The organism is Corynebacterium sp. sy039 (assembly GCF_007904105.1).
GTDB lineage: Bacteria > Actinomycetota > Actinomycetes > Mycobacteriales > Mycobacteriaceae > Corynebacterium.
Map to the genome: position 1 here is coordinate 865,069 of NZ_CP042325.1, position 57,671 is coordinate 922,739.

49 protein-coding genes and 1 pseudogene (2 of these 50 only partly in view) are annotated in these 57,671 nt (G+C 46.6%); 38 read left to right on the plus strand and 12 right to left on the minus strand.

Annotation, left to right across the window (positions count from 1 at the left end):
* Together FQV43_RS03930 and FQV43_RS03935 are read left to right on the plus strand one after the other, a co-directional pair.
* Nucleotides 1-980 carry the 3' portion of an MFS transporter gene (locus tag FQV43_RS03930; RefSeq protein WP_146338988.1) on the plus strand. The gene continues 418 nt to the left of window position 1, outside the view, so 980 of the gene's 1,398 nt are visible here — the last part of the coding sequence; its start codon lies beyond the left edge, outside the window; the stop codon is at nucleotides 978-980.
* Nucleotides 981-1,023: 43 nt separating this feature from the next.
* A complete protein-coding gene (locus FQV43_RS03935; RefSeq protein WP_144274645.1) occupies nucleotides 1,024-2,067 on the plus strand; it encodes an NAD(P)-dependent alcohol dehydrogenase in 1,044 nt (347 codons plus the stop codon).
* 64 nt (nucleotides 2,068-2,131) lie between these two features.
* On the opposite strand, the gene FQV43_RS03940 is transcribed toward FQV43_RS03935, so the two are convergent.
* Nucleotides 2,132-2,998: a siderophore-interacting protein gene (locus FQV43_RS03940; RefSeq protein ID WP_246846963.1), complete on the minus strand. Its 867-nt coding sequence runs from the start codon at nucleotides 2,996-2,998 to the stop codon at nucleotides 2,132-2,134.
* A gap of 54 nt (nucleotides 2,999-3,052) precedes the next feature.
* Nucleotides 3,053-3,382, minus strand: a complete 330-nt coding sequence (locus tag FQV43_RS03945; protein ID WP_146338992.1) for a hypothetical protein — start codon at nucleotides 3,380-3,382, stop codon at nucleotides 3,053-3,055.
* Between the two features lie 125 nt (nucleotides 3,383-3,507).
* On the opposite strand from FQV43_RS03945, the gene FQV43_RS03950 reads away from it, so the two are divergent.
* From FQV43_RS03950 to FQV43_RS03965, 4 genes are all read left to right on the plus strand, one after another.
* A complete protein-coding gene (locus FQV43_RS03950) occupies nucleotides 3,508-4,536 on the plus strand; it encodes a 6-phosphofructokinase (RefSeq protein WP_144274651.1) in 1,029 nt (342 codons plus the stop codon).
* A gap of 97 nt (nucleotides 4,537-4,633) precedes the next feature.
* Complete coding sequence (locus FQV43_RS03955; protein WP_146338994.1) at nucleotides 4,634-5,629, plus strand: bile acid:sodium symporter family protein; 996 nt, start codon at nucleotides 4,634-4,636, stop codon at nucleotides 5,627-5,629.
* Between the two features lie 5 nt (nucleotides 5,630-5,634).
* Nucleotides 5,635-7,140 carry an Asp-tRNA(Asn)/Glu-tRNA(Gln) amidotransferase subunit GatB gene (gene gatB, locus FQV43_RS03960; RefSeq protein ID WP_146338996.1) on the plus strand — a complete coding sequence of 502 codons (1,506 nt, stop codon included), beginning with the start codon at nucleotides 5,635-5,637 and terminating at the stop codon, nucleotides 7,138-7,140.
* 229 nt (nucleotides 7,141-7,369) lie between these two features.
* Nucleotides 7,370-8,692 (plus strand): hypothetical protein, encoded by a 1,323-nt coding sequence (locus FQV43_RS03965; RefSeq protein WP_185967216.1) that lies wholly within the window; start codon nucleotides 7,370-7,372, stop codon nucleotides 8,690-8,692.
* Nucleotides 8,693-8,704: 12 nt separating this feature from the next.
* Here FQV43_RS03965 and FQV43_RS03970 read toward each other — a convergent pair whose 3' ends face one another.
* A complete protein-coding gene (locus tag FQV43_RS03970; RefSeq protein ID WP_144274657.1) occupies nucleotides 8,705-9,409 on the minus strand; it encodes a LysE/ArgO family amino acid transporter in 705 nt (234 codons plus the stop codon).
* A 70-nt stretch (nucleotides 9,410-9,479) separates the two neighbouring features.
* Here FQV43_RS03970 and FQV43_RS03975 point away from each other — a divergent pair, with 70 nt between their 5' ends.
* The 3 genes from FQV43_RS03975 to FQV43_RS03985 all read left to right on the plus strand — a co-directional run bounded on the left by FQV43_RS03975 (nucleotide 9,480) and on the right by FQV43_RS03985 (nucleotide 12,364).
* Nucleotides 9,480-10,358, plus strand: coding sequence for a LysR family transcriptional regulator ArgP (locus FQV43_RS03975; RefSeq protein ID WP_144274659.1), 879 nt, complete (start codon nucleotides 9,480-9,482; stop codon nucleotides 10,356-10,358).
* A 96-nt stretch (nucleotides 10,359-10,454) separates the two neighbouring features.
* A complete protein-coding gene (locus tag FQV43_RS03980; RefSeq protein ID WP_146338998.1) occupies nucleotides 10,455-11,141 on the plus strand; it encodes an HNH endonuclease family protein in 687 nt (228 codons plus the stop codon).
* Between the two features lie 119 nt (nucleotides 11,142-11,260).
* Nucleotides 11,261-12,364, plus strand: coding sequence for a DoxX family protein (locus FQV43_RS03985; RefSeq protein ID WP_146339000.1), 1,104 nt, complete (start codon nucleotides 11,261-11,263; stop codon nucleotides 12,362-12,364).
* A 70-nt stretch (nucleotides 12,365-12,434) separates the two neighbouring features.
* On the opposite strand, the pseudogene ilvD reads toward FQV43_RS03985, so the two are convergent.
* Nucleotides 12,435-14,277 (minus strand): annotated as a pseudogene (ilvD, locus tag FQV43_RS03990) (dihydroxy-acid dehydratase).
* Between the two features lie 125 nt (nucleotides 14,278-14,402).
* A complete protein-coding gene (locus FQV43_RS03995) occupies nucleotides 14,403-14,945 on the minus strand; it encodes a PH domain-containing protein (protein ID WP_146339002.1) in 543 nt (180 codons plus the stop codon).
* Nucleotides 14,946-15,292: 347 nt separating this feature from the next.
* Between FQV43_RS03995 and FQV43_RS04000 the strand changes: the two genes are divergently transcribed.
* The gene (locus tag FQV43_RS04000; RefSeq protein ID WP_146339004.1) at nucleotides 15,293-16,774 is read left to right on the plus strand and encodes a hypothetical protein; all 1,482 of its coding nucleotides are present in this window, start codon (nucleotides 15,293-15,295) and stop codon (nucleotides 16,772-16,774) included.
* A 357-nt stretch (nucleotides 16,775-17,131) separates the two neighbouring features.
* Entirely contained in the window at nucleotides 17,132-18,643 is a 1,512-nt protein-coding gene (locus tag FQV43_RS04005; RefSeq protein ID WP_146339006.1) for a hypothetical protein, read from the plus strand.
* Nucleotides 18,644-18,802: 159 nt separating this feature from the next.
* Here the strand turns inward: FQV43_RS04005 and FQV43_RS10110 are convergent, their stop codons facing one another.
* On the minus strand, nucleotides 18,803-18,940 hold the full coding sequence (locus FQV43_RS10110; protein ID WP_168195035.1) for a hypothetical protein: 138 nt from the start codon (nucleotides 18,938-18,940) through the stop codon (nucleotides 18,803-18,805).
* A gap of 106 nt (nucleotides 18,941-19,046) precedes the next feature.
* On the opposite strand from FQV43_RS10110, the gene FQV43_RS04015 reads away from it, so the two are divergent.
* From FQV43_RS04015 to ilvC, 3 genes are all read left to right on the plus strand, one after another.
* Entirely contained in the window at nucleotides 19,047-20,882 is a 1,836-nt protein-coding gene (locus FQV43_RS04015) for an acetolactate synthase large subunit (RefSeq protein WP_168195036.1), read from the plus strand.
* A complete protein-coding gene (gene ilvN, locus FQV43_RS04020; RefSeq protein WP_144274677.1) occupies nucleotides 20,879-21,403 on the plus strand; it encodes an acetolactate synthase small subunit in 525 nt (174 codons plus the stop codon). Before FQV43_RS04015 ends, ilvN begins: the two co-directional genes overlap by 4 nt.
* Before the next feature lie 122 nt (nucleotides 21,404-21,525).
* On the plus strand, nucleotides 21,526-22,539 hold the full coding sequence (gene ilvC, locus FQV43_RS04025) for a ketol-acid reductoisomerase (RefSeq protein WP_144274679.1): 1,014 nt from the start codon (nucleotides 21,526-21,528) through the stop codon (nucleotides 22,537-22,539).
* Nucleotides 22,540-22,637: 98 nt separating this feature from the next.
* Here ilvC and FQV43_RS04030 read toward each other — a convergent pair whose 3' ends face one another.
* Nucleotides 22,638-23,327 (minus strand): DedA family protein, encoded by a 690-nt coding sequence (locus tag FQV43_RS04030; RefSeq protein ID WP_168195037.1) that lies wholly within the window; start codon nucleotides 23,325-23,327, stop codon nucleotides 22,638-22,640.
* Between the two features lie 121 nt (nucleotides 23,328-23,448).
* Here FQV43_RS04030 and FQV43_RS04035 point away from each other — a divergent pair, with 121 nt between their 5' ends.
* From FQV43_RS04035 to serA, 4 genes are all read left to right on the plus strand, one after another.
* The gene (locus FQV43_RS04035; protein WP_146339010.1) at nucleotides 23,449-24,372 is read left to right on the plus strand and encodes a cation diffusion facilitator family transporter; all 924 of its coding nucleotides are present in this window, start codon (nucleotides 23,449-23,451) and stop codon (nucleotides 24,370-24,372) included.
* A gap of 66 nt (nucleotides 24,373-24,438) precedes the next feature.
* Nucleotides 24,439-26,262 (plus strand): DUF262 domain-containing protein, encoded by a 1,824-nt coding sequence (locus FQV43_RS04040; RefSeq protein WP_146339012.1) that lies wholly within the window; start codon nucleotides 24,439-24,441, stop codon nucleotides 26,260-26,262.
* On the plus strand, nucleotides 26,246-28,006 hold the full coding sequence (locus FQV43_RS04045; RefSeq protein ID WP_146339014.1) for a hypothetical protein: 1,761 nt from the start codon (nucleotides 26,246-26,248) through the stop codon (nucleotides 28,004-28,006). The genes FQV43_RS04040 and FQV43_RS04045 overlap by 17 nt, the downstream gene beginning before the upstream one ends.
* Nucleotides 28,007-28,191: 185 nt before the next feature.
* Nucleotides 28,192-29,784 carry a phosphoglycerate dehydrogenase gene (serA, locus tag FQV43_RS04050; RefSeq protein ID WP_146339015.1) on the plus strand — a complete coding sequence of 531 codons (1,593 nt, stop codon included), beginning with the start codon at nucleotides 28,192-28,194 and terminating at the stop codon, nucleotides 29,782-29,784.
* A gap of 119 nt (nucleotides 29,785-29,903) precedes the next feature.
* Here serA and FQV43_RS04055 read toward each other — a convergent pair whose 3' ends face one another.
* Both FQV43_RS04055 and FQV43_RS04060 read right to left on the minus strand, forming a co-directional pair.
* The gene (locus FQV43_RS04055) at nucleotides 29,904-31,130 is read right to left on the minus strand and encodes an aminotransferase class I/II-fold pyridoxal phosphate-dependent enzyme (RefSeq protein WP_246846964.1); all 1,227 of its coding nucleotides are present in this window, start codon (nucleotides 31,128-31,130) and stop codon (nucleotides 29,904-29,906) included.
* Nucleotides 31,131-31,132: 2 nt separating this feature from the next.
* Nucleotides 31,133-31,906, minus strand: coding sequence for a 6-carboxyhexanoate--CoA ligase (locus FQV43_RS04060; protein ID WP_146339017.1), 774 nt, complete (start codon nucleotides 31,904-31,906; stop codon nucleotides 31,133-31,135).
* A 118-nt stretch (nucleotides 31,907-32,024) separates the two neighbouring features.
* Between FQV43_RS04060 and FQV43_RS04065 the strand changes: the two genes are divergently transcribed.
* The 12 genes from FQV43_RS04065 to FQV43_RS04120 all read left to right on the plus strand — a co-directional run bounded on the left by FQV43_RS04065 (nucleotide 32,025) and on the right by FQV43_RS04120 (nucleotide 44,352).
* Nucleotides 32,025-33,041 (plus strand): 3-isopropylmalate dehydrogenase, encoded by a 1,017-nt coding sequence (locus tag FQV43_RS04065; protein ID WP_144274690.1) that lies wholly within the window; start codon nucleotides 32,025-32,027, stop codon nucleotides 33,039-33,041.
* A 9-nt stretch (nucleotides 33,042-33,050) separates the two neighbouring features.
* Nucleotides 33,051-34,949: a DUF294 nucleotidyltransferase-like domain-containing protein gene (locus FQV43_RS04070; RefSeq protein ID WP_146339019.1), complete on the plus strand. Its 1,899-nt coding sequence runs from the start codon at nucleotides 33,051-33,053 to the stop codon at nucleotides 34,947-34,949.
* Between the two features lie 135 nt (nucleotides 34,950-35,084).
* Nucleotides 35,085-35,666 (plus strand): exonuclease domain-containing protein, encoded by a 582-nt coding sequence (locus tag FQV43_RS04075; protein WP_168195099.1) that lies wholly within the window; start codon nucleotides 35,085-35,087, stop codon nucleotides 35,664-35,666.
* A gap of 102 nt (nucleotides 35,667-35,768) precedes the next feature.
* Nucleotides 35,769-36,566: a fumarylacetoacetate hydrolase family protein gene (locus tag FQV43_RS04080; RefSeq protein WP_144274696.1), complete on the plus strand. Its 798-nt coding sequence runs from the start codon at nucleotides 35,769-35,771 to the stop codon at nucleotides 36,564-36,566.
* 112 nt (nucleotides 36,567-36,678) lie between these two features.
* Nucleotides 36,679-37,431, plus strand: coding sequence for a sulfite exporter TauE/SafE family protein (locus FQV43_RS04085; RefSeq protein ID WP_185967218.1), 753 nt, complete (start codon nucleotides 36,679-36,681; stop codon nucleotides 37,429-37,431).
* A 297-nt stretch (nucleotides 37,432-37,728) separates the two neighbouring features.
* Nucleotides 37,729-38,619 (plus strand): ATP-binding cassette domain-containing protein, encoded by an 891-nt coding sequence (locus FQV43_RS04090; protein WP_146339021.1) that lies wholly within the window; start codon nucleotides 37,729-37,731, stop codon nucleotides 38,617-38,619.
* A 17-nt stretch (nucleotides 38,620-38,636) separates the two neighbouring features.
* Entirely contained in the window at nucleotides 38,637-39,356 is a 720-nt protein-coding gene (locus FQV43_RS04095) for a hypothetical protein (RefSeq protein WP_146339023.1), read from the plus strand.
* Nucleotides 39,356-40,093 (plus strand): hypothetical protein, encoded by a 738-nt coding sequence (locus FQV43_RS04100; protein WP_146339025.1) that lies wholly within the window; start codon nucleotides 39,356-39,358, stop codon nucleotides 40,091-40,093. Before FQV43_RS04095 ends, FQV43_RS04100 begins: the two co-directional genes overlap by 1 nt.
* 261 nt (nucleotides 40,094-40,354) lie before the next feature.
* Nucleotides 40,355-41,587 (plus strand): MFS transporter, encoded by a 1,233-nt coding sequence (locus tag FQV43_RS04105; RefSeq protein ID WP_168195039.1) that lies wholly within the window; start codon nucleotides 40,355-40,357, stop codon nucleotides 41,585-41,587.
* A 279-nt stretch (nucleotides 41,588-41,866) separates the two neighbouring features.
* The gene (locus FQV43_RS04110; protein ID WP_168195040.1) at nucleotides 41,867-42,868 is read left to right on the plus strand and encodes an ABC transporter ATP-binding protein; all 1,002 of its coding nucleotides are present in this window, start codon (nucleotides 41,867-41,869) and stop codon (nucleotides 42,866-42,868) included.
* Nucleotides 42,869-42,875: 7 nt separating this feature from the next.
* Nucleotides 42,876-43,616 (plus strand): hypothetical protein, encoded by a 741-nt coding sequence (locus FQV43_RS04115; protein ID WP_146339031.1) that lies wholly within the window; start codon nucleotides 42,876-42,878, stop codon nucleotides 43,614-43,616.
* Nucleotides 43,609-44,352, plus strand: a complete 744-nt coding sequence (locus FQV43_RS04120; RefSeq protein ID WP_146339033.1) for a hypothetical protein — start codon at nucleotides 43,609-43,611, stop codon at nucleotides 44,350-44,352. The genes FQV43_RS04115 and FQV43_RS04120 overlap by 8 nt, the downstream gene beginning before the upstream one ends.
* A gap of 1,397 nt (nucleotides 44,353-45,749) precedes the next feature.
* On the opposite strand, the gene FQV43_RS04135 is transcribed toward FQV43_RS04120, so the two are convergent.
* Nucleotides 45,750-47,165 carry a PLP-dependent aminotransferase family protein gene (locus FQV43_RS04135; RefSeq protein WP_146339037.1) on the minus strand — a complete coding sequence of 472 codons (1,416 nt, stop codon included), beginning with the start codon at nucleotides 47,163-47,165 and terminating at the stop codon, nucleotides 45,750-45,752.
* Here FQV43_RS04135 and FQV43_RS04140 point away from each other — a divergent pair.
* From FQV43_RS04140 to FQV43_RS04160, 5 genes are all read left to right on the plus strand, one after another.
* Nucleotides 47,164-48,039 carry a DMT family transporter gene (locus FQV43_RS04140; RefSeq protein ID WP_146339039.1) on the plus strand — a complete coding sequence of 292 codons (876 nt, stop codon included), beginning with the start codon at nucleotides 47,164-47,166 and terminating at the stop codon, nucleotides 48,037-48,039. The two genes, FQV43_RS04135 and FQV43_RS04140, sit on opposite strands and share 2 nt — an antisense overlap.
* Nucleotides 48,040-48,400: 361 nt before the next feature.
* Nucleotides 48,401-48,967 carry a transposase gene (locus tag FQV43_RS04145; RefSeq protein ID WP_146339040.1) on the plus strand — a complete coding sequence of 189 codons (567 nt, stop codon included), beginning with the start codon at nucleotides 48,401-48,403 and terminating at the stop codon, nucleotides 48,965-48,967.
* A 56-nt stretch (nucleotides 48,968-49,023) separates the two neighbouring features.
* Complete coding sequence (locus FQV43_RS04150; RefSeq protein WP_146339042.1) at nucleotides 49,024-50,133, plus strand: adenine-specific methyltransferase EcoRI family protein; 1,110 nt, start codon at nucleotides 49,024-49,026, stop codon at nucleotides 50,131-50,133.
* Nucleotides 50,134-50,136: 3 nt separating this feature from the next.
* Entirely contained in the window at nucleotides 50,137-51,321 is a 1,185-nt protein-coding gene (locus FQV43_RS04155; protein WP_146339044.1) for a DUF262 domain-containing protein, read from the plus strand.
* 256 nt (nucleotides 51,322-51,577) lie between these two features.
* Nucleotides 51,578-51,832, plus strand: coding sequence for a DMT family transporter (locus FQV43_RS04160; RefSeq protein WP_146339046.1), 255 nt, complete (start codon nucleotides 51,578-51,580; stop codon nucleotides 51,830-51,832).
* Here the strand turns inward: FQV43_RS04160 and FQV43_RS04165 are convergent.
* Nucleotides 51,829-52,521: a GPP34 family phosphoprotein gene (locus FQV43_RS04165; protein ID WP_146339048.1), complete on the minus strand. Its 693-nt coding sequence runs from the start codon at nucleotides 52,519-52,521 to the stop codon at nucleotides 51,829-51,831. The two genes, FQV43_RS04160 and FQV43_RS04165, sit on opposite strands and share 4 nt — an antisense overlap.
* A 263-nt stretch (nucleotides 52,522-52,784) precedes the next feature.
* Here FQV43_RS04165 and FQV43_RS04170 point away from each other — a divergent pair, with 263 nt between their 5' ends.
* On the plus strand, nucleotides 52,785-53,090 hold the full coding sequence (locus FQV43_RS04170; protein ID WP_146339050.1) for a hypothetical protein: 306 nt from the start codon (nucleotides 52,785-52,787) through the stop codon (nucleotides 53,088-53,090).
* A gap of 176 nt (nucleotides 53,091-53,266) precedes the next feature.
* A complete protein-coding gene (locus tag FQV43_RS04175; RefSeq protein ID WP_146339052.1) occupies nucleotides 53,267-54,466 on the plus strand; it encodes an MFS transporter in 1,200 nt (399 codons plus the stop codon).
* A 76-nt stretch (nucleotides 54,467-54,542) separates the two neighbouring features.
* On the opposite strand, the gene FQV43_RS04180 is transcribed toward FQV43_RS04175, so the two are convergent.
* A complete protein-coding gene (locus tag FQV43_RS04180; RefSeq protein ID WP_146339054.1) occupies nucleotides 54,543-56,279 on the minus strand; it encodes a DNA methyltransferase in 1,737 nt (578 codons plus the stop codon).
* 322 nt (nucleotides 56,280-56,601) lie between these two features.
* Here FQV43_RS04180 and FQV43_RS04185 point away from each other — a divergent pair, with 322 nt between their 5' ends.
* Nucleotides 56,602-57,671, plus strand: the 5' portion of a protein-coding gene (locus tag FQV43_RS04185) for an Eco57I restriction-modification methylase domain-containing protein (protein WP_146339056.1). It continues 1,225 nt past the right edge of the window; only the first 1,070 of its 2,295 coding nucleotides appear in the window; its start codon is at nucleotides 56,602-56,604; its stop codon lies off the right edge, out of view.

Sequence of the window (57,671 nt, forward strand, 5' to 3'; positions counted from 1 at the left end):
TTGCCAGAGATCGACGCGGCGCAGCCTTAGGCGCATGGGGAATGGTGGGCAGCTTAGCTAGTTTTAGTGGTCCATTAGCAGGTGGTTATATTACCCAGACAATGGGTTGGCAATGGATTTTCTTCATTAATATCCCCATTGGATTTCTGTCTGTTTTTATGGTGGCACGTTATGTACCGCGTTTTGCCACAATTGAGCGAAAAATTGACCTGCTTTCCATAGTGCTCTCAGTGTGCTCAGTATTTGCTGTAGTTTTCGCACTCCTCCAAGGTGAGCGTGCGCAATGGGCATGGTGGATTTGGGCATTAGTATGTGTTGGATTAGCCATTGGTGTGCTTTTTGTACTGCGTCAGCGCTCCATTTCGACGGATCGGGAACCACTCATGCCCTTGGATCTTTTCCATATTCCCTCTTTTGCGATGGGTAATGTCGGAATCTTTTGTATGGGATTTGTTATTGGTGGCACTCCGTTACCGATCATGCTTTATTTGCAACAAGTACATCAGTTATCACCGTTATCTGCAGGCTTTGTGATGGCACCTATGGCAGTAATCGCTGCAATCTTTGCACCTTTCGTCGGTAGGCTATCGGACAAACGCTCCCCGGAAAAACTTGCTGCCTGTGGTTTCTCCCTGAGTGCAGTGGTATTAGCAGGACTATGTATCCTTATGTCTAGTGGGGCACCGCTTTTTGCTTTCTATGCGGTTATGGTGGGTAACGGCATCGGTAATGTTTTCATCTGGGCACCGAACTCTGCATCTACTATGCGTGATGTGCCTATGTCACGGATGGGAATAGGTTCGGGTATTTATAACACCACACGGCAACTTGGGTCGGTTGTGGGTTCAGCAGCAATTGGTGCAGTGTTGCAGTGGCGCATTGGTCAAGACAGCCCTGGTAGTGCTTATGCACAGGCTGTGATACTTGGCGCGGTGGTATTGTGCTTTGCTGTAGTGAGTGCATTGTCTGTGCGTCGCTAAGCTTAAACCGCATGATTAATCTGATGGGCGTATACTGGTAGCTATGCCAATTTCTACTAAAGTTTTGCAAAAGACCGGTCCTGATGCACCTTTTGAGGTTGCAGAAATTCAACGACGTGATCCGCGTCCCGACGATATTGTCATCGACATTAAGGCAGCAGGAATTTGCCATTCTGATATCCACACTATTCGTAATGAATGGGGTCAAGCGCATTTTCCACTTACCGTTGGGCATGAAATCGCTGGTGTCGTCAGTGCGGTCGGTTCTGAAGTCACTCGCTATAAAGTAGGGGATCGCGTAGGAGTAGGATGTCTCGTTAATTCTTGTGGTGAATGTGAGCAATGCGCATTAGGCAATGAACAAGATTGCCAACAAGGCGTTGGTACCTATAATTCCACGGATGTAGACGGTAGCATTACTCAAGGCGGTTATGCACAAAAAGTAGTGGTAAATGAGCGTTTTGTGTGCCGTATTCCGGATGAACTCGACTTCGATATTGCAGCTCCACTTTTGTGTGCGGGTATCACTACATATTCGCCATTGGCGCGTTGGGATATTAAAGAAGGCGATAACGTAGCGGTTGTTGGTCTAGGCGGTTTGGGTCACATGGGTGTGCAGATTGCTGCTGCTAAAGGTGCTACAGTTACCGTGCTTTCTCGTAGTCTCAAGAAAGAGCAAGAAGCAAAAGAGCTTGGTGCTACTCGGGTGCTTGCTACTACTGAGGAGGATTTTTTCCGTAATCACCGTGGTGAGTTTGACTTTATCCTGTCCACCATTTCTGCTTCGTATGATCTTGATGCATATCTCAAACTTCTCAAGCCGCATGGCGTTATGTCCGTCGTTGGTTTACCGCCTGAGCAATTAGGTGTATCGATGGGATCACTCATTATGGGTGGGAAAGTGCTCACCGGTTCTAATATCGGTGGCATTAAGGAAACTCAAGAGATGCTAGATTTTTGTGCACAGCACTCACTTGGTGCCAAAATTGAAAAAATTTCTGTTGATGAGGTCGACGCAGCCTATGACCGTGTTGTTGCTGGAGATGTAAAGTTCCGTTTTGTCATTGATACCAGCACATTCGGATAATAATTACCCTCGTAGCTAGTGGAAACTGCTGCATGGTGTTACCTACGCTATGCAGCAGTTTTGTCTATTTCTTGAGTGCGTTTTCCTCAGCCTCAATACTGCGATTGAACTCGCCTTTCGACGCTTGCCATTGGTCTTCCGTCATGCCTAAGCGCCAATATCCTGAAATGGAAACATCAGCTGGGGAAACATTATGCTCTACGAAGAGAAAGCGGCGAATATCTTTAATCATCTCTGCCACTCCATGCACAAACCAGGAGGTAGATACTGACCAATCATAATCTGCATGGCGTACTGCTTGCATGAGCTGAGTGCCATGTACTGCGCCCTGTCGAGGCACCCAATGGTATGTTATGTTGTGGTTTTCAGGCACTGGGATATGCGCATTATCATGTGCGATCTCCAGAAATACCTCAGCAGTGCTTGATTGTGGCAGTGCTTGGAGGGATTCAATAATGGCAGGGGCGGCGGCTTCGTCGCCAGCGAAAATGAAATGAGGATATTTTTCCTCTGGTTTCCATTTTCCACCTGGACCAAGAAACATTATTTTCTCGCCAACTTGGGCACGCGCAGCCCATGGTCCGGCAAGACCGATATCGCCATGCGAAACAAAATCAATATCAAAATTTCCTGTTCCAGGGTCGATATTGCGTAACGTATAGGTGCGCTTAATGGGCTGTTGCTCCGGGGGATAGTTTTGCTGAATATCAGCAAGATTGAATGGAATACTATAGGGCGCTCCTTGTGGGATAAACAGTAACTTGACGTAGTGATCACTAAACGGAAACTCTTTTCCAATAAGTGCTTTAGCATGAAAGCTCAGCCGAATCATATGTTCGCTGATGGAGGTTTTTGCTGTGATCGTGGCTTCTTGCGCGACCCGTGGTTTTTTCTTAGAGTTTTTGGGCAACCCGATAGGGGACTTATCCATAGTATTCATGTGCGATAGGAAGTGTGAGAAATAGAGTTAAGAACAAGAGAGCTACTAGCGAGCATCAGAAAGGAAATGGGCAGCACCAGCACTGAGTGCTGTAACGCTCAGTACTGATGGCCACGGTCCGATCTTTTTAGCCAAAGGATGTGAAAGTCCAAAGCCAGCAGTATAAATGCCAAGTAACGCAGCAGTAGTAGCAGGGTTTGTTTTCTTTAACCAACTCCGTGCTGCCCAGCCACCTGCGCCGAGGAGAATTGCACCACCTAGTGGGCGGATTCCTGTTTCTTTAGCGCTTACCCAGCCCCCAATAAGCCCGAGACTGGTGACTAGTGCGGTATTGACATCTTGAGGTTTTTTCATCGCAAACAAAGTGGAACTCATAAGTAGTGATCGTAGTCTGTTGTGTAGGGCAATATCTAGTGTGAAAGCATAAAAAGTGCATACTACTTATGTCCTTTGTTGTGCTGTCAAGCATAAAATGATCTAAAAGATTACACTTGATGTCTATGCGACTGGCAACTTTAACCTCAGGTGGCGATTGTCCTGGCCTTAATGCTGTAATCCGTGGAATTGTACGTACGTGCTCTGAGTATGGTTCTACTGTGGTTGGTTATCAGGATGGTTGGGTTGGGCTTATGGAAGATAAGCGAGTGCAACTCTATGATGACGAACATATTGATCGTATTCTCTTGCGTGGTGGAACTATTCTTGGTACCGGTCGTGTGCATCCGGATACGTTCAAGGCTGGGTTGGAGCAAATTAAGGCTAATTTGGCAGATGCTGAGATAGATGCGTTGATTCCCATCGGTGGAGAGGGAACGCTCAAAGGTGCTCAATGGCTTTCGGACAATGGTATTCCGGTGGTTGGGGTGCCAAAGACTATCGATAACGATGTCAATGGTACTGACTATACTTTTGGTTTTGATACTGCTGTCAGCGTTGCTACTGATGCTATTGATCGTTTGCACACTACTGCAGAGTCACATAATCGTGTCATGATTGTTGAGGTCATGGGGCGTCATGTGGGTTGGATTGCGCTCCATGCTGGGATGGCAGGAGGTGCTCATTATATTGTTATTCCTGAGCAGCCTTTTGATATTGCTGAGATTTGTAAGAAGATGCAGCGTCGATTCCAAATGGGGGAGAAGTATGGCATTATCGTCGTAGCTGAGGGGGCATTGCCAAAAGAAGGCACTATGGATTTTTCTGCTGGCGATGTGGATCAATTTGGACATCAGACCTTTAACGGTATTGGGCAAGTTATTGGTGAGGAAATCAAACGTCGTCTCGGCCATGATGTTCGTACCTCTGTATTAGGCCATATTCAACGTGGTGGTACCCCAACAGCTTATGATCGGGTGCTTGCTACGCGTTATGGTGTGCATGCTGCTCGTGCGTGTCATAACGGTGATTTTGGGAAGATGGTTGCCCTTCATGGGGAGCATATTGAGCTTATTGATCTTGAAGATGCCGTTGGTACGCTCAAGGTGGTTCCTGAGGGGCGTTATCGCACAGCGCGTGCACTTTTTGGTTGATGGTTTGGTTGATGGTTTTTGCGTATTGGCTAGTCCTATGCCATCATTTCATACAATGAAATTATTTGTCTCACTATAAGAGATAGTTGGGTGAAATATGGCTGAAAAAATTGATACTCCAGATATATCGAAAGAAGACGTAGCTAAAGATAAAGCAGCCTTTGTGGCAGCACTCGGTTTTCCTATCTTGGTTATCATTGGCGGTTTTATCGGTTTAGCAGGCGCAGAGTCGATGGCGTCTTTTTCTAGCTGGGTTTCTCCGCTGCTGGGCATCGTCATGTTCGGAATGGGGCTGACACTGCGCCCGGTAGATTTTGTACTCGTCGCTCGTCGACCAATCCCAGTGCTCATTGGCGTGGTGGCGCAGTACCTCATCATGCCACTGACAGCTGTACTTATTGTGTGGCTGTTGCATTTGCCAAGCGCAATCGCCGTTGGCGTTGTGCTTGTGGGGTGTTCACCAGGTGGAACAAGCTCCAATGTAGTGAGTTATCTTTGCCGTGGTGATGTAGCTCTTTCAGTGACAATTACAAGCATTTCGACGCTACTCTCACCGATTTTGACACCTATGCTAACTTTGTGGCTCGCTGGTTCTTATTTGGCAGTCGCTGCCGACGCAATGGCAATTTCTATTGTCAAAGCAGTGCTATTACCTGTTCTTTTGGGTTTGGTAGTGCGGCTTATTCTGCCCAAGTTAGTAGAAAAAATTACAGTGGTTTTGCCGTGGATTTCAGTATTAGCTATTTCCATGATTGTGGCAATCGTCGTGGGCAATAGCAAAGAAAAAATTCTTTCCGCAGGGCTTATCGTGTTCATTGCTGTTGTTGCGCACAATCTGATTGGTTATCTTCTGGGCTATGTTGCTGGCAGAATTACCCGACAATCACCTGTTGTTGCTCGTACGTTGTCGGTAGAGGTGGGAATGCAGAACTCCGGCTTAGCAGCTAGTTTGGCAACGCAGTATTTTGAGCCATTATCTGCGCTACCTGCTGCAGTCTTTTCTGTATGGCATAACCTTTCTGGTGCGATGCTTGCTGCTTTGTGGCGTTGGCGTGATCGTCGTGTGCAGAACAAGGAAAGCATAGTAGTATAGGCAGAATGACAAGCGCACTATATGACGTAATGGATTTCGATGAGGTTTTAGAGCACTATGAACCCGTGATGGGCTTGGAAGTGCACGTTGAGTTGGCTACTGAGACAAAAATGTTTTCAGCGCCTTCGGCACATTTTGGTGCGGAGCCTAATAGTAACGTCGATCCAGTTTCTCTAGGACTTCCTGGTGCATTACCTGTCGTAAATGCGAAAGGTGTGGAGTGGGCAATCAAAATTGGTCTTGCGCTTAATTGCTCTATTGCACCATCTTCGCGTTTTGCGAGGAAAAACTATTTCTATCCTGATCAGCCCAAAAATTATCAGATCTCCCAGTATGATGAGCCTATTGCTTACGACGGCTACCTCGATGTGGTGTTAGATGATGGTACCCCGTGGCGGGTGGAAATCGAACGCGCGCATATGGAAGAAGACACAGGTAAGCTGACCCATTTGGGTGGGGCTGATGGTCGTATTCATGGCGCTACTGCATCATTAGTTGATTGCAATCGTGCTGGTATTCCACTTATTGAGATCGTTACAAAACCTATTGTCGGTGCAGGCGAACGCGCCCCAGAGGTGGCTCGCGCCTATGTTTCTGCTTTGCGTGATCTTGTAAAAGCATTGGGAGTTTCTGATGCTCGTATGGATCAGGGGTCGATGCGTGTGGATTCTAACGTGTCATTGCGTCCTATTGGTCAACAAGAATTTGGTACTCGTACTGAGACAAAGAATATCAACTCCTTAAAGTCTGTTGAGCAGGCTGTTCGTTATGAGATGCAGCGCCAAGCACAGGTGTTGCAAGACGGTGGTGTTATTGAGCAAGAAACACGCCATTATCAAGAATCAGATGGTTCTACTTCTAAAGGTCGTCCTAAAGAGACTGCTGAGGATTATCGTTATTTTAATGATCCAGATTTGCCACCAGTGCTTGCTCCTGAACAGTGGGTGGAGGAGATTCGTGCTTCTTTGCCAGAGCTACCGTGGGTGCGGCGGGCACGTATTCAAGCTGAGTGGGGTCTTAAAGATGAAGAAATGCGTGATCTTGTTAATGCAGGCGCATTAGAGCTCATCATCGAAACTGTGGAACACGGTGCTGCACCGGCAGAAGCACGTTCTTGGTGGGTGGCGTATTTGGCGCAAAAGGCTAATGAAAACGAGGTTGAGCTTGCGGAGCTAAAGATCACCCCAGCGCAAGTGGCAACTGTTGTTTCTTTGGTGAAAGAAGGAAAACTAACAAATAAATTAGCTCGTCAAGCTATTGATGGTGTTCTTGCTGGTGAAGGTGATGTTGCTGAGGTCGTGGCTGCTCGTGGTCTAGAAGTGGTGCGTGATGATTCTGCGATTGAGCAGGCAGTAGATGAGGCTTTAGCAGCTAATCCAGATATTGTGGAAAAGTACCGTGCTGGCAATAAGAAAGTTACTGGCGCTATTGTCGGCGCAGTGATGAAAGCTACACGTGGTAAAGCAGATCCAGCCCAGGTGAATAAGCTCATTGCACAAAAACTAGGCTAAGCCGGTACTAAAAAGCACTGCAATAGAGCGTATATAGTTCTACTGCAGTGCTTTTATTGCTTTTCGTGGCACTATCTCGGCCAGTATTACAATGTGGTTACATTAGGGCTTATCTTTAGGGATCGAGGATCGCAGTGGGGTAGAGTGTCACACTGTTAGTTTGGCATCAGTGTGACAGCGTGACAGTGCGTGTGGCATTGCTGCAGAAAATAAAAGATTAGGTTTGGTTTTGTCTATTTCTCGATCCTTTGCGATATCTCTGTCTTTTGTCGGTTTGCTTGTGGGGGCTGGTTTTGCATCCGGACAAGAGACAATTCAATACTTTGTTTCCTTTGGAGTAGGTGGCATATGGGGTGTGCTGCTGGCAAGTTTTATTATGACGTTAGCTGGTACTGTGTTTCTCCAGTTAGGAAGTTATTTTCAAGCTAATGAACACAATGCTGTGTTTTCTAGCGTTGCACATCCTGTGGTGGCAAAAATTCTGGATTACGCAGTAATCTTCACGCTCTTTTGTATTGGCTTTGTCATGCTTGCTGGCGCAGGCTCTAATCTTAACCAGCAATTTGGGCTTGCACCGTGGATTGGTTCTCTCATCATGCTCATCTTGGTCATGGTGGTTGGGATGTTCGATGTGGATAAAGTCAGTGCCGTCATTGGTATGCTCACACCATTGATAGTGGTAGCAGTGCTATTTGTGGGTGCATATTCCCTTATGCATTTACCAGATAGTTTTTCTGAGGTCACTCATGCGGCTGAGCAGGTGGCGTCTCCGTTGCCTAATTGGTGGATCTCGGCGCTGAATTATTCTGGATTGGCGCTTATTCTTGCAGTATCAATGAGCCTTGTTATTGGTGGAGACAACTTGAATCCGCGTGAAGCCGGTATAGGTGGTCTCATCGGTGGCGCCATGTATTCGGTGATGATGGCAATTGCCTTTTTCTCTTTGTTGGTCAATATCACTGCTATTTCCGATAGCGATATGCCAATGCTGGCCATTGTTGATTCTGTGCATCCTATCCTAGGCATCATCATGGCTATTATCGTGTACCTGATGATTTTTAATACTGCCATCGGTATGTTTTATGCATTAGGTAAGCGTCTATCTGCACGACGACCACAGAATTATCGCCTTATCTTTATCCTTGGCTGCTTGGTGGGCTATGCCATTAGTTTCGTTGGCTTTAAGACCCTGATGCAGTATGTGTATCCGATTTTGGGTTATATGGGAATTGCCACTGTGGTTGTTCTGGTCATTGCTTGGCTTAAAGCAATGAGCAGTATTAACGATGAGGCACAACGTCGAGAGCGTTTGCGTGCTTTATTGCATTTACGCTTGCACCCGGATAAGCGCTATACCAAAGAAAATAATGCGGAATTAGGTGAGATACTTGATGACTCAAATTTGGAGAATGCTGAGCTAGAACAGCTTTACGACGCTGCTCTAACCGAGGTGTCGCAGAACTTGGACGATAATGATGAGGTGGATTTTACTCTCGACGAATTCGATCCAGAGCAATTTCCACCACCAACTGAGTCGAAGCCTAAGGCATGATAGCGCGTGGCATTAGTGCAGAATAAGGCGTATGCACATGGACAACATGATGCAGCCGATTGCGAAGTTGATTATTTTCCATGCTGTAGGTTTGGCAAGAACAGAGGAGAATTTGATAGCGCCAAATCCGAGTAATGGGAACCACATGAGACTTGCCACTAATGCGCCAGTCGCAAAGATCCAGCGTCCTTCAGGACCATGTTGATTGGCGATACCACCGAGCATGACCAAGGTATCGACATACGCAACAGGATTGAGATAGGTAAAAGCCAGGGCTGCGAGCACAGGTTTGACCCATGTTTTTTGCTGTGTGCGCTGAGGACGGGTCTTAGTAGCAACATTGCCTGAGCCTGCGGGGATTGCAGCGTAATCCTCGGTTTTGGTATTTGTGTAATCTGCGTTGTCCTCAGCGGAACTAGAAATAGTGAGTGCTTGGTCATTTTTCCATGCATCGCGGAAGCAACTATAGCTAAACCAAGCAAGATAACACGCTCCGAGCCATTTAAGGACAGTCATCATCACAGGAGCTTTGTTAATCAGAACACCGACACCTGCGGTACCACTGAAAATAAGTAGCACGTCGCTCAGCATACAGACGATAAGGATGGCAACTACGCCTTCACGTTTAATACCTTGCTTAATGATCAGAGCGTTTTGTGGACCAATAGCAACGATGAGGGAAAGGCCGAGGAGGAAACCTGATAGTGCGATGCTCATGGTTCATAGTCTGCATTGAATAGGGCATGAAGTAAAATGAAATATATTTAACATGGTTTAGAATAGCTTCATGAACCCATTGCACTTGCGTACACTCCTGGCAATTATCGACGAAGGGTCTTTTGAGCTTGCTGCTTATAAGTTGGGAATTTCGCCCTCGGCAGTCAGCCAAAGAATCAAGGCGTTAGAAAAAGCTGCTGGAAGAATTATCCTGCGCAGAACCACGCCTGTTAGCGCTACCCAGGCAGGTGAAGTGCTCGTGCAATCTGCGCGGAGAATGGCTTTGCTGGAGGCGGAAACAAATGCTGAATTGCGAGGACATATCAGTAAAATTCCCCTTTCTGTCGTAGTGAACGCAGACTCGCTAAGTACGTGGTTTCGCAGCGTGCTGGCACAATTAGCCTCATGGGGGCAGGTTAATCTGCATTTGCGTATTGAGGATGAAGCACATTCCTTATCGTTGTTACGCAAAGGAGATGTACTTGGGGCAGTGACGAGAGAAAGTCAACCGGTAGCGGGATGCGAAGTAATGCCTTTGGGGGTTATGCGCTATTACTCTGTGGCAAACCCTTGGCTATTGGATCGTTATACTCACGACGGTGTTGTGGATTGGATGCACATGCCAACCTTACGCTTTGGCTCTAGGGATAGTTTGCAAGATGAAGACTTTAGGAAGCGAGTGGGGAAAACTTTGCAACCTGAGCAAATATCCCAAATCCCTTCTGCTGAGGCTTTTATGGAGGCGGCTCGTGTCGGGTTGGGCTGGGCATTGTTGCCAGAGCAACAGGCCTTGGAGTTGATCGAGTCTGGTCAGGTGGTGCGACTGGATGATCAGGTAATGACTGTGCCGCTTTATTGGCAACGATGGCGCTTGGAATCACCATCCTTAGAAAGGCTGAGTGACGCAGTGATGACTGCGGCGCAACAATTGCACCACCTCAATGATTAGAACATATGTGCTATATTTTGGTTTCGTGTCGCACGGGACTGATAGCTTTATCCGAGTCATTGTTTCTAGAGGCTAGCAGCATGAAAGGTAACGGATATGCGTCGAGTGGCTTTTCTATGCGTAGTGGGAATCATCCTTGGTGTTTGTGCTTTTAGCTGGAAACCTGGACAAGAAAAACTAGATACCACTTCAATGAGCGAACTTAATCACCAGGACGGTGTGGGGCTGGAGCAACTATATATCAGGACTGCTCCTGAGGAAATACCGCAATATGACCGCGCATTCTTCGGGCAACGATGGAGTGATGATGTACCAGTAGAGTTTGGGCATAATGGATGCGATACTCGTAACGATATTTTGCATAGAGACTTGACAAATGTGGTACTCAAACCCAGAACACACGATTGCGTCGTATTGAGTGGAAAATTGCATGATCCCTATTCCGCTAAGGAAATTACTTTTACTAGAGGTCAGGGGACAAGTGAACGCGTACAAATAGATCACATAGTTGCCCTAGCAGATGCCTGGTATTCCGGAGCATATATGTGGAATGAGCAACAGCGTAGAACTTTCGCTAACGACCCAGCCAATTTACTGGCAACCGCACAACAAGAAAATGAAGAAAAGAAAGCAAAGACTATCGATAAGTGGCTTCCGAGCAATAAAGATTTCCATTGCCAATTCGCACGCGATATTGTCGCGATAAAAAACAAATATCAGCTCAGCGTCAGTGAACAAGAGCACAGGGCACTGAAAAAAGTTCTTGGGCGCTGTAGCTCATAGATGGGTTGTGGCAAAGCTAGCTGTGGGTGAGCGTCGAAAGCGAGCAAAAAGTGCAGAAAAGATAAGGCGCGCCGAGGATTAAAGCCATCCTGGTAAAAAACTAACCTACTCTGGTCAGTATGAGCGATAATAAAACACCAGATCGTGCTAGTGACTTTGACGATATCCCTACCTACACCCCTCAACCAGCAAAACAAGAGCAGGCGGTAGTCTCGCCTTCTTCACACGCACAGCCCCTTTCTGACAATGCGAGTGATGGCGCGGAACATAATTCAGTGCATGATTCAGTTTCTGCTGCTAGTGCGCGGAATATTTATAACCGAGCAGGTAGAGCGGCTCCGCAGATGATTACGCCGCACAATGCTCGGAAACCAGTTGAGCAGGAAACTCGAGAAAGTGCGCCTGCCACAGAAGTAATGAATGCGCAAACGCAATCTAGCGTGCAGTTCCCTCAAGAGACAACTGCGCCAGTGCAACCAGAACACACTGCAGTTTTAGATCGACCACAGAGTGCTGGCCGGAATGCGCCATTGGCTTCTGATGCACCGACCTCACAATATGCAGATGAGGACTTTGCTCCTGTAGCACCGTCACCTGCTGCGCCACAGGTGGTTGCACCATCAACTACCTCTTTTGATATGCCGGAAGCGCAGGCAGAAATGACCCCTGAGAGCGCTTTCGCTGCTGCACCTCAACCAGTAACAGTTGTTGAGGATAAGCGCGGTACCATTGACTTTGGTTTATTGGTGTTGCGTCTTATTACTGCTATTTATCTAATCGCACAATCAACTCAAGTATTTTTTAACTTGGGTTCTGAGGGCGGAATAAACCAGTTGGAAGCTGATTTCTCTGCCTATACGTATGCTGATTTACTTGCAGTAGCTGTTCCTGCAGCAGAATTTGCGGCAGGAGTATTCTTATTTTTTGGATTGCTTTCCCCAGTTGCATCCGCTGTGGCGATTGTTGCAACAGGTTTTATGCTTTTGCACACCGTGTATTTTGAGGGAATTCCTGGAGTATTTGATATTTCCGACAGTGTGTGGCTTGCCGGCATTATCTTCCTTCTTACGATTAGTCTGCAATTCACCGGTCCTGGACGAATTTCTCTCGACGTAAGCCGTAGCTGGGCAAAGCGTCCATTAGTGAGCTCATGGCTATTTGCTGTATTAGGTATTGCTGGTGCTGTCGCTTTATGGTGGTTTGGCGCTGGCGTTGGTTTCTAGTCCACAGTGCTAATAACAAAACAGGTCTTGTCATCCTAAGAGAACAAGACCTGTTTTTGTGTTATCAGTGCTAATCTACCTGGCGTACAGCACCTTTATCCGCAGAGGTAGCCATAGACGCGTAAGCACGCAGTGCCTTAGAAACTTGGCGATTGCGAGTAAGAGGTGTCCACGGCTTGGGCCGCGAAAGCATTTCTTGATGTCGCTGCTCGATTATGTCTTTATCAACGTTGAGGGTTAGTGTGCGCTGCGCTACTGAGATGGAGATTTCATCCCCATCCTCAATTAAGCCAATAAGTCCACCATGCGCGGCTTCTGGCGAAATATGACCGATCGATAATCCAGAAGTACCGCCAGAGAAACGTCCGTCGGTGATGAGTGCACAGACTTTACCGAGTCCTGCTCCTTTAAGGAACGAGGTAGGGTGGAGCATTTCTTGCATACCTGGTCCACCTGATGGTCCTTCATAGCGGATGACTACGACTTCACCTGGCTGAACTTTGCGTTGCAAAATGATAGATACTGCTTCTTCTTGGCTATCGACGACGCGGGCAGGACCTGTGAATTCCCATAGTTCTTCGTCGACCCCAGCGGTTTTGAGTACCGCTCCGTCGGGGGCTAAATTGCCGCGAAGAATCACTAGACCGCCATCTGCTGAGTAGGCATGATCAATGTTGTGGATGCAGCCGTTTTCTTGGTCTGTGTCGAGACTATCCCAGCGTGTTGATTGTGAGAATGGTTGGGTAGTGCGTACACCACCTGGTGCGGCATGGAATAGTTCGATGGCTTTGTCGATGGCCTTACCACCGCGAATATCCCAGTCGTTGAGCCAGCCGTCGACGGTGTCGTAGGCAACGGTGTGGACATCTTCATCTAATTTTCCTGCGCGACGTAGCTCGCCAAGAATTGCTGGAATACCACCTGCACGGTGTACATCTTCAATATGATACGTGCCGTTGGGGGCGACTTTGGAGATACATGGGATGGAGTGGGAAAGCTCGTCAAATATCGCTGAGCGTAAAATCTATGTCTCCCTCTTGAGCTGCTGCAAGAGTATGTAGCACAGTGTTGGTTGAGCCGCCCATTGCCATATCTAGCGCCATAGCATTGCGGAATGCTTTTTTGGTTGCGATATTGCGTGGTAGGACTGACTCGTCTTCTTCGCCATAGTAGCGCTGGCACATATCCACGATCATGGCACCTGCTTGCTCAAAAAGTTCTCGCCGAGCAGTGTGCGTGGCAAGGGTGGTGCCATTGCCTGGCAAGGATAGACCGAGTGCTTCGGTGAGGCAGTTCATGGAATTAGCAGTGAACATTCCAGAGCAAGAACCGCAGGTAGGGCAGGCGGATTGCTCTACTTTGAGGAGGTCTTCATCGGAGATATTGTCATTTGCTGATGCAGTGATGGCGGTGATGAGATCGGTGGCAGCATGCGCCACGCCATCAACAGCGACGACTTTTCCTGCCTCCATCGGGCCGCCTGAGACGAAGATTGCTGGGATATTCAAGCGCATTGCGGCGTTGAGCATACCAGGGGTGATTTTATCGCAGTTGGAAATGCAGACCATAGCGTCGGCAGTATGAGCATTGACCATGTACTCTACTGAATCTGCGATAATTTCACGGCTTGGTAAGGAATAGAGCATTCCGGAGTGCCCCATTGCGATGCCGTCGTCGACAGCAATGGTATTGAATTCTTTAGGGACGCCACCTGCGGCGCGTACTGCTTCTGCCACGATGTCACCCACATTTTTTAGGTGAACATGACCAGGTACGAACTGGGTATAAGAATTAACAATGGCGACGATGGGTTTGCCGAACTCATTTTCTTTGGTGCCAGTTGCACGCCATAGCGCGCGGGCACCCGATGCGTTACGACCAACTGTGGTGACACGAGAGCGTAAAGGAATCATGGGTTATCTCTATTTTTCTATCTAGCACTGGTGAGTAAGTAGCTTAGGGCACTTGCCGCCTACCTAGCTAATTGCTGAGGTAATCAGAGGAAGATTGCCTATTTTTAGGGGTATTTGTTGTTGTATCAGCTTTTCTTTTGTTTTTCTTGCTGCGCTTGTTGTGCTTGCCACTGAGCATATTCTTCCTGAGAAACCAATACCTCGTGACCATCACGACGAACAATTCTTACTTTTTCATTTGCCGCCATACGTCCTTGGGTGAGTGCGTCGGGAATGCGTCCTTGTGAGGCTTGTTCGAGTACCGGCAGTGAGTTAAAAGAAATACCTGGTAGGGATATCTTCTGTCCGGAGTTGCTCTCTGCAAATGCCTTAGCCCCGCGAAATCCAACACCTTTGAGCTCTGACCAGGGGAGGTGTTTGCTGGAGGAAAATAAATACCGCGTATCGATGCCTGTTTCGCTTACGACGGTGCGAGCACGAAGTACCCATATTGCAAAAATAATGGGGAAGATAATGAGCCAAGACAAGAGCGCGGGATTAGCGCCGCTAATGAGAAATAATATGCCAGCGACCAGACCTGCGCTTAACAAATGTGTGCGGTCAGGTGCAAAAACTGCTTTCTGATTAGGAAGTGCCTTGTCTGTGTGATCCGTAGGGGAGCTGCTCATAGTTTCATACTAATCGAGTCTGTAGACGAGACAAAAGAAAAAGCAGGAGCTTTGCGACGTCAAGCTAGCACATTCAAGGTTCTGTGGTTATGATGAGAAATGCTTTTAGGTTTTTCTCAGCTTTGTGTGGTTGAGGATGGCTTGGAAAGTGTTTTTGTTCTTTTTCCTAGGAGAGAAATAATGTTGTTGAATCGTTTTGCTAAGCGTGCTGCGGCGGTTGTTGCCGTAAGTATGCTTGGTGCGGGTTTTCTAGCCCCCCCCCCTCAGTATTAGCCGGTACTGCTGATAACGTTCGTGGTTCGTGGGGTGGTGCGAACTGTGATACAGGTTCTACCTGTGTAAAACAGGTGGGGGATGAAACACAGGTCACGTGGCAGGTGCAATTATCGCCGTTGGTGATGTCTGATGATCACCTCCAAACCTCTCGTGGTGCTCAGATTATGATCCCATCTACGGTGAAAGATGTGTCGATTAGGTTGACGCATATGCCGGCGCAAAAATACTACTCCTCTGATAATAGGAGTTGGAGTTTTGTTCCTGCGAAGATGGTGGATTATCAGGTTCCCATTGTTAATTCAGTAGAGGAACTAAAGGATAACGAGACATATCATGTGTCGTCGTTTGTGAAGAATCCTTTTGGTTCTTTGTTGAAGTATGATGGCTATTCTGAGGATCTGAGCAATCACGAGGGTAAGCAGTATGGTGTCCAGCGCTCTTCTTTTGCTGATCAGCCTGATTGGGATTTCTATCAAATCGGCTTGTATGCGTTGGGTGTTTACACTTTTGAGGTGACCGGCACTGTGGAAGCTGTTGGTGAGGATACGTATGTGCCGATTCGTGCTGAGAATACACTATGGAAGTGTTCTTCTGAGGGGCGTGGGCCTGGTAGCGCTGAGGAAGGCTGTCAATACTTGAAAGACTATTATTGGGGTCGTTCTGCTGAGTTGCCTCCTGTGTCTATTCCGTTGATTGCGGAGGATGAGTCTGCGTCTTCAGCACGTAAGGCAGAGATTGTTCAGCGTAATAAAGAAATCGCCCTAGAGAATGAGCGTATCGCTGCTTTGTATGCTGATCAGGGTACGCGACATGGTTTAACAGGTGTAGGAACTTGTGCTGTCACTCGTGATACTGGTCGTTTTGACACGATTAGCACGGATATTGAGGCTGCTGCTCCGAATAAGTATGGTGCGTATGTAAATACGTTTAATCTTCACATGAATCCTAGGGTAGGTTACTATGGTTCACTCGATGGTGGTGAGGATAACTGTGATCAGGGCTTCCAGCATATTACTCTTTGTCCTGATGAGGAGTCTGAGGTGCCTCCTAGTGAGGAGCCTGTAGAGTCTGAGGAACCAACACCAAGTGAGGAAACCCAGGAACCTACTCCTTCTGACGAAGAGGAGGTTGAGCCTGCTAAGCCTTCCAAGGAAACAGAGGAACCAACCTCTAGCGAGGAACCACAGGAGTCTGAGGAGCCAACTCCAAGTGAGGAAACCCAGGAGCCAACTCCTTCTGAAGAACCACAGGAACCTGAACAGGAGAAACCTGTGAAGTCTGGTGAGTGTCCTGAGGAACGTGAGGAACCAGTTAAGCCTGTTGTTCCACCAACTTTCCCTGACACAGACACAGAGCAGGGTGAGGTTGTTACCACAGTGGTAGAACCTGAGGATAAGGAAGAAAAACCTGCTGAGTCTAAGCCAGAATCTAAGCCTGAGTCTAAGACTGTTATCTCTGAAAGTGTAAAGGATAACGTCGCTAAGCAGGCGAAGAGCGTTGCGAAGAAAGACCGTCCTAAAGTTACTACGGGTGGTCACTTGCGCGTAGCGTAATTTTTGTTTCTTAAGTTTTTTAAGAGTCCTAGCACCATTGGTGCTAGGACTTTCTGTGTTGCTTGGGTTATGATGGGAAACGCTTTTAGGTTTTTCTCAGCTTTGTGTGGCTGAGGATGGCTTGGAAAGTATTTTTGTTCTTTTTCCTAGGAAGAAAATAAGAGGAAATATGTTTTTACAACGTTTTGCTAAGCGTGCTGCGGCGGTTGCTGCCGCAAGTATGCTTGGTGCGGGTTTTCTAGCCCCCCCCCCTCAGTATTAGCTAGTCGAGACGACAGTGCTGATCAGTATCAGGGTGGCGCTGATAATATTCATGGTTTTTGGGGTGGTGCGAACTGTGATACAGGTTCTACCTGTGTGAAACAAGTAGGCGATGAAACACAGGTCACCTGGCAAGTACAACTATCACCTTTGGTGATGGAAGAAGATCACATCCAAACCTCTCGTGGTGCGCAGATTATGATCCCATCCACAGTCAAAGATGTGTCGATTAAGCTGACGCATATGCCTAATGTGCAATGGCATAGAGGTGTTGCCGCTCAGGGGGAAGATCCTGAGAAAACTTATTGGGAGGATTTGGATGGTAATCCGCTACCTGAAGAAAAAATCATTGGGTGGGGTAATGATACTTATGTTCCTACCAAAGAAGTAGAGTATCAGGTTCCGATCGTTGATTCGACGGCGGAACTAACAGATAACGACACGTATAAGGTGTCGTCGTTTATTAAGAATCCTCATGGTTCTTTGAGCAATGCATCTGCATCAGAGGTGCCCGGAGAGAATTCATATGGGGTTCAGCCTTCGTCTTTTGCTGAACAGCCTGATTGGGATTTCTACCAAATCGGCTTGAACGCGCTGGGTGTTTATACCTTTGAGGTCACCGGTACTGTGGAAGCGGTTGGTGATGATACGTATGTGCCGATTCGCGCTGAGAATATGCTGTGGAAGTGCTCTGATGAGATTCTTGGACCTGGTAATGTTGAAGAGGGGTGTCAGGACTTGAAAGATTATGAGTGGGGTCGTACGGGTGAGTTGCCTCCTGTTACTACCAAAGAGCAGTCTGAGGATACTCGTAAAAAGATTGTGGAATTATACGAGAATCAAGGCTCGAAGCATGGTGTGACTGGTGTGGGTGCGTGTGCTGTGACAGCAGATATTGGTCGTTTCGATACGATTGGTGGTGATATTGAGGCTACTGTTGGTAATCGTTATCGGAAGTATGCGCAGACGTTTAATCTTCGCCTTAATCCTGCGGTGAATTATTTTGGTCCGTTGCTTGGTGGTGAGGATAACTGTGACCAGGGTTTCCAGCATATTACGTTGTGTCCTGATGAGGAGTCTGAGGTTCCGCCTAGTGAGGAGCCAACTCCTTCTGAGGAGCCACAGGAATCTGAAGAACCAAAGCCTTCTGAAGAAGAGGAAGTTGGTCCTGCTAAGCCTTCTAAAGAATCTGAGAAGCCAATCTCTAGTGATGAGCCGCAAGAGTCTGAAGTGTCAATGCCAAGTGAGGAAACTCAGGAACCTACTCCTTCTGAAGAACCACAGGAATCTGAGCAGGAGAAACCTGTGAAGCCTGGTGAGCGTCCTGAGGAACGTGAGGAGCCTAAGATTCCTGTTGTTCCACCAACTGTGCCTGACACAGATGTTGAGGCTGAGCAGGGTGAGGTTGTTACTACTGTTGTAGAGCCTGAGGGTAATCCTGAACAACCTGAGCAGGAGAAACCTGCCGATTCTAAGCCAGAGCCTAAGCCTGCACCTAAGACCGTTATTTCTGAAAGTGTGAAGGATAACGTCGCTAAGCAGGCTAAGACTGTTGCGAAGAAAGACCGCCCTAAAGTTACTACTGGTGGTCACCTGCGCGCTGCGTAGTCACTATTGAACATATGTAAAGCCTTTATTCCTCCTGTAAAGAGGCATAAAGGCTTTATGGTTATCCAATAACAGAGATGCTAAAAACGCGATATTGCTCTCGTGCTAGGTGTGATATGTATTTTTCTGTTTAGACGTGTATAGTTCTAGACATGAGTATTATTCGACTTCTTGTGGTGCCAATGGCGGCAGTTGCCGTTGCGGCTCGCTAAGAAGTCGTACCGTCAAGTGCCCTCGCCAACACCATAAGTGTTCGACGAGGGTTTTGTCGTTATAGATCACATCCGTGAATCTCATGAGTTCTAAAACCTCAATTGCTTTGACGTTCTTGGTAATCCCGAGAGCTAAAGGATATGAGCGGATAGAACATAGTGTATAGATTTTCATCCAAGGAGTATTAGCAGTGGCACCTCAGCAACAGCTTTCTTCTGCGCCTACCCCGGCAACGCTTGCTAACCCGAAGCAAGCCATGAAACCACAGACCATGACTGGGGCACAGGCTATTGTCCGCACTCTTGAATACCTCAATACAGAGATTGTCTTTGGTTTGCCCGGTGGTGCGGTTCTTCCGCTTTATGATGCACTTTATGAGGCTAGTGCGTTGCGCCATGTCTTGGTGCGCCATGAACAAGGTGCAGGTCATGCAGCAACAGGCTATGCGCAAGCAACAGGAAAAGTAGGTGTGTGTATTGCCACCTCAGGTCCAGGTGCGACAAATCTCGTCACTCCTATTGCTGATGCGTACCTTGATTCTGTGCCTTTAGTAGCAATTACCGGACAGGTGGGTAGTCACCTATTAGGTACTGATGCCTTCCAAGAGGCAGATATCCGTGGTATTACTATGCCTGTCACAAAGCACAACTTCATGGTTACGAGTGCGGAGCAGATTCCGCGAGCTCTTACCGAGGCGTTTCATCTTGCCTCCACTGGACGCCCTGGTCCGGTTTTGGTGGATATTCCAAAGGATGTGCAAAATGCTCAGTTCGATTTTGTCTGGGAGCCTGAGGTTGATCTTCCTGGTTATCATCCTGTAGAGAAACCGCATAAGCGTCGCATCGAACAAGCCATTGAGTTGATTGCTCAAGCACAACGTCCTGTGTTGTATATCGGCGGTGGTGTGGTCAAAGCAAATGCAGCTCAGCACTTAAAAGAATTCGCTGAATTAAGTGGCATTCCGGTTGTTACCACCTTGATGGCTTTGGGGGTGTTTCCAGATTCGCACCCATTGCATATGGGGATGCCAGGTATGCATGGCAGCGTGCCAGCTGTTGCAGCTATGCAAAAGAGTGATCTGCTCATCACTATTGGTGCGCGTTTCGACGATCGCGTTACTGGTGATGTTGCTTCTTTTGCCCCTGATGCACAGGTCATTCATGCAGATATTGACCCAGCGGAGATTGGCAAAATCCGAGCAGTGGATGTGCCTATCGTCGGGGATGCGGCAGAGGTGCTTGGTGCTTTGACGAAAGTCTTTGCGAAGAACGTCGCAAAGGGCATTGATCTTAGCGAGTGGAAATCCTACCTTAATCAGCTCAAAGAGCGTTTCCCGCGTGGTTGGGAAAAAACTGACGACGGTTTGCTTGAGCCACAGCACGTTATTCGTACCTTAGCTGAGGAGGTTGGTACTGAGGCTGTGTACTGTGCTGGTGTGGGGCAGCATCAGATGTGGTCTGCGCAGTTCCTTGATTTTGAGCATCCGCGAACCTGGTTAAACTCTGGTGGCGCTGGCACGATGGGCTATGCGATTCCGGCTGCAATGGGTGCTAAAGCGGGAGTGCCAGAAAAAGAAGTGTGGGCAATTGATGGTGACGGTTGTTTCCAGATGACTAATCAAGAATTAACTACCTGCGCGGTGGAGGGATTCCCGATTAAAGTTGCTCTGATTAATAACGGAAATCTTGGTATGGTGCGTCAGTGGCAGACATTGTTCTATGACGGGCATTATTCTCACACTAAGCTGCGGGAGCATGACACCTATATGCCAGATTTTGTGCAGTTGGCACAGGCTCAAGGGTGCGTGGGTATTCGAGTAACAAAAGAAGAAGAGATTATCCCGGCTATTCGTAAAGCTCGAGAGATTAATGATCGCCCGGTCATTATTGACTTTATTGTTGGAGCTGATGCCCAGGTTTGGCCAATGGTAGCTTCTGGGAACTCTAATTCAGAGATTCAGTATGCACGTGATCTTCGTCCGCTTTTCGACGAAGACCACAATGAACAAGAAAGTGGACGCTCATGACACAGCAAGAAATCTCACGGCACATACTGAGTGTGTTGGTACAGGATATCGATGGCATCATTTCTCGAGTGTCGGCAATGTTTACCCGTCGTAGTTTTAGTTTGGTGTCTTTGGTGTCGGGTAAAACTGAGACAAAGGGAATAAACCGCATTACTATTGTGGTCGATGCAGATGAAGTCAATATCGAGCAGATTACCAAGCAGCTCAATAAGTTGATTCCTGTTCTGAAAGTGGTGCGGTTAGAAAAGGAAACAACAATTGCTCGTGCTTTGATGTTGGTGAAGGTGTCTGCAGATGCTTCTAATCGTCCGCAGGTGGTTGATGCGGCAAATATCTTCCGGGCTCGTATTGTGGATGTGGCACCTGACTCGGTGGTGATTGAAGCGACTGGGAATAAAGGAAAGTTGAATGCTTTACTTGATGTCCTTGAGCCATTTGGTATTCGTGAGTTGATTACTTCTGGTCAGATTGCGTTGAGTCGTGGTCCTAAGGTAATGACTCCAAAACAGAAGAACAACTAGCCTGCGTTTCATAATATGGGAAAAATTATCCCACTATTTAGGACGATGGGCTAGAATCAGGTTAAGATAGAGATGATGTATCTCTAACAATGAGAAAATGACATATTGAGAAAGGTGTACTCATGGCTATTGACGTTTACTATGATGCAGATGCAGATTTGTCGCTTATCCAAGAGCGCAAGGTTGCTATCATTGGTTACGGCTCCCAAGGTCACGCACACGCACAAAACTTACGTGAGTCTGGTGTAGAGGTTGTTATCGGTTTGCGCGAAGGCTCTAAATCTGCGCAAAAAGCTCAAGAAGCCGGGTTTGAGGTAAAAAGCAATGCTGATGCCGCTGCATGGGCGGATCTTATTATGCTGCTTGCACCAGATACTTCACAAGCAAAAATCTTTAAGGAAGATATCGAACCACACCTTAGCGCAGGAGATGCCCTGTTCTTTGGGCACGGACTCAATATCCACTTCGATTTGATTACCCCAGCTGAGGACATCATCGTTGGTATGGTAGCGCCAAAAGGTCCTGGTCACCTTGTTCGTCGCCAGTTCGTCGATGGCAAAGGCGTGCCGACACTTATTGCTATTGACCAAGACCCAACTGGTCAAGCACAAGCACTTGCCCTATCGTACGCAGCAGCAATCGGCGGTGCACGTGCTGGTGTTATTGCCACTACCTTCAAGGAAGAAACAGAAACCGATCTCTTTGGTGAGCAGGCGGTACTCTGTGGTGGTCTTGAACACCTCATGATGAAAGGCTTTGAGGTATTGACCGAAGCTGGCTATGAACCAGAAATGGCATACTTCGAGGTACTTCACGAGATGAAACTTATCGTGGATCTCATCTGGGAGGGCGGAATTGAGAATATGAACTACTCAATTTCTGAAACCGCAGAGCTGGGCGGCTACGTTGCTGGACCACGCATCATCACCCCAGAAGTAAAAGAAAACATGAAAGCAGTTCTTGCTGATATTCAATCCGGTAAGTTCGTGCGCGACATGATGGCAGATGTAGCAGCAGGTCAACCTGAGATGAAACGCTACCGCGAAGAAATCGCAGCACACCCAATCGAAAGCACCGGATCAAAGCTGCGCGACATGATGAGCTGGGTCAAAAACCCATTGAACGAAACAGCATAATCTGTTCCTACGCGTACACATAGCTAGATGCATAACAAAAGGATCTCTCTATTTTCCTGAGAGATCCTTTGTTATTTTGGTTGCCACATGAAGTGATATTACTCTTGATTATTTTCTGCTTTTTCCGCTTTACGACGAGCAAAAAACTGTTTCGCCATACCATAAATACCAGGTGTGATTGACAAGAATACAATGACCAAGAAAATGGCCTCGATATTATCACGTACGAAATCATAATTACCGAGCCATGCGCCAAGTAACGTAACACCGCCACCCCATAGAATGCCGCCGACAACGTTATAAAGGAAGAAAATTCGATAGCGCATACTTGCCATACCAGCGACTAATGGGGCATAAGTGCGAACAATAGGCACAAAGCGGCATATGATGATCGTCGCTGGACCGTGTTTCTCGAAGAAGTCATGAGACTGCTGAATATAGGCTTGCTTGAAGAAACGACCATCAGGACGTTTGCTGAGTACATGACCAAAACGTGAACCAATGAAATAGCCAACCTGATCGCCCAAAATCGCGGCAAGAATAACCACCGGAATCACAACATAAAGTGGAGCAAATGGATCATCTTGGACAGCGAGCATACCGCTGGTAAAGAGCAGGGAATCACCAGGAAGTAATGGGAAAAGTAATCCAGATTCAATAAAAACAATAAGCGCGACGCCAAGGAGGATAAAAGAACCAAAAGGTCCAGATCCACTGAGCAAATACATAGGATCCATCCAGCTTGGGCCGAGCGACAAAACGGTCACATCAGGCACAAGTTCATTCATTTCTCCAAGTATAGAGGGTATGAGGGGATAAAGGGGATTCCCAACCGGGTATGGTTGTACGCAATAATTACGTACCAAAATTACGCACCGAGAGACCGGGCGAGTGCGCTACAATTCTTATATGTCTCATACCGCCCATAATCATGCACATGATGGTCACAATCATGATCACGCACATCCTTCTCGTGGATTGCGCGCACTACTAATTGTGCTGGGCTTTACCACAATAATTTTCTTAGCAGAACTGATCGGTGGCTTATGGTCGCAATCTCTTGCGTTGCTTTCCGACGCCATGCATATGCTCAGTGACTCCACCGGGCTTATCGTTGCTGTCATTGCGATTATCATTGGGAAACGAAAAGCAACCCCAGTAGCCACCTATGGCTACCGACGCATTGAAGTAATAGCAGCTCTCATCAATGCAGCAGCTGTATCAGCAATTTCAGTATGGATTGTGATCGAAGCACTCTCGCGATTGCGCAGCCACGAAGAAGTCAACACCACCATGATGCTCATCATCGGCACCATCGGTCTTATAGCAAATATCTTTGGGGCCTTGGTACTACACAATCATGCCGAAGAAAATATCAACATCCAAGGCGCATTTTTACATGTGCTCGTTGATCTCTTTGGGTCAGTGGCGGTTATTCTTGCAGCAATAATTATGCAATTCACTGGTTTTTCTGGGGCAGATACGATTGCGTCACTGATTATTGCAGTGCTCATTTTGCCACGGTCAATATCCTTGCTTTCTCGCGCCTATAAGATCCTTATGGAACACGCACCAGCGAATATAGACGTCGACAAGCTCGCACAAGAGCTACGCGCTGTCCCTACTGTTCAAGCTATCCATGATCTGCACGTATGGTCAGTCAATGGGGAAGAAGCTCTAGCGACCTGCCATGTGGTCATTGATACGGATAATAGCAGTAATTGTACGGTGCTAGATAAAGTGCAACAGGTTTTTTCCGAACATGGAATTGAACATTCCACAGTACAGATAGAGTCCCATGCGCACTATGCGCATGAGGAAGTATGTCACTAATAAGGCGCAGTGTGGTTTAGCTTGGCACGCTAGCGCCAGGCGCATAGCCCGTCTAGACTCAAAGTCATGGCTTTTTCGACTCCGAGCTACAATCTCATTGATCTATTCAATCGCATTGATCGTGGTGACCTGCAACTTCCTGATTTTCAGCGTTCGTTTCGGTGGGATGTCGATCGTATCCGAGCCCTCCTCGTGACCGTACTGCGCGGCTATCCCATGGGCTCTTTCATGGCTCTCGATACGCGCAACGAAAAGCCAAGATTTAAGCCACGCGCCTTAGAAGGCGCTCCAGACACAGGCAATGCTCCAGGTCTATTGCTACTCGACGGGCAGCAAAGACTCACCACCCTCTACCAATGCTTAAGAGGCGAAGGCATGGTGCAGAGCGTTGATTTTCGTCAAAAGAAAGTGCAACGCAAGTATTATTTGGACATTAAAAAAGCCATCTCTAGCCCAGTGCTGCCAGAAGAAGCAGTGATTAGCGTGGGAGCTGATGGCATGGTCAAGTCCCACTATGGTCCGCACGTTACAGATGGGCTGCATAGTCGAGAAGATGAAATTGCTGCTGGTCTTATTCCTATCTCAGTATTGCTGTCTGATTCTGGCACGGATTTTCTCTTTGATCTATCGCGCGACGCTGATGAGCATACCCGTGAAGAAATAAAAAAATTTAATAATAAAGTCATCAAACCTCTGGTCAGCTATGCCGTTCCTATGATCCGCCTCGACCGAGAAACAGCTCAAGAAGGCATTGGTTCCATTTTTGCCCAGGTCAATAGCCTAGGACTACGCATGGATGTCTTTGAGCTTTTGACCGCGGTATTCCAGTTAGAAGATGCGTCGTTTAGCTTACAAGAAGACTGGGCAGCTACTGAGAAAATACTGCGTAAATACCCAGCGCTAGACGGAATTGGACAAACAGAGTTTCTTACCTCAGTTGCGCTGCATGCCACCGCACTAACAGGGCATGCCGACGGACATCGAGAAGCAATTTTGCACCTGAGTCTGGCGCAATACAAAGAATCAGCACGCATCATGCGCTCAGCTTTTAATGAAGCAGCTAACTTTATGGCGCAGCGATGTATTTTTACTACTTCTCATGTTCCCTATACTGTTCAGCTAGTTCCATTAGCAGTAATTATTGCCTTGCTAGCTGACACTCCTGGAGTGCTCAGCAAACAAGAATCATGGAATAAACTCAACCGTTGGTTCTGGTGTGGTGTATTTGGTGAGCTCTATGGAGCCTCATCGCTTATTGAACGCTCTGCCGCAGATGTGAATGAGGTAACTCAGTGGATTAAAGCCGGGGTAGTGCAAGAAGAAAAACAGGAAACAGAGTCTCAGCTGGTGCCACGCTCAGTGCGTACGGCACGGTTTGTGGAATCACGCCTGCTTAGCGCAGGTATTCGCTCTGGTCTTTACAAAGGAATCTATGCTCTCATCATGGGGCGAGGGGCACGGGATTGGCATAGTGCACAAGTATTTAACCAGCATACTTTCCCCACAATGGGTGTGCATTTTCGCCCTATTTTCCCTATAGACTGGTGCACGGAACACGGAATTTCACCGGTACTGGCGCAATCAGTGCTCAATCGCACACCTATGAGTCGAAAAACCCATGTCGTTGTCGAGCATAGTTCCCCCTCGCGCTACTTGTACCGACTCCAAGCTAAATCCCTGCTTAGCGATGCCGAATTTGATGAAGTTCTAGAAACACACTTACTTGACCCACAGTCGTTATTTACTGATCGAGCTGAAGAATTCTTCCGCGATAGACGGCAACGTCTTACCGAAATGATTGAACACGCAATGGGACACCCCGCAGTTCGAGATGTGGATGAGTCAGATTTAAGCGCAGGAGAAGAAGGACCGAATGCTTTTGCCTCATAGCGCCAGGTACCGTGGCACTCTCGTGAGTGTCTTGGGCAGCCTTGTGGTCCTTATGCTTATTTTGTCTGGCTGTGCGTCGGGACAGCTCAGCGAGATGGGCACTGAACAAAGCACAGATCCGTATCGGAAAGCGCGTGCCCAGAATCTTAACCACCACGTTTCTAATATCTTTGAGCCAACTCCTGAGGTGATTGCGGACGAAGACAGAAGTGGAGTAGAAGTCGCACAGCGGTTTTTTGACACCTCAAGTGCAGTAGTCGTGTCCAGCGGCGATATTAGCGCACAGTTGCGTGCAGCCTCTCTTGCTGTTGTGACCCATGCCCCCATGCTGACCATGAACGAGAACAACCGCCAGGCAGTGGTTTCTGAGATTAATCGCCTGGGTGCTCAATATGTGCTCAGCGTGGGGGATGTTCCATTAGCCAACACTGCAGGAGATACCAATGTCATTGTCGATCCCGGCGGGTTAGCGGCCTTGGGCACAATGACTTCCTTGCAGTTCTATCCAAAACAAATAACCTATGCGGATAAGGTGGTAGCTGCTGTTGCCGCCCTAGAACCAGAGCACGTAAGCTATTTGATTCCTGGCTGGTTCGATGACGACACAAAAGAAAAACTGCTTGCCGACGCTCACCCCCAGACAACAGATCGTAAACAACACACAGTTGCGGCTTTTCCTGTGCAATCCAAGCGTGATGCCGATATGTCGCCTGTGGTCATTGCAAGTGAACAATCAAGCATTGCAGCTGTAGCAACTGCTCGCGCTTTTGGCGCTGCTGTGCGTACCATGCCTCTCCCAGATCCTAGGTTTAGCCGGGAAACAATGAGAATGGTTGCTGGTCTTGCCAATGCACCGCTTATTGCCTTAGGGGCACAATTTGGTAGTGCACAACAATTAAGAGAACGCATAAGCATTGGCGAGAATATCACTACTGAAATAGCTGGTGGTGGCGGTTTGGTATTTCCCCAACGCGCCCTGATTATGAAGCACGTGCCGCTTAGCGTGGAAGCCACAGCTGCGCGTAGTAGGGAAGAAAACACGACTGCAATAGCTGACGCGGTAGTAATGGCAAAAAAGCAAGCGAGCGCATTTGCACGTACACATGTTGGTACGGTAGTGCCAGGTCTAGAAATAGCCTTGGGCAACGTGTTTGCTTTAGACACACAACAACCTAGTTTTTCTCCGGAACTTGTGGCTCATGCGGTCAATGAGATGGTTGCCCAGCATGGCTATATTTTCTTAAGAATTACCCCTTATGCCGGAAAATTAGTAGAGCAATTAGCTCGTATCGAAGATATGCTCAGTGGGGCCAATGTTTCTGTGATTATAGACATGGATAGCGCTGAGCAGCCTATTGAGGCGCAAGAGCTCAATCGGGCGATTTCTTGGTTAGCTAGGTTATGCGAGGATAAAAAAATACCACAGAAAACCCTGGTAATTGCGCAATCTAGTGTCAACCCCATAGCTGATGCAGCACACATAGACACTGATTCTGCGTATGTTTCAGTTACTATTGTTGCTGAGTTTTTTGCTGAGGGAAACTATGGATTTGTGTCCTGGGAAGAAGCCAAGCAGCGCTTTGGGCAGATCGTCGCTGGTTATCAGCAGACAGGCAAGAATTTTTATTATGGTTGGGTAGTGGATAATGTGCTAGGGCAAGCGCGTCGCTCGACGGAGGAAAATTTCTTTAGCAGCGCAGAGTTTTCACAGTTATCACCATATCCTTGGCTAATTTTGGGCTGAGAAAATCATGTGTGTAGTGGATATATTCATAAAATATTCTAAAAACTATTTCTCGGCAGGTACTTTTTAGCTTTCTTGGTTTAGACTTGACAATGTCGCACGCCGATGGGCTGGTGTGGACCCCGTAATAGCGGCGCGGTCGTGTCGATATTATGCGGACAGCACAATTTTCCAGGAGATATAACGTGAGCCAGAACGGTCGTCCTGTCGTTCTTATTGCTGATAAATTGGCACAATCTACTGTTGATGCACTTGGCGATGCCGTCGAGGTGCGTTGGGTAGATGGACCAAATCGCCAAGAACTCTTAGCCGCAATTCCAGAAGCAGATGCACTGTTAGTTCGCTCTGCTACCACAGTAGATCGTGAAGTCCTTGACGCAGCCACGAAATTGCAAATCGTCGGGCGCGCAGGTGTAGGGCTGGATAACGTAGATATTGTTGCTGCCACTGAGCGTGGTGTGATGGTGGTCAATGCGCCGACCTCGAATATCCACTCTGCTTGTGAGCATGCAATTTCCTTGCTCCTAGCCACTGCACGACAGATACCAGCAGCAGATAAAACATTGCGTGATGGTCAATGGAAACGTTCTTCTTTCTCTGGTGTCGAAGTATTTGGCAAAACCATCGGAATTGTTGGTTTTGGCCATATTGGACAGCTCTTTGCTCAGCGTCTTGCTGCTTTTGAGACTACGATCATCGCATATGATCCTTATGCTAACCCAGCTCGTGCTGCGCAATTAGGTGTGGAGTTAGTCTCGCTGGATCAACTCATGGCAACAGCAGATTTCGTCACCATTCACTTGCCAAAGACAAAAGAAACAGCTGGTATGTTCAATGCTGAATTGCTGGCCAAAGCTAAAAAAGGGCAGATCATCATCAATGCTGCTCGTGGTGGGCTTATCGACGAAGCGGCACTGGCTGAGGCGATAACATCTGGGCATATTCGTGGTGCTGGTATTGATGTCTATGCCCAAGAACCATGTACTCAATCACCATTGTTTGAGTTACCACAAGTAGTGGTGACTCCCCACCTAGGTGCTTCGACAGCAGAGGCACAAGATAGAGCTGGTACTGATGTTGCAGATTCGGTGCTCAAAGCACTATCTGGGCAATTCGTGGCAGATGCCGTGAATATCTCCGGTGGTCGTGTTGGGGAAGAAGTCGCAGCATGGCTTAACCTTGCTCGCAAACTAGGTCTTGTTGCTGGTCGCCTTCTTGGTGCCACACCAGTAAGTATTGAAGTAGAAGCGCGTGGTGAACTATCTACAGAACAGGTTGATGCTCTGGGGCTAGCTGCATTGCGCGGTCTGTTCTCTGGCATTATCGACGAAGCAGTCACCTTTGTGAATGCACCGCGTATTGCTGAAGAACGTGGCGTAGAACTATCAGTTACCACTGCACCTGAATCTGTTACACACCGCAGCGTGGTAGAGGTAAAAGTGATAGCGAGCGACGGCTCAGTATCCTCGGTAGTAGGTACACTCAGTGGTTTAGAGCGCGTGGAAAAGATTGTACGGATCGATAACCGCGGCATTGATTTGCGTGCCGAAGGAAGAAACCTATTCTTCTCCTACACCGATGCTCCTGGTGCTCTTGGCAAAGTAGGAGCTCAGCTGGGAGCAGCAGATATCAATATCGAAGCTGCAGCTCTTACCCAAGCAGCAAAGGGAGATGGTGCTGTTCTTATCTTGAGAGTAGAACGCGAAGTACCTCAAGAACTCTTGACTCAAATTGCTGATTCCCTTGAAGCAACTGCGCTGCAAATTAACCTTGATTAGTTGTATTAGTTGCTAGCAATCTTAATTTCTTATTATCGCTGTGAGCTTGGTGCTCACGGCGATATTTTTCTCAGCAGGTGTTGCGGTGTTGAGTGCTGAACTGGTTTGTGTGCAGCGAGTTATGCGTGTGCAGAAAGAATGCCAGATAGTGCACGAACCAAAGCTGCAATATGTTCTTGAGTATGACTTGCCATGAGCGTTATACGCAGAATCGCCTCGCCACGTTTGACTGTTGGATAACGAATTGCCGGCACATGGAACCCATAATCGCGCAGTTGTTGAGATACTGACAGCGCATAATCCTCGGCACCAAGCGGGATAATGACAATAGGGCTTGCCCACCCACCAGACACAACATTGCTAGTGCGCGATACTGCGATTTCCGCCTCGTCGAGAAGCCTCAAAAGGTACGCCACGTTAGTGTGTAAGCGTTGTACGATGGATTCGTCTTGCGCTAGGAGTGATAGCGCTGTATCAATGGCAGCGCAATTAGCTGCTGAGGTGGAGGTAGAAAAAATAAATGCGCGTGCATGGTTGCGTAAAAACCGTGTGATTTCCGGGTGAGCAAGAACCATACCACCTTCAGCTCCTAAGGCTTTACTTGCCGTCACCACGAGGATGTCGGGCAAAGAATGTGGATAACACTCGCATATTCCTTTACCGCGACGACCGATGGTGCCAATGCCATGCGCGTCATCAACCATAAGCCATGCACCGTACCTGTCGCACACGCGACGCAATTGCGCTAGATCGGCGATAGTGCCGTCCATGGAAAACACGCCATCACTTATCACAAGAGCGTAGTCAGCAGTGCTCTTGGCTAGTTTTTCTTCTAAATCAGTGTAGTCGTAATGAGAAAAGATCGTGGTAGGTACGCGTGCAATGCGGCAGCCATCGATAATACTGGCATGATTGCGTTCATCGGAAAAGATTTTTAATGACCCACCACATAGTTGTGCTAGTTGTGCTAGTGCTTGGATTGTGGAAAGGTTCGCCAGATAGCCACTGGAGAAGAATACACAATCATAGTGCGCATCTAGCTCAAGGAACGTGGGGAGTGCCTTTTCTACTTTCGTATGAAAAGCAGTGCTGCCCGTGGTAAGTCTGGAACCACCAGAGCCTGTGCCATAGGCAGCAAGTGCGTCGTGTGCTGCAGTAATTATTGCAGGATGTGTGCTTAAGCCAAGGTAGTTGGAGGAGCTGAAAAGGAGCAAGGACGTATCGTCGATAAGTGTTTTAGGAGATTGTGCTGCATGAAAGAGCGCAGGGGTGCGTTCTAGATGAGCATGTGCCCAGGCGTTATTTTGTTGTGTGCACAAAGTGTGGAGGTCAGGGGATTGGGACATGGCTATGCGCTTTCGGGGAAATCTACGAGAACGATGTGGTTTTCTAAGTAGTCAATGAGCTTAGGGATATCGGAATCATGTGTGTTTCGCGTAAGAAAAATGCGAGTGCCACAGGTATCACCAGGCGCTTTCATATTATGAATGCGGAGATAAGTGCCGTTAATGCATAGATATCCAGTGGTGTAGTCCGGGTCATCCGAGATACATAATTCGGCAATAATGTTAGGGTGGTGTGCTACTTTCGAGGCTAAAATTAGTGCTTCATTGTGATGGTTCTTGTCATTGTCTGTCATATTTGTGCGTATGTCAGTGGCAGAATACGCTGCGTCCAGATTGCTCACGCGTACCCCTCGGTTTTGGTCTGGTTCATAATGCTCATGGGTGTCGGCGTCGATGAGCATGGCACCGCGTAATCCAGTGACTGTTGTGAGCAAAGACCAAAAATGATTCCCAGCTATTCCATGCTTAGCCAGTTGCTTTTCGACGAACATCTGCGCCTGTCGCGGGCTATGAGTATCAATGTTCTGAATGGGTAATGCCGGAATGTGGGTGATATCTGCGGGGGAAATGTGCGTGCTCGTGATGCGAATATCATCGGGCGTTCCTTTGGGATGATTGAGTGCACGGTGCATTAACTGTGTGCTCACGTGTGCTAATTGATCAGTGGTGACGATGCGTTCTGCGCCAGAGATATGGCGACCCATTTTGCTAGCACGCATTTTGATTGAATAGAGGGAATGAGTGTGGGGAAATGCGGTGTACGAACTAGAGGTCATAGGATAAACAATAGCCGTGAAAAGGCTATACAGTGTTCAATATATTTATATTTGTCTTTCTGCGGTATCTTGGTAAGGGAGACTAAAGTCCAAAATGTGAGAAAAGGAGTTCCACATAATGAAACTTGCGGTTATTGGTGGCGACGGCATCGGACCAGAAGTAACGCAACAAGCCCTGCGCGTACTACACACACTCCGCGATGATATTGACACCACAGAATATGATCTCGGCGCACGCCGCTACCTAAAAAATGGCGAATTACTAACCCAAGCAGACCTTGACTCACTCAAAGAACACGACGCAATTCTACTAGGAGCAATAGGCGCACCTGACACCGTACCACCAGGAGTACTAGAACGCGGACTGCTATTAGCAATGCGCTTTGCCCTCGACCACCACGTTAATTTGCGCCCCGCCAAACTCTATCCCACAGCAGTATCACCACTGACCAATCCAGGCGACATTGATTTCGTCGTAGTACGAGAAGGTACCGAAGGATTGTACTGCGGTAATGGCGGCTCCCTACGCAAAAACACTCAACATGAAGTAGCAAGTGAAGTATCACAAAATACTCGCTACGGCGTCGAACGCGTCGTTCGCGATGCCTTTGCCCGAGCACAACAACGTAAAAAACACCTCACCCTCGTGCATAAGACAAATGTGCTTGTCCACGCCGGATCATTATGGCAGCGTTGCGTAGATGAAGTAGCACAAGAATATCCCGACGTAACCGTGGACTACCACCACATTGATGCAGCAACCATCTACATGGTTACTGACCCAGCACGCTACGACGTTATTGTAACCGATAATCTCTTTGGCGATATTCTTACCGACCTTGCCGGCGCTATCACAGGCGGAATTGGCCTAGCTGCATCGGGAAATATCGACGCAACTGGTACCAACCCATCCATGTTTGAGCCAGTACACGGTTCCGCACCAGATATTGCAGGAAAAGGAATCGCCGATCCCACCGCCGCGATTTTGTCCGCCGCACTATTGCTTCGCCACCTAGGAGACGAAGAGAACGCAGCACGCATCGAACAAGCAGTAGCAACAGATGTTGCTCACCGAGACGCCCATACAACATATAGCACCCAAGAATTAGGCGATAGAATCATCGCAGCCCTATAAGATGAATACATGAGCGTTGAATTAGAAGAAGTACGCAACTTCCTGGCAACCACTGCGCCCTTTGCACAATTACCCGATGCAGTCATCGACCAACTCCCTGCAAAAATGGATATGCGCTATGTACGCAGTGGCACCACTATCATTCAACGCGGTGCTCATAATGATTTTTGTTTCATCATCCGCAGCGGCGCCGTAGATGTCATTGGCGACAATGACATCCTGCTCGACCGCAGAGACGCAGGACGCTGCTTTGGCTATTCCACTATCTTTGGCGAGAATAACTCACGATACACCATGATCGCAGTAGAAGATTGCCTACTCATGGCAATAAAACGCGAACACATCAATACACTAGCCGAGCAATACCCAGATCTCGCCCGCTTTTTCTCTAGCCTAACCAAAAGAATCAGCGCTGCTGCGGCACAACTACGCGCCCAGGCATCCTCAGATTTACTGCGCATTAGGCTCTCTGAGTTCATGGTCAAAAACCCAGTACACGCCACAGCAGATATTTCTATCGTACAAGCAGCACAAATTATGCAGGAACACAATGTTTCCTCTTTGTTAATCGTTGAGCAAGCACAAACACAATCCAACGACACACACGCTTGCGAACAAAGCGTAATCGGAATTATCACAGACAAAGATTTACGCAACAAAGTCGTCGCAAAGAACATGGATACTACCCAGAATGTGCATAGGATTATGGCGCCCATGCCACGCACACTCAACGACGATGTGCAAGCATTCGAGGCAATGATGCTTATGTCTGAATATGGTATCCAACATATTCCCGTGACCAGGGATAATGAATTGGTAGGTATTGTTTCGTCGGCAGATATTCTACGCCTGATGCGCAATGATCCTATCTATCTCACCGCAGATTTATCTCGAAAAAATAGCATTGACGAACTCAAAGACACATATTCTTCCATTGACGAGGTAGCGGTTCGCTTCATTGATAGAGGAACCTCCCCAGAGGACATCGCCGGTCTTTTGACCATGACCGCTGATACGCTCACCCGACGCCTGCTATATCTTGCAGAACAAAAATTAGGACACCCACCTGTGCCTTATGAATTTGTAGTTGTCGGATCCCAAGGACGCAAAGGCATGGGACTTGCCTCAGACCAGGACAATTGCCTCGTCTTAGACGACAACTATAATCCTCAACAGCATGGGCACTACTTTGAGCAACTAAGTCGTTTTGTCTGCGAAGGATTGGCACAAGCCGGACAACCCTTATGCCCAGGCGAGATGATGGCGATGAATCCACAGTGGCGCATGACTCGTACACAATGGATCGATACTTTCCACCACTGGATTACCGCACCAGAACCCGAGGCACTCCTACACGTACAAACATTCTTTGATTTTCGCTCTATCTATACATCAACAACCACACAATTGGCGCAAGAAGTACATAAGAACGCAGTAGAAATGGCACAAAGTTCAGTTCGACTCCAAGCCCATTTAGCAACCCTCGCAGTACGACGAGAACCCCCGCTAGGTTTCTTCCGCGGCTTCGTAGTGGATAGATCCGGAAAATACGCCAACACCTTAGACGTGAAAAAAGGTGGTCTAGCCGCAATCGTACAAATGGCACGCCTGTTTTCACTCACCAGTGGCATAACCGCCCTCACCACTCGACAACGACTAGTACAAGCAGCTCAAGCTGGTTCTATCTCTGAGCGAGGCAGCCAAGATCTGATCGACGCAGTAGACTTCATCAATCTCATTTCACTCAAACACCAATCAGAACAAATCAAACAAGGACAAACCCCTAGTTACCACATCGCCCCAGCAACACTGGGCAAAATGGATCGTGAACATCTACGTGACTCGTTTCAGATCATCAAAAATATGCAGAATGCTCTGGCCACCAAATACCCAATTCGCAATATCTAACATGGCCAGCGCCACACTCCACACCAAGAGAAAGACACAATTATGCGATGGTTGCGTGCCAGCAGCACCAAAAATAAACAACACGCTCGTGGAGCATTGAGCAGGCTCTATGCTTCGCAGCTCCCCACGGACAGGATGGACGTCGATAAGCTGAAATTACTCGCGGTAGACATAGAAACCACCGGTCTAGACGCAAAACGCCATCAGATTCTCTCTATCGCCTGGGTACCCATTGACGGACAACGCATCGAATTAGCTGGCGCAGGTAGCGTTCTGATACAACCAGAAAATATGCACGACGTGGGAGAATCAGCGCTCATCCACCACATCACAGACGAGATGCTCGCAGGCGGGATACCAGAACAAGAAGCAATGACCATGCTCTTAGACGCACTTTCTGGCCGAGCAATGGTTGCACACTTTTCCGCATTAGAAGTGTCTTTCATCAATGCTGCATGCCGACGACATTTCAACGCTGATTTCGACACGCGCCTAGTCAAAGTAGTTGATACCTTTGCATTGGAACGCAGACATATGGAACGAATGGGTACCTATCCGCGTGGAGAAGATTTACGACTGGCACGCGTGCGACGCCGCTATGGGCTGCCAGATTACCGTAGCCATAATGCGCTCAGTGATGCACTGGCCTGTGCCGAGCTATATTTAGCGCTTAAAGAACAGTCAAAGGCGGGCACACTTAAAGCCTTAATGAACTAAAGATGAATTAATAGATTTCAGCCGCACCACATTAGGGGGATTGACTGCATCAGAGGCTTGTTCAGCACACTGTTTATAACGGAATTATGTAGTATGTTGCTTATGCGTTTTGGACGAATTGCAACACCAGAGGGAATGAGCTTCTGCGTCATTGAAGGTGCAGAAGGAGAAGAAAAATGCCGTGAGATTGAGGGAACTCCATTTACGGAACCCACATTTAGCGGTAAAGAATGGAATCTCGATCAGGTTCGACTACTAGCGCCAATGCTACCAAGCAAAATTGTGGCAATTGGACGCAACTATGCCGATCACGTTGCAGAGGTATTCCAGCGCTCTGCAGACCACTTGCCTCCGACGCTATTCCTTAAGCCCCCTACAGCAGTAGTCGGACCAGGAGCAGCTATTAAAATTCCTGAGTTCGCTACAAAGGTAGAGTTCGAGGGAGAACTTGCTCTTGTCATTGGCACACACTGCAAGAATGTTAAAGCTCAAGACTGGAAAAAAGTAGTACGCGGCTTCACCATCATCAATGATGTATCATCGCGTGATTTGCAATTTACTGATGGGCAGTGGGCACGCGCCAAGGGTATTGATACCTTTGCACCACTTGGACCATGGATTGAAACTGACTTGGACAAGATTGATACCACCAATCTTCCCATCAAAGCACACTTGACCCATGATGGTGTTACTGAGACTAAGCAGGATTCTAATTCTAATCAGATGATTAAGAATGTTGGCGAGTGTATCGAGTTTATTACTGCGTCAATGACTCTACTACCAGGCGATGTGATTTGTACTGGTTCTCCAGCTGGAACCGCTGAAATGGTGCCAGGGGATTACATCGAAATTGAGATTCCAGGTATCGGTAAACTTGGTAATCCTGTAGAGCGTGCTTAGCTAATTCTTAAACTCGGTCACGTTACACGTGTGACGTGCGAAGGCGAGTATGGAAAAGCAATAGACATCGTTATGTCTATTGCTTTGTTTTATATGGAGGTCTGTGGTTTTCATGGATGAAATAGCACTTGTTGCTGTAGTAGCTGGCGCCATTTTTGTTGGTTCCACAATGCAACGCATTGGTGGCATGGGACTAGGATTAGTTGCAGCACCTATTTTGTCTTTTGCGATCGGGCCTGTGCAAGGCATTTTGTTAATCAATGTCTTAGCCTGCATTAATTCCTTGATGAATTCCTACAGTATGCGAGCCGGTATTGATTGGGCAATGGTGCGCCTGATTGGTTCCGTGATGATTATCGGCTCACTCAGCGGTGCGTTACTCATACGCAGTATTTCGATTCCTGCCTTACAAGTGATTGTCGGAGCGTCGATAGTATGTGCATTGTGTGTTGTGATCTTTGGTAAACGCTTTGTGCCACCGGCACGTGGAAAAGCGCCGGCATTGATTACCGGAGTAATTGCCGGTTTTACTAATACGTTGGCAGGAGTAGCAGGTCCTGTGATTACTGTTTATGCGCAAGCTGCACAGTGGGATCATCGACGCTTAGCTTCAACTTTGCAGCCGCTTTTTGTAGTATGCGGTTTGCTCAGTTTTCTTGTGAAAGAACTCAGTGGTACTGCGTCAATGGGGCAGCTACCTTGGTTAATTTGGCCAGTTTCATGTCTTACGATGGTTGCGGCAATTGCATTAGGTGCTCGCCTGTCCGCAAAAATCAATCGAGAAGCTGCTCGACGTTTCTCCATTATTTTGGCATTTGCTGGTTCCTTGAGCGTACTCATTCGAGGGTTGTATGCACTGCTGTGAGAATCAGATGAGGTGAACTATTCGCTCTGTGCCCTTGTTTTTCAGTGGGTAGTGCTAGCACTACTTGTTAATGGGCATTGTGGTGAGAAAACATGGTGGTCGTGTTCGCAGTAGACCACGGTATAACGCAATAATGCCTAGTAGTGTGCGTTGTATAGTTATCCAGAAGTTAGTATATGGTTCTTATGAGGTGGTCTCTAGAGGGGGGGCTTACAGATAGTGCTGTATTCTGCATATTTCTCTTTTATGCTTTGAGAAACTAGCTTATCTGATGAGAATTAAGGAATTACGCTACTTATGGCTTTTGAGTTGAATGTTGAAAATGTGTCTAAAAGTTTTGGTAAGCATAATGTCTTGAGTGATATAAATTTAAGTGTTCCTAAGCAGTGTGTGTATGCCTTGCTTGGGGTTAATGGTGCTGGTAAAAGTACCTTGATGAAGGGGCTGGTGAATCTACTCAAATTTGATTCAGGTAGTTTTGCTTTTACATCAGCGCGAGGAAAAGGTGCTGCGCATAAAGTTGGATCGCTGATTGAAAGTCCTAAGTATTATCCTTCTTTGAGTGCTGAAGAGAATCTCTCATATTTTGGCACTCTTTTTGGTCTTGAGCGTCAGGATTATCGAAAGTTATTGATGAGTGTGGGGTTGGATCCTTCTTTGGCTCGTCCTGTGAAAAATTATTCGCTAGGGATGAAACAGCGCTTTGGTTTAGCAGTAGCTTTGATGGGAGATCCTGAGTTTCTTATCTTGGATGAACCAACAAATGGTCTTGACCCGCAGGGCGTTGTTGAGATGCGTCAACTTATTCAAGAGCTACCAAAAATACACGATGTTACTATCATGGTTTCCAGCCATATTTTGTCCGAAATGCAAAGCGTAGCATCCCATGTAGGTATCTTGGATAAAGGGCATATTCGTTATTCTGGTGAACTTGGTGCCTTATTAGCTGATGAGAAAGTTATGGTCGATACTCCTGAACCAGATTTAATGCGTAAATGGTTAGCAGATAAACAAATCGTTGCTTCTGAAGTGGGGTGGGGTAGTTTTTGGGTACAGTCCGAGGTCGAGTTATCGGATATTATTTTTGGATTAGCATCATACGGAATCCCTATTGATGCTGCATATGTGAAATCTCCTTCTTTGGAGGAGAAGTTTTTTGAGCTTACGACGGGAGCTCAAGCATGTTAAACAAACGGATTTTTCGTGTGAAATATGCATTTATCGCAGTTGCAGTAGCTATATGTGCGACGGTTGCGTGGATGATGATTGCAAATATAGGAATACGCGGTGGTGCTAATCCTGCTGAGGATACGACAGCAGGGATGATAAGTCAGGGCGCAGCTGTTGCACTTTTTACGTTGCCATTGGTAGTTTTTGTCTTTATTCAGCTTTTCTTGACTGAGGAGCAAGATAATGACATTTGGGGATTGATGCGGGCGCGTAACGGTAAAGTAGGACAATTACTTGCATTGCGTTTAGGGGTATGTTTTCTGTGGCTTGTGTTGTGGGCAGTGGGGTATTCTTTAGCGCTTGCTGTATTGGTGGGAGTGTATTATTCCTGGGCTGATTCGGTGTGGTGTGCGTATATTTTTGTGGCGATGCTCATTTCGATTATTTTCTCAGAGAGCTTGATATCGGTAGTACATATGCGTTGGGGTGGGTTGGTTCCTGCAGTAATCGTCGGGATTGTTCTATCTGTGATTGGTGTGTCGCTGATTGGGCAGACGTCAGTGCTAGTGGGAGTATTGCCTACCGGTGCATTGCTGGCTGGTAATCCGTTTCGAGATGTTGCTGTTGGGCAACCACTTTTAGGTTTTGAGCCTAATCCAACGTGCGTTTTGGGATTAGGAGTGTCAGCTATGAGCGCTGTGATTGTTTGCATATTGTTGTTTAGTTTTCTGCGGATTCGTGTGGGAAAGGCCTGATGATGCGTTTTTATTGGTTAGAAATCAAAAAAGCTAAACCTAGGTGGGCGTATGTATGTGCTGCGATAGTTCTTGGTATGGTTGCTGCGTTTACTTCGGTTGTATTTGTGCACATGAATGGGGATGTTATTGCTCCTGAGCAGATTGCTAAAAGCATGTGGTCGTCGGCAGGAACGCAGTTATATGCTTTGGTTTTAGGTCCAGTGGTGGTCTCGATTTTGGCTGGTTCTTTAGCACGAGCCGAGGTCAGTGATGGGGTGGTTGAGCTTATTCGGTCGAGAGTGGGATATACTTCACGGAAAATTCCTGCGGTGATTGTTGCTCTTGGAGTTTTAGGATTAGTTCTTTCTAGTGGTCTTGTATTTGGGTGGTGTTGTGCAGGAATCATGAGTGGAGTTTCCCTGACTCAAGGTTTTGTTTCTGTGGGAGTGTTGGCGCTGCGTAATGTGGTTGGTGTCATTGCATGGGGGCTTATTTCATTTGCGATTTTTGTTCGTGTCCGTGATTTTGGTGTGGGTTTTGCTTTATGCCTTGGATTAGCGATGTTTGGTTCAGTGGTGTTGGTAAAGTCGGCAATCGTAGCTATGTATAATCCTTTAGCTCCTATGCCGGTTGCGGTTGGGTATCCTTTTCCTGGTTATTCTGTAGTGACCTGGATCGTATTGGCAGTAAGTCTTGTTTTTGGTTTCTATTGCGCAACGTATGCCTGGAAAAGGAAAATGATAGAGCACGGATGATGCTTGAAAACAGACTGATGAGATGGCTGAACGAGGAATGATAGAGGAGACAAGGGAGCAAAACCACATAGGTAAATAAATTGACTACAGTAGAATCCCACTCCGAGTGCGTCTTTATTCCTTGATAAAAGTGATTTTCTATCAAATTATAGGCTAAAATTTATCCAAAGTATCGGATAGGTCTGTGAGGTGGGGAAATATGGTTAATGTTTCCTATGTTATTGACGTGCCGAATGAGTGTGTTCATGGGAGGGGGTTGGTGTGAATCTCTTAGCAAAAAATCCTCGGTTTACCAGTCTCACTGTGGCTAATGCGTGTAATGAGCTTTCTCAGGCGTTGTCTTTTGTTGCGATCCCTTTAGGAATTTTGACTATCGGTGGGTCGGCGACTTCAGCTGGGGTAGTGGCATTTTTGTCAGCTGCGTGTGGGATTGGCTTCCAGTTTGTCAGTGGCGCTATCGTGGATCGCTTTAACGCGTCTGTTGTGTTAAAAGTGGCAACTGCGATTCAGGTTCTTACGTGGTTAGTTGTTGCGCTCTTATTTTATGCTGGGACTTTTAACATCACGATTATTGGTGTTGCTGCGGTTGTTGCCAGTATTGCTGCGTCTGTTTCCTCACCATGTGACAATGTGTTGATTTCGCGTATTGTTGCTCGTGATGATTTGGGGGCAGCGAACACGATTGTTCAGGGGCGTGAAGCATGTGCCAATCTTGTGGGTAGTCCTTTAGGTGGGTTGCTTGTTGGTTGGTCGTTGGGTGTTGCCATGATTGTTCAGTCGGTGTTTCATGGGATTGCGTTGTTGTTGGTTCCTTCGGTTGGGTCTGCTGTGCAGGAAGATTCTGGTGAGCAAGACTCTGGTGGGCAAGAGTCGGTGTATGGGCTTTGGGATGGTTTTCGGTTTGTGTGGAAAAATCCGGGTTTGCGTGCAGTTGTTTTTGTGGCTTCGCTTATCAATTTGCCGTTGTCAATGCAGCCGATTGTTTTGTTTAGTCATTATGAGGCGGTGGGGGTGTCGTCGTTATTGATTGGTTTTTATGCTAGTGCTATGGGGTTGGGTGTTGTTGTTGGGTCTGTTGTTGGGGTGAAATTGTTGGAGAAGGTATCGATGGGTTGGGTGGGTATTGTGACTTTGTTGGTGCTTTCTTTGGGGTTTGTTTTTATTAGTGTGGTGTATGGTTCTATTTTGTTTGTTGGTGTGGTTTCTTTTGTGTCGGGGTTGTTGTTGCCGGTGTTTAATGGTGCTATTGGGGCTTATGCGATGGCGGTGACGCCTGAGCATATTTTGGCTCGTGTTGTGGCGGCGACGGGGATACCTGGTTTGGTTTTGTCTCCACTTGGTCCTTTGTTAGGGGGTTTTCTTAGTGATTCTTATGGGGTTTTCTTTGCGTTGTGTATTGCGGCTTTGTTGACGTTTCCTCCGTTGGTTGTAGCTGTGTTGAGTAAGAGTTTTAGGGGATTGCCGTTAATACAGGAAATATCACGTGATTCATAAACAATTATGAGCACAGATATGAACATAGGTATAAGTGCAGAATGTTTTGAGAAGAAGCCTTGATTCGTGGGTAGTGTCAGCACTACTTACAGATAAGCGTTGTGAAGCAGATATGTGGCGGCATGGTGTGGAGTGTAACGTCGTATAACTCAATAATGCCTGGTGATGGGCGTCGTGTAGCTATGTACCAGAGCTAGTATATGGGTGATTTTCATGCGGATTTGCTAGGGCAATTACCTCATCCCGGGGGGGCATTTTTGTTGTAGGCGAGTAATGATTGTGATTGATAAAGTCGTGCTCATGCGCAGGGGATATGCGCATTGTTATCAAAAGTTATCCAAGGATGAACCTACGGTAAGAGCACAGGGTGAGCGTATGAAATCAATCGTTGAGCTTCGCAACGTAAATGTGGCGATAAAAGGGAAACCTATTATTCATAATCTCAATATGAGTGTTCCACAAGGGCAGGTATATGGTTTTCTGGGGCGCAATGGTGCCGGTAAAACCACAGTCATGAAGACACTGCTTAGTCTTCTTCCTATGAAAACTGGTGAATTTTTGCTTCATGGGCGAAAGATTCAGAACGGTAATGTCGATTATCTTCGCTTTATTGGGAGTCTCATTGAAGAGCCTGCATATTATCCGCATTTAAGTGCTGTGGATAATCTTCGTTTCATTGATCGCATTCGTGGTACGAGCACAGATATTGATAGTTTGTGTTCTATCGTCGGTCTTTATGATGTGCGAAAACAAAAGGTATCGAGTTATTCCCTCGGTATGAAACAGCGACTTGGTATTGCTTCTGCATTAGTCGGCGATCCTGAGATTTTATTGCTAGATGAGCCGACGAATGGTCTTGATCCAGATGGAATTCGGGAGATACGGATTCTTCTTAAGGATCTGGCAGAACAGCAGGGTAAGACTGTGATTATTTCTAGTCATTTGCTTGCAGAAATTGAACAAACTGCATCTGTCGTCGGAATTATCAGTAACGGCCGGATGCTTTATGAAGGGGCTATCAGTGGGTTGATTGGTGGAGAAAAAACCTGCGTGACTGTGGGTAATCCTCAACAGTTCGAGGACTATATGCGTAGCAAGGGGCTTGCTTTCTCTGCTATCGACGATACGTCGTATGCTATTCGCTACTGCACTGGTCAGGATGCGAGTGATTTTGTGAAGAACGCAGTGCAAAATTCAATCTCCATTGAAAAAATCTGGGACGAGAAACGATCGCTTGAAGAGTCATTCCTAAAAATCACTGGTGAGATGAGTGGTCGGTGAACATTAGATGAGAGAATTAGCGAAATTTAAGGGTAAGCGTTCTGTTTTTGTTCCTATAGCTATTACCTTGTTATTTTGTTTTTGGTCTTCTGCGGTTATTTTTCTGAATACAGATGCATCTCAAGGGGAGCTTGCACGCGATCCACGTGGTGTTATTGTGACGTTAGTCCAGCTAGGTGGTGTTTTTATTCCGCTGATGGCTTTAACACTTAGTCTCATGATTGCTAACATTGATCAAAATTCCCGAATGATACAGCGGCAACTAGCTAATGGAGTGAGCCGAATATCGCTCATCGTACATAAAGTAGCTTTTATTTTATGTCTACTTTTGCTCCTATTTGCTATTGTGCTGTTGGTTTCTTTAGGTGTTGCGACGCAATGTGGCGTGAATCTTGACCCAAGAATGGTGTTGGTTGCTTCTTCAGGGTTCATATGTGAAATTGTCTTTTTGACGCTGCTTTTTAGTGTATTATCTCTCTATTCTTCTCGTCACACTATGCTCATCATTTTTGGAATTGGAGGAGCGATAGCTGGTGCTGCAAGTCTACAAATTCCTAAGGTAGTGGCAGCGTTCATTCCCTTTTTCTTTGCCGGTGCTACTGCGCCTGCCAAAGTAGTGATGCAGGAGGAAATGGCCTATACAGATACCCCAATTAGCTTCTTCGATATAGGAATCCCCCTGATCTTGACAGGGATAATTCTTCTACTCACCTATGTATTTATTCGACGGAGGGCGCTAGATGTTTAATTCACTTTTCTTTAAGAAAAATAGAGTAGCTTTTTATGGTCTGCTATCCTTTGTGATCTTTTTTATTCCGACGCTGTTTATCGGTTTTTCTGGTACGAGTTCTGATTTAGGACAAAAACAATGGAGCGAGTTTTCGGAAGGAGCTGCAGCCTACACGTGGAATTATGCTGGACAAGTATTCCATAGTCTTATTGCACCCATTCTTTGTGCGGCGATTGCCAGTTTGGCAATGAAACCAGAGTTTGTAAGGAAAAATTTTCGTTGGGTGGCAGCTCTTCCCAAAGGGATGAGTTTTATTATGCGAGAAAAAGCCTTCTTTTTTCTTCTTGCTGCCTTGTTTTCTTCTCTTAGCGCTTTCTTGATCTTCTTCGTCGGAATGCTTGTGCATGGCGTCGAGAGCAAATTTTTATGGTTGTATCTCTTATACGCTCTTGTTGGCTCATTAGGTTTTTTCACTACGTTTACCCTATATGGTTATATCGCAGTAAAGACGAAAAGTGTGGGTGTCACCATAGGAATTGCATTCGGATTAACTGTATTGACACTAGCTTTTTCTGTCTTAACCAAGACACATATTGAGCTTTATTTTCCTACTTCACAGATTGTTTCTTTGGAGATGGTGCGCAGCCCAGGGGAGAGTTCGTGGTCAGTCTTTTTAACTAAAGCTATTATTTCTTCATTATGGTCATGCACCTTCTTGTGGTTGTTGCGTTGTGCGGTGAAGAAAGACTTTTAGATTTACATACTTTTAGCGCGATTTTTAGATACAGTGCTACTGTTTATGTAAAGAATCTTTTGTTCTCGTCAGGTCAGAGTTAATGGATGAATACGAGGTGTACTATGTCGGGGAATAATCGTCGTACTGTACCTTATACTCGCGCATTGATACCTATTAGTTTCGTTTTAATAATAGGGATCTTGAAACTTCTTAACGTGGTATCTACCCAAACCTTCGTCTTTGTTGCAGGGATGTATGTTTTTACTGCTTCAATTCTTTTGGTAGCTGCTTTTATTACTCATAGAGGAAACCAACCTGGGTGAGTTTTGCTCCAGTGCGCTTGCTGCGCATAAGGGTTTTGGCTTCTCAATCGTTGTGTATCATACGACATGATAGATCCTCGGTCAGGCCTCTTGCCTTAGTGGTAAAGCACAAATGACCGAGGCCTTTTATTTTGGAGGTGGGGATGAAGCATTGGCTGAATTATGAAGATCAGGTAGCGCTCTTGAGTAAACGGGGAATGGAGATTGAAGATCCCGATGCTGCTGCTGATTTCCTTGCACGAGTAAATTATTATCGGTTTTCAGGGTATTATCCCCTAAAGACACACAAGCAATCAATTGCGCGGAAACATCAATAGCCCCGGCGATTTGCTCCTACTTTCGTAGTGCAGGGATCGTTCCGGGGCTTTCAAGATAGAGACTAACATATGCATAATGAATAATCCAGGATCGACCCTAGTATCGCTATCTCAGTGGTTTTCACCTGCATGAATGAGCCGGTATGCCGACCATCCAACACCAGAAGCGCTATACCTTTGGAATACTCACCTCACGAAGACCTATCTCGCCGACATCGAACATCTCGAAGTACTCCTCCGAAATTGCATTCATGTTGCCCTAACCAAAAGATACAACGAACGGTGGTTTGATAACGGTCGAATAGCTTTCAGCAATAAAGCAGAGAAGAGCATTCACAAGGCGAAGAGACGAGCCGGAGGGAGAGGAGCACCAGCAGGAAAAATAATTGCTGAGCTCAGCTTTGACTTCTGGCGCTTCCTCTTAAGTCGCCACTATCAGGCGAGTATCTGGCCTCAGGTAGAGAAGGTCTTAAAACAAAAACCCAACAGCAGACAGCAGTTCGAAGATCTTGTAGTTATTGTCTACGACATGAGGAACAGGTGCTCTCACCACGAATCAATCGTTCAACAATTCGATATACCCCGTGAAGTCGCGCATCTCGATTCTGTTGATAACGCCATCCAAACGGTGGCGAACTTCATTGATCCTCATGCCGCGACATGGATCAAGGTCAATTCCCGGGTTCCCACTATACGAGCACAACGACCTTAGCTGTATACCGCAACACTGAGGTAGGAAACCGGAACGTCATCGACGTTGGTGTGTAACTCAAAATTACATCCCCTTCAACCCATCTATATTTTCTTGCACAATGCTGATTGCTTGGCTGAATAGTTCTGGTGTGCAGCCTGCAAAGTTCATTCGTAGGTATTGTCCTGGTGATTCTGCTGGGAACCATGCTTTTCCGTCTGCTATTCCTACGTTTTGTGTTGCGCATTGTTGGACTAAGTGGGATGCGTTAATGTGGTCGGGGATTCGTGTCCAGAGGTTGAGTCCGCCGTGAGGTATTGCTTCGATGTGGATGTCGGGGCTGAGTTCATTGATGGCGGTGATGAGTATTTTTGATCTTGTGTGTAGGTCTTGTTGTAGTTTTTTGAGGTGTGTGTGCCATTGGGGTGCTGTTACTGCTCGTAATGCTGCGTTTTGTAGGAGGGGGCTGACGAAGAGGTTGTGGTCTCTGATGTCTGTGTAGATGCGTTCTTTGACGGGGCCTTGTGCAATGATTCCTGCTACTCGCATTGCTGGTGAGAGTGTTTTTGATAGTGAGCGTATGTAGATTACGCATCCTTTTTCGTCGTATATGTGGAGCGGGCAGGAGGAGCCTGAGAAACCGAAGTCGTGTGCCCAATCGTCTTCGATGATGAATGCGTGGTGTTTGTGTACGACGTCGAGGATTTCTTGTGCGGTGTCGTGTGACCATGATCGCCCTGTTGGGTTGGCGTAGGAAGGTTGGGCGTAGAATACTTTGGCTCCGGTGGATGTGAATGCTCTGTCTAGGTCTGCTGGGTTTGGTCCGGTTGTGCCTGTGTTGAGCGGGGTGATGCGCAGGTGTGCGCGTCGTGCGGCGTGGATGGCTCCCCAGTAGGTGGGGGATTCCATGATGATTGGGTTTCCAGTACCGACGACGCTACGCAATAGTGTTCCGAGTGCTGGTTGGCTTCCTGGGGTGATGATGACGTCTTCTTGCGATGGGCCGGGTGTGCCGGATTGGTGGGTGGATGCTGCTTGGCGTGCGAACCATTCTCTGAGCTCTGGTGTTCCTTGTGGTTGGGGAGCTATGAAGGATGTTGGGTCTGTGCTGGCTGTGCGTAGTGCTGTGCGGATGAGGGTTTGTGGGTGTAGGGATTTTTCTGGGTATCCGTTGTTGAGGGGGATGAGGTATTTTTCGTTGTGGTCTAGGGGGCTGTGGGTTGATTGTAGGGTTTCTGGGATGAGTCCTAGGGGTGATGTTTGCCATTGGACGTCGGCAAGTTTTGTTGGGCGTGGTGCGAGGACAAAGGTGCCGACGCCGGGTCGTGTTTCGATAAGCCCTCGTGCTACTAGTTCGGATAGTGCTTTTTGTATTGTGACGGGGCTTGCGTGAAATTCATTGACTAGTTGGCGGCTGGGTGGGAGTTTGTCGCCAGTGTGTAGGGTGTGGATTTTTTTGATTAATTGAACAACGATACGCTCTGTGCTACTGTTAGACATGAAATATAACAATAGCGCTACTCAATTAAAAGGGAAAGCGATACTCTCTCGGGATTCAGGGTTCTTATGGGGTTCTCTGGGTGTCTCGGCTTTTTCTTTCACTGTCCCCATGACTCGGCTTGCTGTTGAAAACAACGGCTTATCGCCTTTATTTGTAGGAACCGCTAGGGCTGTTGTGGCAGCACTGCTTGCGATCTGCGCACTAAGTATGACAAAGCAACGTATGCCACGGAAGAAAGAATTGCTTTCTGTTTCAATTGTTGCCTTAGGTGCTGTTATTGGGTTTCCTATGCTGACTTCGTATGCTTTGACGACCACGCCTGCCAGTCATGGGGCGGTTGTGATAGCAATTCTGCCGGCCACCACTGCTGTGATTGCTGCACTAAGAACGCGTACGTATCCTGCTGGTGTTTTCTGGATTGCGACGGGATGTGGTGCAGTTGCCGCTGTTATTTTCTCCTTTTCTCAGGGAGCAACATTTGGTGCATTAAGTAAGAATGACCTGTTTTTATTGGCGGCAGTTGTATTGTGTGCAATTAGTTACGCGGAAGGGGGAGTGGTTTCTCAAAGTCTTGGATCATGGCAAACAATTTCCTGGGCGTTGATTGCAGCGCTGCCAGTTATGCTTCCCCTGGCCGTGTATTCTTCTGCACACGCTGATTTTAATGCTACAGGTTCTCAGGGCTGTGTTCTACCAAAATTGGCATTGTGGCTTACACTACACATTAATCATAATAGAACACAATATCGAATCTCTGAATCTCAATGTCAGGTGAAGATTTTACAATTAAGGTATGAAAAACACAGACATTATTTTGCAGGTCAAAGAGACAATTTCCACGGTCACGCCAGAAGAACGACAGTGCCTGATTGAACAACTAGAGCAGTTGTTTAACGAACCAGAGCATGTTGAGGCTCCATCACAATGCCCACGTTGTGAGTGTGACTCCATAGTCATGAAAGGTAAGTCAAAGAGCGGTCAGCGCTATCTTTGCAAGGGCTGCAATCGCACCTTTGGACACTCTACAAACAGAGTCCTTAAGACATCCAAGTTGTCACTAGAGACTTGGAGAAAGTTCGCGGAGTGCTTTATTGACGGTGTAAGCGTTCGCCGTAGTGCTGAACGTTGTGGGGTTGCTGTCTCTACCGCTTTCTTCATGAGGCACCGTGTTCTTGAGCTGGTTGAGAAGAACGTCAAAAGGTCACCGTGAATAAGGGGAACTCCGCCTACATTGATGAGACGTTCTTCCCTATCAACTTCAAAGGTTTCTGATGTCCCTGACGGTATTAAGGCTAAGAAGCGTGGCGGACTTAGGAAAAGTAAGAGCCAATCAGGGTTGCTTATCTGTGTAGTCATGGGTGTGACATCTACTGGAAACATATTCCACCAAATTGCTGGATACAGCAGTATCTCCAAAGACACAGCACGCCTAGCACTTGGTGACATTGTTAAGGATGGTTCTACCGTCATTACAGATAAGGGTTCGGGTTATGTTTCAGCTTTGAAGGAACTGGGAGCTACCCATAAGGCTTATGATTCCAAGGCTAATCGTGGTGAGCTTGCACCAATTAATGCACTCCACTCCAAAACCAAGCGGTTCATGAGGCGCTTTAGTAGTGTTGCTTCCAAGAACCTAAACCGCTACCTGTCATGGATGGAATGGGTAGATAGCAACGCTGAAAGTGAAACGATGGATATTTTGCATGACTCCACTTACACGGTTCATCGTTGTTCTATGAATAGTGAGCACATTCCTCCAATGGATGATTTGACACGACGAACTATTACAGGCGTGATGTAACATGTGAATCATTGGTTAGAATTTTCACAACTTGATAAACAGTGGAGTTAGAAGAAGTGGCTAAAAACAGCAATCTAGGCAATGCTAAAAAAGCAAAACAGGATGAATTTTATACACAATGGGCTGATATTGAGAAAGAGATGAACGCCTATCTGGACTACGATCCAGATGTTTTTAGAGGTAAGACTATTTTACTTCCCTGTGATGATCCAGAGTGGTCTAATTTCACGAAATATTTTGCTTTAAGATTCCAAGATTTTGGAATTAAAAAATTAATTAGCACCAGCTATGCACCGCGTTCAAATATGGATGGCGCTTTCTACTCCCCTCAACCAACCTTGTTTGATGATCCTAACTTTGATGAGTCAAAAGACTTTGAAAGAGGCAAACTTTTCATCCTTGATGGAACTGATGTAAACAATGACGGTCGTGTAAATATTGAAGATTTTGAATGGACATATCTTAATGGTGATGGTGATTTCCGTAGTGAGGAAGTCACCAAACTAAGAGATGAAGCTGACATGGTTATTACCAACCCTCCCTTTTCATTGTTTAGGGATTTCCTAGCGTGGTTGGTGGAGGGTGATCTTGAGTTCTCAATTATTGGAAATATGAACGCGGTCACTTACAAAGATGTGTTCCCCCTGTTTAGAGATAACAAAATCTGGTATGGGCAAAGCATCCATAGTGGGGATAGGGAGTTCCGCGTCCCTGACAGTTATCCACTAGACGCTGCTGGCTATAGAACAGACGATGAGGGGAACAACTACATCCGTGTCAAAGGTGTTAGGTGGTTCACCAATATTCAGCACGGGCGCAGGCATGAACCGCTTCCACTAATGACAATGGAAGATAACAAGCGGTATAACAAGAAGATCATTAAGAATGAAAAGTCATATGAAACCTACGACAACTATGACGCTATTGAGATTCCTGTAACCGATGGTATCCCCTCTGATTTTGAGGGCGTAATGGGTGTCCCTATATCGTTCCTTGACAAATATAACCCTGATCAGTTTGAGATTCTTGGGTTGGCAGCAGGAAATATTAGAGGTCTTGCTGGCATTAAATCATTAAACGGTAAAGACGGTCCATATATGGATGGGAAGCTGAAATACGGCCGAATTATGATCCAGCACAAGCCTGAAACTGAAAAGGAAGCCTAAAACATGAAAACTGACTTGAGAACCTACACAGTGAGAGAGATCGTTAAAGACTTCACTTACAACGAACTTGAGGGTAAAGGTCTTTACGGTTTGGGCGGAGAGTTGGTTATCCAACCAGAGTTCCAACGCAACTACATCTACGCTAAAGACAGCAGAGATAAGGCTGTTATTAGGTCTATCTTGAAAGGTTATCCGTTAGGACTGATTTACTTCTCTGTGGGCGAAGATGACAATGGAAATGAACGTCTAGAGGTTCTTGACGGTCAGCAACGCATTACGTCCATTGGTCGTTTCGTAACAGGGCGTTTTGCTATTGAGACTGATTCTGGTGAGCAAACCTTTAACTCCCTCCCTAAAGACAAGCAAGACCTAATCATGGACACGAAACTACTTGTCTATGTGTGCACGGGGACAGAATCAGAGATTAAACAGTGGTTTCAAACCATTAACATTGCTGGTGTCCCTCTAAACGCTCAAGAGCTACGAAACGCTGTATATTCAGGCTCCTTTGTCACACTGGCAAAGGCTCAATTGTCAAAGACCACAGACCCACGACAGAACAAATGGGGTTCCTATGTGGCAGGCGATCCAGCACGTCAAGAAGTTCTTGAGACAGCCCTTGGGTGGGTTTCTAACAGCCAAAAAACATCCATTGAGGGTTATATGTCACAGCACCGTCAAGATGATTCTGTGGATGAGCTGATGACCTATTTTACGACTGTCATTGACTGGGTAGCAGCCCGTTTCCCTGGCGAACCAAGACCAAATATGAGAGGTCTACCGTGGGGCGCATTTTACGAAGAATGGGGTAAAGACCCCTACGACAGCACTAAGACAGAAAAGCGCGTAAATGAACTGCACGCTGACCCTAGCGTGACCAAGGACAGAAACATCTACGAGTTCATCCTTGGTGGAGAAAAGGAAACGAAACTCCTTAACATCCGATTCTTTGACAAGAGTGTGAAAGAGCAAGCCTATAGCAAGCAAACAAAGCAGGCTGAAGAATCTGGTAAGTCAAACTGTCCTGATTGCGTCCTAAGTAACAACGAGAGCAAAAAGACAAAGATCTACAAGCTCAAGGAAATGGAAGCAGACCACGCTACGGCATGGAGTAAGGGTGGAGCTTCAACCCTTGATAACTGTGTAATGCTGTGCAAGCACCACAACCGCGTTAAGGGTAACGCTTAAAATGTAGACACTACATAAAGCACCTAGACCAACTAACCATCGGTCTAGGTGCTTTCCTTTTTGCTTTAATCCACCCTACCCCATATTAGGTTAGAGCAATTGTTCGATATTTTTAGAGAAGTGAACTAATGCTTACACGCCATTCGTCTACTTACTATTTATGCAGGTCATAGAGTTGCAGGTTATTCCATGTCAATTTTGGTAGAACACAGCAGGTTCTCAGTGGTGCGCATTTGCGTATTTATGTGTAGTTAGTATGTATTTAGGATTCTTTGCTTGGTACCGCGGGTTAGCTATTGGTCCTATGCCACAGATAAGTCAGATTCAATTAGCTCAGCCGGTATTGAGCATACTCTGGTCTGCACTTTTTCTTTCGGAGCGTATTACTTTCCGAAGCGTCTGTGCGGCAATAATTATTATTTCTTGTTCCTTGATAGCGATACGCAGCAAGAATCGTGATTTTGTGCAGGCAGATGTGATTGTGGAGCAAGAAGGCGAACGGGAAAACTAGCTACCGGCAGTACCTGCGGTCGCAGCTTGGGTGGCTACCATCGCCCCTACTTGTCTCTGTAATGCTTTTACTGCATTGTAAGCAAGACGGGCGCTGGGGTTATGTTCGTGGGCTTGTTTTTGGACGGTGCTTATACGCTTTTTCACTTCTCTTTTAGTTAACCCGGTTTCTATTTCACGGAATAGAATATGTTCAGCACCAATTGCTGCAATCAGGCTCAGGATTGTTTCTTGCGCAGGGTTGGGTTGTCCGCAACGTAGCACTGTTAAAAGTTCTGAATGTAGCTGTGCTTTTCGGCTTGGGTTGGTGATGGGGTAGGTGCGCCGTGTGATCCCTAGGAAAGATTTTTCTTTGATGGTCACAATTCTTTGTTTTGCTAGTTCTTTACCGATGCAATACTCAGGTTTTTTCAATAATGCTCGTAGAACACGGGGTAATCTTTTCCCGTCGAGGGCGCGAACTTTGTCTAGTGCTTCGTCAAGCATCTCGTGACCGGTGGGAGAGTTGCTTGTAATTACTAATTTCTTCTCGTCGGTAGAGGTTGTTATTTTTCCGAAAGTGGTAAGGTCTGCCAGCAAACCACCAGCGAGCGCATAGGGGATTGCTTTGTTAATTGTTGATGGTTTTCCCTGGTCTGTGTACAGCAAGAGAAGAATATCTGTAGAAACGATGCGCCTGTTATCTCCCATATCGCTAAGGATAACAAAAAGAATCTAGTGTAACGCTGTAACAGTTATGGTTGCCCTGTGGATGACGTGATAATCATTGCGGTGTCATAAAATTTTCTCTACGGTGGATAGGCGTAGCCATTGAATCACATAGGTTTGTGATACGCATGAACCTTAATTTGAGGAGGTGGTATCAATGACTACAAATTCAAGGATTGCTCATCGGGGGATTTTTGCAGCTTGTGCTGTTTCAACAATGATCGGGAAATGATTGGGTGAGATCCATGGATAAAATAAAAATTATTAGTGCTAGTCTTGCTGGTCTTGTTCTAAGCTTTTTGGCGGTACAAGGTGGCATATTGTTTTCTGTAAGCGGAATTATTCCTCATTCTTTCTTGGCTTTAGTTGGATCTGTAGTAGCCGCGGGTAGTCTTGTCCTTTTTGCATCGGTCTATGGTTGGCGAACATCTAACAGTTTGATTGCTAAGAATACGTGGATGAGTTTTGCGGTTGTTTTCTCTATTGGTTTTATAGTGTCCACTATTTTCTTTTATGCAATTCTTAGTGGGTTACCTCAAGATCTAGGCTAAACAGCCAGGTGCAGTTTTAAGAAGATTGTGCTGCTATTCTGGTTAACAGTTCCCACAGCCGCCTCTCTTGGAAGCGTCCCGCTGTAGTGGCCCTGATAAGCCTTGAGGACCGTCTGGTTTCTGGGGCTTATCCCTTGAAAAGTGGCGGGGGGGGGGTAGTCGGTAGCATAAGAGCAATGAACATCTCACAGTCGTCAAGTAAGGCGCAGGAGCAGCCGAATAGCCGAACCTGGATACTGTTGCTGATTGTGATGGTTCCGCAGCTTGGTCTTACGCTGGTTAATCCGTCGAATATGGCGATTGCTGCGGATCTGTCCACTGGCTTGTCGCAGGTGGAGGCCACGCTCACGGTGTACATGGTGGGCTATGCGGTGAGTATGTTTGTGTCTGGCACGTTAGCTGATCGGTTCGACGCCACCCGTCTCCAAGCCGCAGGTTTGCTTCTCTTTGCCGTCGGGTGTGTGGTCGCAGCTCTCGCCCCGACGGTCCTTGTGCTCGCCGTCGGGCGTTTTCTCCAGGCACTTGGTGGTACGTCGGCGACGGTGCTGACCCGTATTATTGTGCAGCGTCGTTACCCAGCGAGTGCCCGGGTGGGCGTGTTGACGTCGATGTCGATGGTTATTTCCCTCACGCCGTCTTTATCCCCGCTGGCTGGTGGGTTATTGTCTGAGATTATGCCGTGGCGGGTATTGTTTGTGCTTCTTGCGGTTTTTGCGGTGTGTTTAATTCCGATGATTATGCTGCTTCTTGGGGCAGCTGCCCCGGAGCGTCCGGTGTTGCCGTCGCCAAAGCAATTTATGGGTGCGCTGGCTAATGCGTTGGGTAATAAAAAATTCTTGTGGAATGCTGCGGCAATTAGTTTGGTATGGATGACGTATTTTGGTTTCATCAATTCTTCTACGACGATTTTGCAGGGGCTATTGGGGCAGTCGGAAATCCGTTATGGGGTATTCATGGCTATTCCTGCTATTGGGTATCTTGCGGGTAGTTTATTGGTGAAAAAAGCGCGGGATATTGTGGCTGTATTGCGCGTTGTTATGGTGATTGGGGCGCTCGGGATTGGTGCTGCGTTTCTTGGTGCCTGGGGTGGGGTCGTGAATAATCCGGGTGTGCTTGTGGGGATTATGGCGGTTGTGTTTCTTGGCGTGGGGGCGACTATTCCGTTTACCCAGGCGAATCTTTTGGAATTGGATGTGGCATACCCTGGTGTGGCTGCGGGATTGTTTTTCTTTCTGCAGATGGCCTCCGGCGCGGCGTATGGAACGGTGGTTCGTGCCCTTGAGCTGGGCACGGTGGCGTCCTTTGTGATGGTGCTGATGGTTCCACAGATTATTGTCACGGCAATGGTGCTGGGTGCTAGACGACGCCAGGCGTGAGCGCTCAGTAGCCGTCAATGTGGATGACGAACACAGCTTGGTTGTTTATAGCGGGTTGGTCTAAGACAAATGGATTTTATTTATCATATTCATCGTAGAGCTTGAATAGATGTTCAACTATATATTGTTCTCGGATTGTGGCATCTAGTTTTTGTGGAATGTTAAGACCATAGGCTTTTTCTACTGCTAGGTCTAGTTCTTTGTGAGCATTCATGAGTTCTGGGTAAAGGAAATCATTATCTGGGTCATACATATCAGCTAGGGTTGCGCCGTTGTATAGACCGCGTGCGTCAAGAATTTTTTGCGCGAGTGATGCGATTTTCTTTTCGGTTTTCTCGTCTGTTTCTGGCCAGATGAAATTATTGTAAACAACGCCTCCGGAGTAGCGATAATCATTTTTCAAGCGGCCGCATATTTGTCTTATCCATGAATTATGCAGAGAAGAAAGTAATATCCCTAAGTGGTACAATGTGGCATCAGCGATTAAAAGAGAAGAATCAGAACAGAGAGTATGTGGAGAAACAAAATCCATAGGTATATATTTTCGACGTGTAGCTGATACCCTTGGGATGATAATTGAGTCTCCGTTCGGCATATTCTCCACATGGAAACGGGTTGGTTTATCAGCAATTTTCTGAGTTGGTGTGCTAGTGCTTGCTAGACGATAATCGCGTACTGCTCGAACTCGTTCGAGAGCTAAAGGCATATTCTTAAAATCTGCTGGTGTTGCTTCACCTAGCCACAGTACCCAGCGCTCTATTCCTTGAATTAACTCTCGAGCGCCCATCCATTGGTGGAAAAATTTTTCTGCATAGGGTTCTTGAGCTAAAAACTCAGCTTTTTCTTCTGAAGTGAAAAGATAATGACCACCATCTATCGGTTTGTTACCAATTCCTATTTTGGGGACATCGCAGAGCGGTTTCTTCCTATCCCACACAAAAATCATGGGTGCGTCAGCGAGGTAAGCATTGAGCTGTGTGGGATATTTAAGTTCAGGTTCCGAGTCTGGAGTGGGGTAATGGAACAGCTGTACTGTGTCATTGTGTTTAGAGAATCCTACGATGACGCAGAAGACGTGTGCTTGTTCAGTGGCTTCATTTGTCCAACGGAATGTGTTGTGAGCGAAGTTGATTCTAAAACCTAACTCAAAAATTGGGCTCCAGATATTAGCTACTTGCTCGCCTTGAACAATGGAATTGGTGGATACGAAAGCAGTGCGTACAGGGTAGTCTTGCATGAAATTAGCTGCTTGGATATACCATCCAGCTACATAATCAATGTTTCCCACATTTTTCGTCCCTTTGGGGAAAATATCTTTGATTTCTTGCTTTTGCTCCTTTGTCTGGTTTCGAGCACCAAGGAAGGGAGGGTTTCCGATAATGTAATCACAGATGGCGGGATCAATGAAAGTTGACCAGTCGGTTGTTAGTGCATTGGCATGATGGATATGTGCAGAATCGCGCAAAGGTAAATCTTCAATATTTCGAGTGATGATAATTTCTGCTTCTATATTCGCTTGAAGTTGAGCGATCCACAATGCAGTGGAAGCAACAGAAACAGCAAAGTCATTAATTTCTATGCCATAAAATTGATCCAGAGATACTTTGAGAGGAGTCGCGTCTACGTCGTCAAAGCTTAGAGATATTTGATTATTATCTAAGACTGAGAGGATTTTATTTTCGAGTCGTCGTAAGCAGATATAAGTTTCTGTCAAGAAGTTTCCTGAACCGCACGCAGGGTCGGATAAGTTGGCATGATGGATACATAAGGGGCAACCTATACTGCCATGAAAAGTGGTTGGAACTTCAAAGATTTCTTAGGTTTGGAGTTGTGCTGAACAAAAAGCTAGTGCCGCGAACTTGCACCCTCTAATGCTGGAATCGTAGAGGCCTGGTGCCGTTTGGGTGAATGAACCACTCCTGATTTCACGCGCAATTATCGAACTTGAATTCTCGACTTGCGTTCATGCACAAAGAGTGATAATCTGTTTAATTTGATAATGGAATTTCCTCTTGCTTTAATTGTTACTACCGAAGAATTAAAGCTTTTTCACGGTGGTTCGAGCTCCACGATTCTTGATAATAATCAAGCAACTAGGTGTAATGAGACGTTACTACTAAATAGGAAGAAAGATTTTGACTGCTCCACATCTACTGACGATTGCTCGTATATACCAGGCAACTTTGAAATCGCCAAGCTTGGATGAAGCGTTTCAAAGCTGGCTCAAAGATGTTGAAAACGTGCGAGGATCTCTCGAACGCAAGAAAAAAATGTCTCAATCTCAGCTCGAATGTTTACTGCCAGGGGAGAGTATTACAGATGTAAATAGATTCGTTTTTTCTATTGAGTCTTACATGTGCCTACATGCATTAGAAGTGATCGAAAATGTTGATAATCGTATCACCTTTTCAGGTGAAGTCGAGTCGATAATTATTCACGCGAGGAATAAGAGGAAGCTTTTTCTTTCTGCTTGTCCAGAAAGCTTGCAAGAAATATCATTAATGGCTAAAGAATTCTACAATTCAAGAGAGCGAAGCTTCAGAAGTCCTATATTTGATGAATTTCAAGAAATGCGGATGTCTTTGCTTCCACGAGAAATAAGACATTCAATTGGGGCGTTTTACACCCCTATTTGGCTTGCAAATCATGTATTGAAAGAGTCTGGTTATGACTGCCATAATGAAGACTTTTGGAAAAAAACGTTATTAGATCCCAGTGCAGGATCCGGTGTTTTTCTGATGGCTGCAGCAGATCAATTACGTTATGCAGTCCAAGAACAAATAATCACTGAAAAAATAGCAGTAGATACCATCCTTCAATGTTTCTTTGCAATTGAAGTAGAGCTTGTACCTTGTATGCAAATTATCGCAAACATATGTCTTGCACTTGAAGTTTTCATAAGGAAAACAAGTAATAAATTAATATGCCTGAATAATAACGTGATTAATGCAGATGCATTAGGAAAGATTGAATCAATTCAACCCGTAGATATGGTAGTAGGAAATCCTCCTTGGGTTAACTGGGAGTACATGCCCGATCAATTTCGAAAAAAACATGCAAACCGATGGATTGAACTGGGTATTTTTGAAAGAGAAGGAAAGCAGCTAGCTTTTTCAAAAGAGGATATTTCCGCCCTCTTTGTTGCGCATTCAGTAGATAGATATTTGAAACCTCAAGGATTGCTTTCGTTTATTGTTCCAGAATC

What these genes read in the sequence shown, in the direction of transcription:
- FQV43_RS03935 (WP_144274645.1), top strand. Translation starts at nt 1,024, where the DNA reads ATGCCAATTTCTACTAAAGTTTTGCAAAAGACCGGTCCTGATGCACCT.
- FQV43_RS03940 (WP_246846963.1), bottom strand. Translation starts at nt 2,998, where the DNA reads ATGGATAAGTCCCCTATCGGGTTGCCCAAAAACTCTAAGAAAAAACCA.
- FQV43_RS03945 (WP_146338992.1), bottom strand. Translation starts at nt 3,382, where the DNA reads ATGAGTTCCACTTTGTTTGCGATGAAAAAACCTCAAGATGTCAATACC.
- FQV43_RS03950 (WP_144274651.1), top strand. Translation starts at nt 3,508, where the DNA reads ATGCGACTGGCAACTTTAACCTCAGGTGGCGATTGTCCTGGCCTTAAT.
- FQV43_RS03955 (WP_146338994.1), top strand. Translation starts at nt 4,634, where the DNA reads ATGGCTGAAAAAATTGATACTCCAGATATATCGAAAGAAGACGTAGCT.
- gatB (WP_146338996.1), top strand. Translation starts at nt 5,635, where the DNA reads ATGACAAGCGCACTATATGACGTAATGGATTTCGATGAGGTTTTAGAG.
- FQV43_RS03970 (WP_144274657.1), bottom strand. Translation starts at nt 9,409, where the DNA reads ATGAGCATCGCACTATCAGGTTTCCTCCTCGGCCTTTCCCTCATCGTT.
- FQV43_RS03975 (WP_144274659.1), top strand. Translation starts at nt 9,480, where the DNA reads ATGAACCCATTGCACTTGCGTACACTCCTGGCAATTATCGACGAAGGG.
- FQV43_RS03980 (WP_146338998.1), top strand. Translation starts at nt 10,455, where the DNA reads ATGCGTCGAGTGGCTTTTCTATGCGTAGTGGGAATCATCCTTGGTGTT.
- FQV43_RS03985 (WP_146339000.1), top strand. Translation starts at nt 11,261, where the DNA reads ATGAGCGATAATAAAACACCAGATCGTGCTAGTGACTTTGACGATATC.
- FQV43_RS03995 (WP_146339002.1), bottom strand. Translation starts at nt 14,945, where the DNA reads ATGAGCAGCTCCCCTACGGATCACACAGACAAGGCACTTCCTAATCAG.
- FQV43_RS10110 (WP_168195035.1), bottom strand. Translation starts at nt 18,940, where the DNA reads ATGAGATTCACGGATGTGATCTATAACGACAAAACCCTCGTCGAACAC.
- ilvN (WP_144274677.1), top strand. Translation starts at nt 20,879, where the DNA reads ATGACACAGCAAGAAATCTCACGGCACATACTGAGTGTGTTGGTACAG.
- ilvC (WP_144274679.1), top strand. Translation starts at nt 21,526, where the DNA reads ATGGCTATTGACGTTTACTATGATGCAGATGCAGATTTGTCGCTTATC.
- FQV43_RS04030 (WP_168195037.1), bottom strand. Translation starts at nt 23,327, where the DNA reads ATGAATGAACTTGTGCCTGATGTGACCGTTTTGTCGCTCGGCCCAAGC.
- FQV43_RS04035 (WP_146339010.1), top strand. Translation starts at nt 23,449, where the DNA reads ATGTCTCATACCGCCCATAATCATGCACATGATGGTCACAATCATGAT.
- FQV43_RS04040 (WP_146339012.1), top strand. Translation starts at nt 24,439, where the DNA reads ATGGCTTTTTCGACTCCGAGCTACAATCTCATTGATCTATTCAATCGC.
- FQV43_RS04045 (WP_146339014.1), top strand. Translation starts at nt 26,246, where the DNA reads ATGCTTTTGCCTCATAGCGCCAGGTACCGTGGCACTCTCGTGAGTGTC.
- FQV43_RS04055 (WP_246846964.1), bottom strand. Translation starts at nt 31,130, where the DNA reads ATGTCCCAATCCCCTGACCTCCACACTTTGTGCACACAACAAAATAAC.
- FQV43_RS04060 (WP_146339017.1), bottom strand. Translation starts at nt 31,906, where the DNA reads ATGACCTCTAGTTCGTACACCGCATTTCCCCACACTCATTCCCTCTAT.
- FQV43_RS04065 (WP_144274690.1), top strand. Translation starts at nt 32,025, where the DNA reads ATGAAACTTGCGGTTATTGGTGGCGACGGCATCGGACCAGAAGTAACG.
- FQV43_RS04070 (WP_146339019.1), top strand. Translation starts at nt 33,051, where the DNA reads ATGAGCGTTGAATTAGAAGAAGTACGCAACTTCCTGGCAACCACTGCG.
- FQV43_RS04075 (WP_168195099.1), top strand. Translation starts at nt 35,085, where the DNA reads ATGGACGTCGATAAGCTGAAATTACTCGCGGTAGACATAGAAACCACC.
- FQV43_RS04080 (WP_144274696.1), top strand. Translation starts at nt 35,769, where the DNA reads ATGCGTTTTGGACGAATTGCAACACCAGAGGGAATGAGCTTCTGCGTC.
- FQV43_RS04085 (WP_185967218.1), top strand. Translation starts at nt 36,679, where the DNA reads ATGGATGAAATAGCACTTGTTGCTGTAGTAGCTGGCGCCATTTTTGTT.
- FQV43_RS04090 (WP_146339021.1), top strand. Translation starts at nt 37,729, where the DNA reads ATGGCTTTTGAGTTGAATGTTGAAAATGTGTCTAAAAGTTTTGGTAAG.
- FQV43_RS04100 (WP_146339025.1), top strand. Translation starts at nt 39,356, where the DNA reads ATGATGCGTTTTTATTGGTTAGAAATCAAAAAAGCTAAACCTAGGTGG.
- FQV43_RS04115 (WP_146339031.1), top strand. Translation starts at nt 42,876, where the DNA reads ATGAGAGAATTAGCGAAATTTAAGGGTAAGCGTTCTGTTTTTGTTCCT.
- FQV43_RS04120 (WP_146339033.1), top strand. Translation starts at nt 43,609, where the DNA reads ATGTTTAATTCACTTTTCTTTAAGAAAAATAGAGTAGCTTTTTATGGT.
- FQV43_RS04140 (WP_146339039.1), top strand. Translation starts at nt 47,164, where the DNA reads ATGAAATATAACAATAGCGCTACTCAATTAAAAGGGAAAGCGATACTC.
- FQV43_RS04135 (WP_146339037.1), bottom strand. Translation starts at nt 47,165, where the DNA reads ATGTCTAACAGTAGCACAGAGCGTATCGTTGTTCAATTAATCAAAAAA.
- FQV43_RS04145 (WP_146339040.1), top strand. Translation starts at nt 48,401, where the DNA reads ATGAGACGTTCTTCCCTATCAACTTCAAAGGTTTCTGATGTCCCTGAC.
- FQV43_RS04155 (WP_146339044.1), top strand. Translation starts at nt 50,137, where the DNA reads ATGAAAACTGACTTGAGAACCTACACAGTGAGAGAGATCGTTAAAGAC.
- FQV43_RS04160 (WP_146339046.1), top strand. Translation starts at nt 51,578, where the DNA reads ATGTATTTAGGATTCTTTGCTTGGTACCGCGGGTTAGCTATTGGTCCT.
- FQV43_RS04165 (WP_146339048.1), bottom strand. Translation starts at nt 52,521, where the DNA reads ATGGGAGATAACAGGCGCATCGTTTCTACAGATATTCTTCTCTTGCTG.
- FQV43_RS04170 (WP_146339050.1), top strand. Translation starts at nt 52,785, where the DNA reads ATGGATAAAATAAAAATTATTAGTGCTAGTCTTGCTGGTCTTGTTCTA.
- FQV43_RS04175 (WP_146339052.1), top strand. Translation starts at nt 53,267, where the DNA reads ATGAACATCTCACAGTCGTCAAGTAAGGCGCAGGAGCAGCCGAATAGC.